Source organism: cyanobacterium endosymbiont of Rhopalodia gibberula (genome assembly GCF_003574135.1).
In the GTDB taxonomy this organism is placed as follows: domain Bacteria; phylum Cyanobacteriota; class Cyanobacteriia; order Cyanobacteriales; family Microcystaceae; genus Rippkaea.
Map to the genome: position 1 here is coordinate 2,825,901 of NZ_AP018341.1, position 57,671 is coordinate 2,883,571.

Consider the following 57,671-nt stretch of genomic DNA (forward strand, 5'->3'; position numbering starts at 1 on the left):
TAAAAATACTTATGACATCAAAGCTTATCTCCTAATGTCTGTATTTTTTTATTCTAATTTTAGAAAAAAATAGCTAATATTCTCCAGTACTTCCTGAATAAATTTTCATCTTTTTACTTTAATTATATTTTATTAATTAAGTTTTTTTAGTTTATTTTACAAATTGAACCAAATATTTGTCGAATAAGTTTAGCTATTATGTATTCACTATTTAAATTTAATTAAATAATATTTCTTACGTTAGTGACTTTACAAAGTTTTATATATAAATAATATATAATTTATATATAAAAATAATTCTCCTTTCTCCAAGGGAACTTAAAACTTTATTGTTAACTTGAATTTTACTATGATTTTGTTTTAACAAGTAAATATCTATTTTAGATAAAATATATCTTTTTGTTTTTTAGTATTTTTTATTATATTCTTGATTTTACATATTTTTTACTTTTTAAGTTATTATTTTTTAGTTTTCATAGATTTTTTAGAGAGCAAAAAGACTTCATAGAGATCATTTTTATTTAGATTGTTTCTATCCTAAATAAGTGGGTTCTTACAACCGGATTTAGTATGATAACCTTATAGATTGAGTCTCGTGAGGAAAAAGATAGATGACCAAAGGGAAACAAGGAATAATTTTAATGATAATTTTAGGCTTAGCGATTACTGGAATTGGGGTAGTTTTAATTTGGAGAATTGACTTTGAAGAATTACAAATTTGGCTCAATAAAATGGGAATTTTGGCTCCTATTATCTACATGGTTCTTTACATTTTGGCAACTTTACTAATTTTACCTTCGACTCCCCTCAATTTAAGTGGTGGAGCATTATTTGGAATTGGGTGGGGAGTCTTTTGGACAACAACTGCAGCTATGTTAGCAGCCATTTTATCTTTCGCCTTCACTCGTACTTTGGGAAGAAAATATGTCACACGAAAACTTGCCGGAAAAGGGGAAGCAATAGATGCAGAAATCCGTCAGGGTGGCTTATTTTATCTGTTTGCTATTCGCTTACTGCCGATTATTCCTTATGGAATTGTTAATTTTACAGCAGGATTAACATCAATTAGATTTCAAGATTATTTGATTGGAACTGCCTTGGGAATTATTCCAGGAATTCTGCCTTTTGTTATGATAGGAGCTGGTTTTAAGTCTCTCAATCAAGGCAATATTTTGCCTCTACTATGTGGTTTCACGTTAACTGGAATGTTAGTAGGGGTTTCAGCTTGGTATCGTCGTCGTCGCCAACCTCCAAGTTTAGATAAAGCCAAACGGTAAAAGCTAAAATTTTCTTTATAATTATGTTAACTAGATATAAATAATTTTTAGCAATCAAACTCATATTATTATGCATAATGCACGTTTTTATTCCTCCAAAATACCTTTTCACCTGTCTAACCTGGACAGACACTCAAGAGATGTTAGATCTAGAAAATATTGTTATGGTGGAAGCTGCGGGAAAAATTAGACAACATAGCGTCCATTTGCCTACGGTAGATGTAAAAATTAGTATTCTACTTTCTTTATTACAGAACTAAGTAAAAATAGAGAAAGTAGTTAAAGAATATGCTCAAAGGTTACCTTGAAGTAGTTTACTGACTATGAAAGGGAAACAACTTTTTACTTAGTTGACCAAAAAATTGACTCAAAATGGGTTAATGGGTGATGTTAAGGTTGCAACAAAAGAAAAAGATGATCTCTTATTAGCATCTATTTCTGATGCTTAGGGAGAATTAATCAAAGATATTGACAAATTCCGTTAATCACAGCTAAGTTATAATAATATAAATGCGATCATAAGCTAAATTGTTATAGAAAAATACATAATTTTGGCTATAAATTATTAACAATGAAGGATTAACCCCATGTTAGACACAATCAACTCTCTTCTTAACCGTCATCCCCAAAAAATTAACGCTAACGTTGAAATTTATACTTGGCTAATTTGTCCTTTTTGTATTCGTGCAAAATTCCTTTTATGGTGGAAAGGGGTTAACTTTACTGAATATAAAATTGATGGTGACGAAGCAGCTAGAGATAAGATGTCACAAAGATCTAACGGAAAGCGTAGTGTTCCTCAAATATTTATTAATAATAAACATATTGGAGGTTGTGATGTGCTTTATGCCCTCAACGAGACTGATAAATTAGATGCTCTTTTAGCTGTCACCCTTTGAGTTCATCCTATTAGGTGAAGCGGCAAGAGAACAAAAGCTGAGATATTGTGAACATGTGGAAGTAAAAGCCCCCAACTCTAATTATCTCATCACCACGAGAGACAAAAGTAGCGGAAAATAAAAGTGATATGCTCCCTTCATTTGGAGACGAGCGGCTTTGTGTTCAATTCATGATTTTACCGCTGTTATAGCTGTAATTACGAGGAAGCCTCCTTGTAAATTTAATCCTAAAGTTTTTAGATTTCCTCCCTCCTCGGATGGAACCAGTGACCTCATCCACCCTGTCCTAATCGACAGGGTGGCTTCTTATATTGATAATTAAAGAAACAGAAATACAATAGGGATAAGGTGTATTAAAGAGTCAAACTAGTAATAAGGAAGTAAGATCAAATAAGTCTAAAATAGAAGAGTAGTTCAAGAAAACCACTCACTCGGTGCCGGCTTGCCTATAAAATTCAGCTAAAAAATTGCAGATTTGGTAAAACTATCTGTCATAAGATGCAATTAGAAAAATAATTTCTAGATAGATTATTTTAGAAAGAGAAGGATTGCGATCTTCTCCAAGAAGTGGAATAAAAAAAATTTAAATAGCCGATAACTATGTAAGATATAAGAAAAACAGGGAGAAGTTAAATAAAGTTTCGAAAGAATCTGTAAGATTCCAAAAAAAGGGGCTATACATAGAAAATAACAAAAGTGAGGATGAAACTTGATCCATGTATTAAAAAAACAAAAGCCAAAAAAGTAGAATAATTCCAGATAAATAAGCAGATAAGCAAAAAAATACCGCAAAGACAAAGGAATAGATACAATAAATTGTTCTTGATAATAACTCGGTGTATATAAGTGGTTTAGTCAACTCCAAACTGAAACAATAGAAACAAAGAGAATTATATCTACTTTATGTACCAACTTATAGTCCAGAATTAAATATATATAGAGGAGAAATAACATTTAATAAAAGCTCATGAAATTCCGGAAGGATATTTGAGGATGAATATGATTTAGTCGCTCTTCCTGCTTAACTTATTTTTATTGTAACTAAACTTGAATTAAATTTTCTTCTGTTTGTTTTTTGGTCACTAATAACCTATTTTCTAGGACGGTAAGTCGGAAGAGAACCCACGTACTTGAAAGGTACGAACAAATCCTTATAGGGAAATTTCGTAGGGAGATAGGGAATGAATTGGAGAACCATCAAAAATTACTTCTCTCTGGTCAAGATAGATAAAGTTAAAAAGTAAGTTAAATAAGATAGTTTGACCAGCACCGTTTGGTCCAATCAACCCCGTAATGCTCCCAGTTGGTACTTCAAGATGAGCATCATTAACGGCACACAGATCCCTAAAACTTTTATATAAGTTATATAAGTAGCTTGCCTTAAGTAAAAGTTGATCAGATTGATGAATAGTCATTAGCCTATCTTTGAGTCGCCGAAATTTGAGAGATAGATCTGTTCACTGCCCGGTAATAACAAAAAAACATATGTATTTTTTTGCTCTCGGTATATTTTATGATAATCATAAAATCTTATATTTTGTAGAGTGTTAAGAGTTATGCATTGATAAATCACATCAAATATGAGTTGTTTGAAATGTATAAAGTTATTCAATAAAAACAATGTTAAAAAAAAAAGAGACTATATTTGAGTTTAAAAAAATCTAATATTAAATTATAATAAACTGAAAAATCTAATTATATTTGGATTTAAAACTAGTTATCAACTCACTCTTTAAACCCTGTTAACTTTCTAAAAGCTACCAAAACACTGATAAGTAAATCTTACTGCTTTAGTACCTAGTAATTGTAGTCAATAATTAATCGTAAATAATTTTTATTGAGCGTTATTTAACGAAACAAATAATCTCTTACCAACATCGGTACTTAAAAAGTATTGACTTTTATGCAAATTATTTCATTTCTTTCAAATAAAATAGTTAAAAGGAAATGATGTTTATGATAGGTCTATGTAAATTAGATTAATTAATCATTTTGATGGTTTTATATTTATTCTCTAACTAGAAATAGTCGATAATTTTCCTCAAAGTCGCATTACTGTAAAGTGTTTTAATAACTATATCCTCAGTACTAAAAGTTTTATCTATAAGTTCAATATCGTGTTTGATTTCATTGTATAAATAAACAGGTTAATAACCCTCTCTTCGCCAGAAATAATTTACGCTCTTATAAGATTTTTTTGTTAAACATATTGTATAAATAATGACAGCCTGAATATTGAAATTTAGCGAAGACTAAGTGTAAAAGTCTAAATTTAACTTGGAAGGTGATTTTCTTGTAGTAGTTGTGTCAACCATGTTCTGTTCTGACTATTATCTCTGTCATACTAGTTTTCTGCTCTCGATCTTTAGTAATTGCTTTATACTTTCAGACTGACTAAATTTATACATCTAAGTTAGATATCCAATGTGTAACTCCATCTAAGAGTTGCACATCTGGTTAATTTTGAGATGGAATTAATTAATTTTTTATACATGCTCTAACTCATCAGATGAAATCCTATAATTATTTCCAATGTTTGTATCTAAGTATGGAAGGAGCCGATTATATCTCCCATAAATAATCTATCGTAAACACATTTATAGTAGAATCAAAGACTAAGGATTTCAATGAGTAAATCCATTGTTATCACATTGTCTCTCTAATCTTAAACACCAAAACTTTTACTATGGCGAATCCAACTGTATTTTTTGATATTGAAATTGATGGAAATAAGACTGGCCGTATAGAATTTGAACTCTTTGCTGATGTTGTGCCTAAAACTGCTGAGAACTTCCGTCAATTATGTACCACAGAAGCCGGTTTTGGGTACAAAAATAGTACTTTCCATCGCATTATTCCTAACTTTATGTGTCAAGGGGGTGATTTTACCCGAGGTGATGGCACAGGAGGTAAATCAATTTACGGTATATCCTTTAAGGATGAAAACTTTCAACTTAAGCATACTGAACCTGGAATTTTGTCTATGGCTAATGCCGGGCCTGATACCAATGGCTCTCAATTTTTTATTTGTACTATCCCTTGTAACTGGTTAGATGGTAAACACGTCGTTTTTGGAAAAGTATCCAAAGGATATGAAATCGTAGAAATAATGGAAAAAGTAGGAACTGATGAAGGACGGACAACAGCAAAAGTCGTTATTACTGATTGTGGCGAACTTTAACAAAAAAATGTCAAATTAAAGTAGAGACCGAAGGTCATTTGTCCCTAAAGTTAATGTAGTGTTTCAAGGTTATCAAAAGGTTTCAAGGTTATCAAAAGTGATAAGGTGGGAATCGCCCACCTTATCTTGCAACCTCATTTGAAGTACTACATTTGGGATGACAGATAATTATAACGGCCCAGGGCCATTAATGGAAAATAATGGCGGTAAAGATGATAACGGATATAGAAATGACACGGAAACCCCGTTCCAGTGAACTCGGCTTCTTCCCAGGTTCCCTCAGCCGTTTGGCTCGCTAGTAAATAGTTAATACCCCTTTTTATAGCATCGGTGGCAAAAGTCCCTAATGCTTTCCCCGTATCCAATAATCCAATTAAGGCCCAAGCGGTCTGGGAGGCAGTGCTAACCCCTATTCCTTTGAGGGAAGGATCATTATAACTCCAACAGGTTTCACCCCATCCTCCATCAGTATTTTGACAACTGACTAGCCAGTTAACGGCTTTTTCCATCTGGGGTTTATGAGTATCCGCAGCGATGACCGCTAAAGCAGATAATACTCCACTGGTTCCATAAATATAATTTACGCCCCACCGTCCAAACCAGCTACCATCAGCTTCTTGTTCCTTATCTAAATAAGTTAAAGCTTTTTGAACGCGATCACCGTCGATTTCCAAGCCACAAGACCCCAACATTTCTAACACCCTGGCAGTGATATCAGCCGTATTGGGATCGATCATAGCTTTTAAGTCTCCATAGGGAATCTCATTGATCCAATTTTTATCATTATCCACATCAAAAGCTGCCCAACCTCCAGGCTTACATTGCATAGTTGCTATCCATTCCACACAACGATTAATAGCAGCTTGTTTGCGATTTTCGTCGGGCAATTTAACGCCATGTAAAGCCATGACTATAACCCCAGAATCATCGATATCTGGATAGAAACGGTTCTTAAATTCAAAAGACCAGCCCCCCGGTTTTCCTTGGGAATTTTTAATTGCCCAATCTCCATAGTCAAGAACTTGTTGATTGAGTAGCCATTCACCTCCTTTAACTAAAGCTTGATGATCCGGGTTTAACCCTGATTCAACTAAAGCTCTTAACGCCCAACCCGTATCCCAAACAGGAGAAACACAAGCTTGAACACGATAGGTTTCTTTCTCTTCAATAGAAAAACGATCAATGGCTTCAAATCCTCTTTGAACACAGGGATCAGCTACATCATAATTAAGTACCCGAAAAGCAATTAATGAGTTGACCATTGGGGGCATAATTCCTCCCCAATCTCCGCTTTCTTGTTGATGGTTTAAAATCCATCGTTCCGAGGCTTGAAGACTTTTTTTATAGAAGGGAACTAAATTATTTTTTCTACTCCATTTAAATACTTTATCTAAAATCAGAAAAATATCCGACCAGTTTTTATTACTAGGCAAAATATATTTTACATTTTTAATCCCCTCAGTATATAATTCATTGAGTGTAAAATCTTTATTAATTTGAAAAACAGGCTTTTCATTAAAAACAATTAATAAGGGAACTGTACTTTCTCTAGCCCAACTAGACATCTCATAAATATTGAAGAAGAAATTATTAGGAAGCAGCATAATCCAAGGAGGAATAGAAGGAATTCCTCGCCAGTCATAACAGCCAATTAAAGCTAGATGAAACTTGGTAAAAATCCTGGTTTTACTAATACCCCCTTTACTAAGAATAAAGTTCTTAGCTCGAATTAATGCAGGATCTTCTTGAGAAACTCCTAATAAACGCAAAGCCATATAGGCCTCAACAGAAGTGCTAATTTCTCCACCGTCACCATAAAAAAGTTCCCATCCTCCCTGTTTATTTTGTTGACGACGGAGATAGGTTTCTATTTTATGGAGAGGAAGAGTTGTGTCAGTTCCCCAAATTTTATACAGTAGAACAGTTTCGGCTGTTAGAGTAATATTCGATTCAAGTTCCCCCCACCAATACCCGTCAGGATATTGTAGGGAAAGTAAATAGTCTTGGCTAGCCAAGATAGCCTTGCTAAGGTTTAATGGGTTAATTTCAACCGATGACACACTCTCTTGTATCTGCATTTATGTTCTGTTTTACTCCTCGATTGTCCCTCTAGATTATAGCTAGTTTAATATTTTCTTAAGTCACTATAGATAGCTTGTCTAAAGTCAACTAGATACAGTCTACTCCTTGCAAAAGCAGATCTGGTATCAGAAGCTGATTTGGACTATGAAATATTGGAAAACCAAGCATTTTATACTGAGAAGACAGATTGTCTCAAAAGTTATCTAAGGTTTTCGATAAATTTTCGTCGAGGATTTTTAGGAAAGTCTCAGAGAACTCGGTACACTCACAATTAATAGTTAGTTTCAATTTATATTGTGGTCAATAAGTATTATGATGTATTTTTGGTTTAAAGCCTTTCACCTTATTGGTATTGTGGTTTGGTTTGCAGGATTATTTTATTTAGTCCGTTTGTTTGTCTATCATGTGGAAGCTTCTCAACAACCTGAACCTGCTCAAACTATCCTTAAAACTCAATACGAAATTATGGAGAAACGTCTCTATAAGATCATCACCACGCCAGGAATGATAATGACAGTGACTATGGCTATTGGTTTGATTTTTACAAAACCTGAAATTTTAAAGTTAGGATGGTTACATATTAAGTTAGCTTTCGTCGCCCTGCTTTTAGCTTATCATTTCTTTTGTGGCTGGATTATGAAACGGTTAGAGAAAAAAGAATGTCAATGGACAGGTCAACAGTTTCGCACTTTCAATGAAGCTCCAACCATATTATTGGTCATAATTATTTTACTGGCAGTTTTTAAAAAAAGTTTACCATTGTACTTGACTACTTTACTAGTTTTTACTCTTATTATTATAATAACTACTTCAATTCAACTTTATGCGAAGAAACGTAATCGTAATCAAGAAGAAATGCAAAAAGCAACGCAAAAATAAGTAGGAGTAACGAGAATAAAAAGTCTTTAAGTTGTTGAAAATTAGTAAAAAATCTATTATCGCAAGATAGGGTATAAAAATCTCTCTCTTTTCATTCATATTCTTAGTTGTTCTGATTTTTTTAACCTCTATAAATCATCATTTTTAGTAAACAAAAAAAATTTTTTTATAAAAAATTACCATACAAATCAAGTACAAGGTAAGTAAACCATATTTTTGATAAAAGAATTAGTTAGACTTTGTAAAACTGACTCTAATCACTAAAATATTTGTTATTTTTAGTGTTTTTTCTTAAAAATATGGGGTTAACATCAATAGTTTAGGATTTTCTCTAAAAGTTACTTATAAGCAATATTTGAGTAGATTATAAAATGTAAAAAGTTTAAAAAATTATCCTAAAATTAGTGTCAACCTTAGTCACTATTTAACTAATTTCTCTAGACTCCTAGAAGTCCATACCCTTTCTATACTTATTGACTTCCCTTCTTAGGCAGGTTAGGTTATGGATAGGATAGATACTTTAACTGATTAATAAAATTTAATCTTGTAAGCTTTCTTTGATTTAAACAATTTACAGTCACTTGAAAATCAATTTTAGATTAAACATTTAAGAAATTGAAGTGTTTAGAATCGTTTTATTAACTTTTTTGTTAGGTTAATTGATTGTATCTTTTCACCTAAAATAATCTCTATTGATTTAGGTGAAAAGGTAAGTCAACTTTACTTTTTGCTGTTTTAAAACAACAATTGTAGTTTTTATTATTGGCAATTACTATTTTATATAAGGGTTAATTTTGTCACTCTCTAACTTAGATATTGAGAATAACAACCGTGTTTTCAGATGTCGTAAAACTCACATTCTGATTAAGATTATTTGTTCGACAATATAGTTTCTTATCTAAAGTTCAAAAAATAACTATATTTTCTACCAACAAAATAAGGATTTAAAATAATATAAGTTTTTACTAGTTTCTCAACCGTGGACTCTAGGAAGGTCTTTGGGATATGAAAAAAATCTAATAATTCCATATTTAGTCAAATTTTAGTTTTCATGATTATCTATAATTAAAACTGAGCTCTTCGTCTTATTAGTTTCCAAATGGTAGTCTTCGAGCTATAAATGAGTGAAAAGAATCGAACCGCAGGGGAACAACCACTACAATGTTTTAGTGTCGGGATGAAAATATTACTCAGGACTTTACCACGAAGCTAGAAGAGCTAGAACAGAATAAATCTAATCAATATATAAAAACAGGCTTGCGAATACAAAAGATAAACCCCACCGCTCCAGCTAGTAGAGATATACGTCCCTAGGTTGAGCTAGCTACACAATGTAATAATGTTAAAAAGCTCAAAGCGAGTAAAAAAGTTTTTCTGGTGGTTAAAAAACGATGTATCTACAGCTGATGGATAGTCGGCAATGTTCACTGTGGAGACATCTGGATGGGAGTAGATAAATGTCAACATTCTCTATATAGACAAAGACTGATAAAACAATAATATCTTATTGCGAGGTGGAGAAGCCTGTGCTGTACGTCTATGCGACTTGTCGAGAGAAATATCACCCAGTTAGTGAAAACTTTTGGCCATCGATGGTTCCTGTCAAAGGAGAACTAGCACTAGCATACTCTTTAACAGGAATACAACCTCCCAAATAAGCTAAACGTCCGGCTTCAATCGCCATTCCCATTGCCTTTGCCATTTCCACAGGATTTTTAGACAAAGCGATCGCACTATTAATTAACACTGCATCAGCTCCTAATTCCATCACTTTTGCTGCTTCACTGGGAGTCCTTATCCCTGCATCAACTACTACGGGGACTTTCGCTTCTTGGATAATAATAGTGATGTTAGCTTCGTTGCGAATACCCTGACCAGAACCAATTGGGGAAGCTAAGGGCATCACTGTAGCACATCCTATCTCTTCGAGACGTTTGGCTAATAGGGGATCAGCGTTAATATAGGGAAGTACTGCAAACCCTTCTTTGACTAAGATTTCAGCTGCTTGCAAAGTCCCGATGGGATCAGGTAGCAAATATTTAGCATCTGGGATCACTTCTAGCTTGACGAAGTTATTATCTTCTTGTCCCAATAATTTTGCCATTTCTCGTCCTAACCTGGCTACTCGGATAGCTTCTTGGGCTGTTTTACACCCTGCAGTATTGGGCAACATCCAGGTTTTGCCCCAGTCTAAGGCTTCGGCTAATCCTTCATGTCCAGGGGCTTTAGTTTGCACTCGTCTAACAGCTACGGTGACAATTTGACAACCACTAGCAGCCACACTATTTTGCATACTTGCAATGTTAGAATATTTCCCTGTTCCTGTCATTAAACGTGAATGAAAGTTGCGCCCGGCAATCATTAAGTCATCGTGGGTAGGGGAAGAAAGTTCTCGATAGGATAATGATCCGTTAGTTCCATTGAGGGGAGTTGGAGAAGTTGGATTAAAAGCTGTCATAATTACAGGAGTAGAAGTAGGTCGACTGTAGAAACGATCACTCCGAAAAGCATCGAGAATAGGATCAGACTTCTGGTTAATAATCAAATTACTAATTAAGGAGGCGGTTATAGGAGCTAGTAAAATGCCATTACGATGGTGTCCTGTTGCTAAAATTAGGTTATCACAAGAACTTTGACCTAAAATTGGCAATTCATCTGGAGTTACTGGGCGATAGCCCCACCAAAATTCCTGAATTGGCCAATTAGCTAATTCAGGATAAAGTCGGATCGCCCTGGTTAGTAAGGTCTCAATGCCTTGAGGAGTATTTTGGGGAGTCCAACCTACCTCTTCAGAGGTTGCACCAATAATTAAACGACCATTACGTCGGGGGACAAGGTAGGTAGCTGGACCATACAATACTCGTTGTAAAGGAAAAGGTTCTTCGGATTGTCGGGGCATAGTGATAGACAACATTTGTCCCTTTACTGGGCGAACAGGCAAAGGAAGAATTTGACTAGCCCAAGATCCACTAGCGATAACGTAAGTTTCCGCTTTAATTTCTCCCTCAGTCGTTAAAACACTAGTTACCTTGCCTTGTTTTTGTTGAACAGTTTGAACAGTTACTCCATTGCGGACGTTAACGCCTAATTGCTGGGCTGCTTTGCCTAGAGCTTCTATCACTTTGCAGTTGTCTACTTGACCATCTTCGGGATACCACCATCCTCCGACGACATCATTTCCTAACCCTGGTTGATGAAAACGAATAGCGGTTTCGTCTAACCACTGGGCAGTAGCGGTATTACGCAAATACTCAGAGGGGGGATCATAGACAGGGGCGATAATACCGCAAGGATTGTATCCTAGATCGAGTCCAGTAAGGTCTTGAATTTTGCGAACCCATTCAGGGTATAGCCAGCGAGACTTAATACATAAATTCAGGAAAGGGCCTGGAGTTAGGGCTTCTGCATGGGGAGCCAACATTCCCGCAGCCGCCTGGCTTGCCGTTTTGGAAGAATTTCGGTTGAGGAGGGTGACAGACGCGCCTTTTAGTCTAAGGTCCACAGCGATGGACAAGCCAATAATGCCACCGCCAATAATAAGAATGTTGTTGGTTGGGTTCATGTGTTATTCCGTAATTTCACCCCTTCTTTACTTAATTATAGAGTTTGACATCCCAACTTAACCGTAAGACAGCTGTAATTTTTAAGCCTCACGATTTAGGTTTCTGCTTCGGTACAACTCCATGTACTCACAAAGAGCCTAATAGACTAACGTTCGTCCCACAGACCATTCTTTCAAGCCCTGCGGTTTTTATGTGTTGAAATCTATAACGGGAAAATTCCTGTATTTTTTGATTCCAGAGATGCTTATACTCATTACTCTATCCTCTTTTCCCGATCCACTGATTTATCTTAGTGTCCAGTTTAACTGGACTTAGCTCTAAAGGACTATCTAAATCTATCGTCTCGGGTAAGTCGCTTGACCACTTAACATTGTAATATAAAGCTATCGTTCTACGACAAAGCTTCTACCCAAATTTTCTGATAAGAAGAAGATGATTACCTTTTTCATTTCTAGACGAGTTGAACGAAATTGCTTCGCCTAAATGGGAAGTATTGACATAGAAGCAGAGATGGTACTCTTAATGGTTATTAAAACGTATTTATAAATTTGTTCTAGAATGAATTTTTGCTAAGAACAAACATAATATACTAAATCTATCAGCGCGTTGACAAAAAAACTTGTCAAATAGTAGTAAGTGTCTTATAGATAAATGTTCACTATACAGACGGCAATAAAATAATTTAAGAGACATTATTTTATTGCTTGTTCTTTTGTTTTAAATTGATACTGACTAGCAATCAAAGCCACTACAAACCACCACAAGGTATTAACTTGAGGACGATACCAAACTGTGTCGACTAACCCTTGAGCCAAAATACCAGCCATAGCTGCGGTTGCCGCTATTAACCAAAAGCCTTGGATATTACGTTTTAAACGTAACCTTTGTATTTGTTGAACCCCTTGATTAAAGATAACCACAATTAACCAAAGAAAAATTCCTAAGCCAATTAATCCCATTTCTACTGCCGTTTCCAAGAAGATGGAATAAGCACTCAGAGCACTATATCTAGGACTCATATAACGAGGATAAACAATATTAAAAGCTCCATTTCCCGGACCAATACCCGTTAGGGGATAATCTCGTATCATATCGATCACTCCCATCCAAACGTTCATCCGAAAATTATTACTACTATCTTCACGTCCAGCGAAAATACTCATAACTCGTAACCGTAAAGGTTCTATCGTCATCACTGTAACCAGAATAAATCCCGTAAATCCTCCTAATACTATAGTTAATAGCCATTTACGCCATAAATTAGGTAAAAATTTCCAAAACCATAGGAAAAGCAATAACAGAAAGACCACTAACAAGGCTATCATGCCAATCCATCCACCCCTGCTGCCTGTAAAATACAGACAAGCAGAATTAGTTAAAACCATGGTGATTGCTAGAGTTTTCGGTAACCAACCTCGCCAGACAAAACATGCCCCAATACTCAGGGCGATTGCAGGAAATAAATAGGCACAAAGTAAATTAGGATTACCTAAATAACTATAAACGCGAGTTGCTTGTGCTAATTCAGAGGTCGGATCATTCCAGGTAGCTAGCTGTTCAACTCCAAAAAAATTTTGTCTTACTCCATAGGAACTGACCACTAAGCCAATTAGTAAAACAACAGTAATTAGCCAGTTAGTAATACGAGGTGATCGTAGAATTCGCGCACATATTTCAAAAAATAAAAGGTATAGACTCAATTTAATTAATCCTGATAATGCAATTGCTTTGACTGGAGAAAATGCTACTGCAATAGCAGCAATTCCCCAATACAACATCACCATCAGATGAATAGGAGTAACTCCTGGAGATCCCTGATCAGATATGGTTAATATTCCCCAATACCCAGCTAAAGCTATTAACCAAACCCCAATTAAACTGGTGGTAATAAAGGGTCCAAAAATAAAGACAATACTAATAAGTAATGCACCAAGAGGTTCTCCCCATTTTAAGAGCAAACTTCCCTCTCGCCATTGACTCAATAAACCGACAGTGCGATATAAATAACTGCCACTAAGCCATTGATATGGAGAGAAACAGGAGAAAGTCAATCGATTCCAAACAGAATTCATAGATATTAACCAGTAATTGCAGATTTTTTTATTTATCTAAGACGAAATTGATGATTGCCAACTCTCTTAAGGGTTGAATATAAATCAAATATAATTAACTAACCTTTTAATTTAGTTTAATTATACAACTATAGGTTATTGAAGACGAAATCAGTAGAATTTAAGTTGCGAAATATTATAGTATAGTAACTTATATCCAATAAAAATTACTTGATCTCTTATAGAGAATGGAGGTTATGATAGACTATTTTATGATTTAATAACGCTTTATGACTTCCTATCTATACAATAGTGATTTTAGACAAAAATATTATATTTATTTCTTAAACGCTAAGTTAATCAAATATTGAAGTAGCTTTAATTTAAAAATTAAAATTAATAAAAAAACATTAACAAATTACTTCTGGATAAGTCGATGGATAATTATTTATTTTGTCAGAAATTAGATTAGCAGTTTTGCTTAAATTGTTTTCATTATAAAATGATAGATAAATGGTTGAATTATAAACATTAACTTAAGACAAAGGGCTCACCAAAAGTAAAATGTTTTATTTCACTTTAAAAATTTAAAAAATAGTTATCATTAAAACAAATAAAAACCTTTACTAACAAAAAATTATGAATCATAGAAAGATACTGAATTAGCTCCTGTAAAGATATATCTAAGAGTTCATCATATAGACTATCAATGAGCTACTCTACGAGATAGAGGATCACTAGGTCAATTATCTCATCGAGTAGAAGTTATCATCCTGAAAATAGCAATAATTCTATATTTGCGATAGTATTTAACGAGATTCCACAGTGAAGTCATGGTGTTTTATTCTAAAAATTTTTTATTTTCGCTTATTTTTAACCATTACCAACAGTAAATCAGTGAATATTAAGCCTTATCACAGCATTTCTATACAAGATTGTGAGGAACCTTTAGTTACTATTCCTCTCGAAAAATTCTCTATAGAATCACCCCATCCCTATGAAAAACTAGGAGCAATTTACCAAGGAAAATCTCCCTATTATTTACGTCAAGGGGTTTTGGATGCTTTATTAAAAGCTCAAACTCATTTACATCAAGAATATCCAGGATGGAACATACAAATTTTTGATGCCTATCGACCTGTACAAGTGCAACAATTTATGGTTGATTACACTTTTAATCTAGTTATTAAAGAACAAAAGTTAATTCGAGAAAACTTAACCCTTCAGCAACAACAAACTATTTGGGAAAAAGTATATCAAATTTGGGCAATTCCCAGTGATGATCATGCGACTCCTCCTCCCCATAGTACCGGGGCTGCTATTGATATTACCTTAGTTGATAATCAAGGAAATTCTCTCAATATGGGGGGAGAAATTGATGAACTATCAGGGCGTTCACACCCTAATTATTATATTAATAATAATTCTAAAACAGAAAGAACCTATCATAAGCGACGAGAAATTTTGAAGAAAATTATGACTAAAGCCGGATTTTGTCGTCATCCTAGGGAATGGTGGCATTTTTCTTTAGGCGACCAAATTTGGGCTTGGCAAAAAGGTAAGTCTATAGCTCATTATGGTAGAATTACATAAAATAAGGATTAAGCATCCTGAAGTTTTCAGTATATCTTAACTTAGGTCTTAAGGTGTAAATTAAATCTTCTTAGGAAAGATTTTAATAAATATGTAAATTGATACTAAAACAACTATTAGATTGGATACCCAAAGGAAAGTATTAGCACCCCTAATACTTAAATTAAACAAATTTAAAAAATTCTCAAACAATTTTGGTTTGGGAAAGTTTCATTTCTAGATATAGACATTGTTTGAGAATTGCATGATAACTACTGTATATTTTTTATCGTTATAGATAAGTTGTTTTTAGCAGAAACTGAATAGGTAAGTGTGTAGTATCTACTGTAAAAATATAAAAACCGTGAGTCAAATACCCATAATGGTAACTTAACTGATCAGAGTAAATCTTAAAAAGATCAACGGTTATTTAAAATACAAAAGAATAAATTCAATTTTTTTTAAAAAAAACAGAAATTAAAAAACTATTCCAAACATAAATCCAGACACTGATGGGAATTTGAACAACAGAAGTTAGCAGTGGATACATTTCCATTAGCATTTTACCTGTTTGTGATTACAGACGAACCCTAACTATCACTGTGAACTTCAAGAAGATACTTGATAGCGGAACATCTCCTTAATTACTAATCCAGGGTTAATATATTGATCTCCATGTTTTAATCCCCAATGTAGATGAGAGCCAGTAGTTCGGCCAGTCATCCCGACACGACCAATTCTTACCCCTGCTGGAATTTCTTGACCTTGCCAAATAATAATTCCCCCATCTCGATCTATTAAATAACGTCCCTGAGGAGTGTCTTCGATTGATCCCATCAAATGGCAGTAAATATGTTGCCACTGTCCTGATTGAATTTTAATCATAGTTCCACAAGCAGTATGGTCAGATAAACTTATCACTCGACCTGTCCACCAATTTCGCACATAACTACCCAAGGGGGCAGCCATATCTAACCCTCGATGAAATTGAGTTTCTCCAGTAATGGGAGATGTACGATAACCATATCCAGAGGTGTATGTTTGAAAGTTTTCCACTGGGAATGAGGCATATTGCCAAATATTTCTAGAAGTGATTATTGGAACATGTTGTGCTTTTAATGGAGACTGTCCTAACCATTCAAAACCTAAACAGGTTATAAACCCCATCAAAGCTAACAAAATTGGACAAGACTGTCGGAAACGAAAAATATTGAGCTTTCGCCTAACAAACCTGATGATCTTGATCATGTCACTACTCACACTTTATATTACTAAGATTGTCATTGTGGTATTATTTTTGCATGATAATCGTTTTTGTTATTAATTTGATCATTGATCACAGTAGTTGATTGTAAATCATCCTAAGTCATTGTGATGATTGTTTAAGACTTTAATGAGTTTTGTTAAAACCAAAAACTAATATTTAAGTGATCATCTTCTTATTCAATTTTTCCTGAATGTGGTAATGATTGCTAATGATCTATTGAAGAATAAAATCACTGGTTTAATCTTACTGAACAATAGCTCTATCTCTCAACATAAAAAAAAATTTATAAACTCCAGCACAGCACAAAAATTACAGAATATTTTTTATACTTATCTATATAGAAACATCCCCTTTTTAGACACAGGAGAACTCTGTTAATGAGAAAATGTTGATATCTATGGCGTACGGCATTTATTTCCTTGGGACGGCTCAGTGTATGAAAAGTAAAGTTAATGAGGATGAAAATAATTATAAATTTCTTTAGCTAAGGCTTTTCCAATACCAGAAACTTGTTGTAATTCTTCTATAGACGCTTCCCGAATATAACCAATAGAATGAAAATAGACTAACAGATGTTTTTGACGTTCAAATCCTAACCCTGGAATTTCATCTAATCGTGATCGCCGACTTGTTTTTAGTCTTTGTTGACGATGAAAACTAACAGCAAAACGGTGCGCTTCATCCCGGACTCTCCTTAATAAAAGAACCCCAGGTTGTTCCGAGTTAGTTATTAATGGTTTAGACTTCCTAGGAAGAAAAATTTCTTCTTTTTGTTTAGCTAAACTTACCACCTGGAATTCTTCCATTAGGTTTAATTCTTCCAATACAGCTACAACAGCTGAAAGTTGACCTTTTCCTCCATCAATCATAATTACATTGGGACGATTTTCACTCTCAGATTGATAATTACGAAAGCGGCGATTAATAACTTCAGCCATACTAACAAAATCATCAGAATGACCAATTTTTACCGTAGGACTTTTAATTTTAAAATGTCGATAATGTTGTTTAGCAGGAATTCCATCGATAAAAACCACTTGAGAAGCAACCGCATTTGATCCTTGAATATGGGAAATATCATACCCTTCGATACGTCTTGGTAACTCTGGTAAACCTAACACTTGTGTGAGATCTTCCATCGCCGTTAGATTTTGTTCTATTGTTCGTTGAGTCCGTTTTAACTCATAGTTTGCATTTCGTTCTACCATATCAATTAATTGGGCTTTTAATTGCCGTTTAGGAACAGTAATAGATACTTTTTTTCCCTTACGTTCACTTAACCATTTCTCCAAAATCTCCATTTCTGGCAACTTATATTGAACAATAATTTCAGTAGGAATTTCTACTCCATCCGCTTGCCAGTAATGTTCTTCAAAAACCCGTTGTAAAATTGCTCCAGGAATTCCTGAATCAGCATCTGTAAAAAAACCTAACCGTCCTACTAGACGACCAGCACGAATTTGGAATAATTGAATGCAACAATGTTTAGCATCGCTGGACAAAGCAATAGCGTCTCGTGATACAGTATCATCAGGTAATGAAACTTTTTGAGCTACTGTCAATGTATTTATTGCTTTAAGTTGATCTCGAATAGCAGCAGCTTTTTCGAAGTTTAATTTAACTGCTTCTTTTTCCATTTGATGTTCAAGAGTTGCTATTAATTCTGCCGTCCTCCCCTGAAAAATCATCGCTATCTTTTCTACAATTTTATTGTAATCTTCAGTAGAAATTAATCCTTGACAAACCCCGGGACATTTTCCAAGTTCATAGTTAAGACAAGGACGATCTTTAAAAAGAGGTTTAGGACGCTGACGTAAGGGAAAAACTTGTTTAACTAAACGTAGGGTATATCGTAACAAATGAGTGTCTACATAAGGACCATAATAGCGATCACGTTCCTTGTTTAATCGTCGTTTACGGGTAATAAAAATACGGGGATACTCTTCCGACCAAGTAATGCAAACGTAAGGATATTTCTTATCATCTTTAAGTAGAACATTGAAATATGGTTGATGCCGTTTGATCAGGTTCGCTTCTAAGGCTAATGCTTCAGCTTCTGTATCAGTGACAATAAACTCAATATCGGTCACTTGTTGAAGCATCAAAGCAATGCGAGGACTGTGGGATTGGGATTGTTGGAAATAGGAACGAACCCGTGATCGCAGTTTTTTTGACTTTCCAATATAAAGAATATCTCCATCTTCATTACGCATTAGATAGATCCCTGGTTCAGAAGGAAGTTCCTTCAGACGAGTTTCTAAAGTATCATTATTTGATAGTAACGGTACAATTGTGGACAATATGGACACTCCTTTTTTCTAAAAAAAGTTTAATAAAAAAGTAAAGCATTTATAATAAAAAGTAAAAATACAGTGTTGCCATTTAAGTCTTAGAACCAAATATCTTAGTTTGTACATTAAGTTCACAGTTACCGCTTCAGCGCTAAAAGACTAACTACAACCCTGAATTCTAACTCACCATTTTAGCTAAAATATTGCTTATACAGCCTGATACCAATTCCTAAAAAAGTCTAACAGCTACTAAAACTCGTTAATTTTCTATCAATGGTGAATTGTAAATATCTAAACAAAACTGGTATTCGCTACTTACTTTTAACTATCATCGCCCTAGGAATGCTTTTTCCTCTCTTCTGGTTATTAAGTACTGCATTCAAATCTCCCACAGAAGATATTTTTACCGTTTCCTGGCAATTACTTCCACAAAACCCTACCTGGGATAATTTTCTATCAGTTTGGCAAATTTACCCTTTTGGACGCTATTTATTTAACAGTACCGTCGTTGCTATTTTAACCGTTAGCTTAAACCTATTATTTTGTTCTCTGGCTGCTTATCCCCTCGCTAGACTAGATTTTAAAGGACGAGATCTTTTATTTGCAGTTATTGTAGCCACTATTATGATTCCCTTTCAAATTGTGATGATTCCTTTGTATATTCTGACAGTACAATTAGGACTTCGCAACACTTATCTCGGAATTATATTCCCCAATTTAGCCTCAGCATTTGGTATTTTTCTGTTACGTCAAGCATTCCAAGGAGTTCCCAAAGAATTAGAAGAAGCCGCCCGTATTGATGGCTGTTCAGAATTCGACATTTGGTGGCATATTATGATTTCTGCGGTACGTCCAGCTTTAGTTACTCTGGCTATTTTTGTCTTTATTGGGGCTTGGAGTGACTTTTTATGGCCATTAATTATTCTTGATAGCCCTGAACATTATACTCTCCCTCTAGGCGTTGCTAAGTTAGCCAGTGCTTTAGATCTCGACTGGCGGTTAATTGCAGCCGGTTCAATCATTTCTATTGTCCCAGCTTTATTATTATTCGTATTTTTGCAAAAATACATCATTCCCACTGATGTAGGAAGTGGGATGAAAGGATGATAGAGTCAGGCAATCTGTGATACGCTTATCATTCCTGATTTTAGGTAGTTATCTCCGATTTCGTAGAGGCTCGGACACCTAATTTATTTAATACCTATGACTTAACGTAAGATACCACATAAGATGGAGTAGAGCATTAGCTATATGATTCGAGTCAGAAAACTTACTGAGCAACTGCACTAATAATAGAAATCTCCTCAATACAGCTTTAGAGATATGGTTACAAGTAACCTACCTAATGAATGTAGAACAACCTAAAACATTTCCAAAAACTGCTGAGTCCTTGAAGTTCCAACGTGACTTAGATTGGTTAGAAAAAATTGACCAATATCTGTATTGGAAAACTATTTCTGATAATGACTGAAGTTTTTTTTGAATACTTCTTTTTATGATAGTTTTATATTCTGTGATTGATCAAAATCATATGCAGGCTATTGAACTAAGCAATGAAATTGATACTAACAAAATTTAGTTACAAATTAGGCAATCTTACTGAAAATATGTAATATGTACACTTTTTCCTAGAAAATATTGAAACTAATCTTAGTAAGAGGAAGCCAAATTTAGAGAGTTCTCATTTAATTTTGCTATATTCGTCGATTTTACGGATTTATGAAAAGAGCTGTAAGCATATAGTTATTCAATATCACTTGACTCATAAATATGTATTAATGTTAATACTAATAAATGTTTTTTATAAATCATGTAATTTTATAAATTAAAAAACTAATAATACTATTTTTTTGACTCATGACTTAAGAATTAAATATTTGTAATTTTTTATTATTACATATTCAGGATGCTTATATAAAAAATTGTCGTTCATATTCTCTATATAAAAAAGTTTTGCCGTTAATAGGTCATAAAATTCCAGACCTGCGGTAGATATTTTTGTATTTTATTAACATTTATTTCTCGATAAAATAAATTAAAAATTCTTAATTTACTATTAACATTTATGTATGTCTATTGTGGGAGATATAACTTCCTATTTGAGAATAGTAAGTGAAAATTTATGGTAGGAAGTATTAGTCTTAATCCTCTATTTTATGTTTGTTCTTGCTATCATCATGACAGAACAAATACTCTCTAAAAGAATATGTTCAACTCGTCGATTTAATTATAATGATAAATTTCTATTTTTTTGTAACTTGTTGGTACTTTTTACTATCTTTAATTTAAGTAAAACTAAGATGATATTTCTTGTCAAGATATAAAAAAGACTAGTCCTTTTTATTCAATCTATAATTTTTTCTGTAAAAATTTCTATATTTCTATATTAATTTACAAATCTTCTCCAAATGTTCAACAATTTTTGTGGCTATCTCTCTTTTTCCTATCATCTTTTGAGGCAGCTCATTTTGAGTAACTAAATAAGCAATATGTCCCTGTTTACTTCTCATTTCTTCTCCTCGGTTAGCAACCACAACCTGATACCCTTTTTTGATTCTAGCACTAGCAAGTTCTATTAAAGCTTCATGGCTCACTTGTTCTTGATATTTAAATGTCACCATATAGAGATCAGGAAACTTTTGTCTAACTTCTTCAATCACTTTAATGGTCGGAATCAGCTTAATACTTTTTAACTTTTCTCCACTAGTAATTTTGCCAAATATAGTTTTCTTCGGTTGATAGTCAGCAACTGCTGCAGAAAAAATTCCAAAAACATAGTTTTTGTTGCTTAATTTTTTTATCACTAATTCTAAATAATCTTGATAAGTTTTGATAATTTGATATGGTAAATAATCAGGGGGGGTGTAAGAGCTTTCTCCATGAATTAGATTTATATCTGCCCCTTTCAAGTATAATTCCTTAGCAATTATTACACCTAACTGTCCCGTAAAGTGATTAGTTAAACGACGGATATTATCAATAGGAACTGGTGTTGGTCCACCTGTAACTAAGACAGGGATATTTTTGAGAGGAGAATTATTAATTAGACGGCAAACTTCTACTACAATATCTTGTTCATGAGGGATATTATTCTTACCATAATCTTGTCTGGGTGGCATAATTTTTACCCCTAAATTATATAAGAATTTCAAGGATTCTGTTAAAATAGAATTGTGTAGACTACCGTGCATAGTGGGAACAATCATAATCTTAGTTTTCCCTTGTTCCATGCGTCCTAAAGCAGATGCTAAGGTGGAGGTAATCACCCCATCGGCAATACCGTAACGCATTTTATTAATAGTATTATAGGTAGCAGGAGCCACAAGATAGGCAGTAAAGGGAGCGCGATCACTTAAATGTTCAGCCACTGATGTTAACTTAGTAACAATGGGGTTATTAGTACTCCATTCTAGAGCATCTAAAGTAACATATCGAGTTGCTTCTTTGGAGACAAAAGCAGAAACACTAGCCCCTTCTCGACGCAAAGCACGTGCAATCAAAGGGGTTTTCATAGCAGCTATTCCACCAGTAATCAATAAGGCAATGTTTTGTCCGAGGAGATTATTTCCTACCAAAGGAACGTCATGATCTCCCAAGTCAGAAGATGGAGGTATACTAAAATCCCAGTCTTTCATACACTTATCGGTTAGACTATTGGATATTAACTCTTATATTATCGACTATTCCGTATCATCAAATAATAACTCCTCCAAAATAGGCTGCATTTGCTGATCATCAGGAGAGACTAAAGATATTTGTCCAAGTAAGTCATATTTAGCCAAAAATAACAAAGGAGCAAGAGGAGTATAAACGGAATATCTTTGATTTTTGTGATAGAATCCAGCCAAAAACTGTAGTTCTTCTGAGTCTAAGGGTTGCTCTTCAGTATCTAATTCAAGGTTCAGAATACCATCATCTTCAATGGGAGGTAATTCTCCTTTAACCGTTAAAGTAAAAGCGGTAAAACTTAAAGCTAAATCCAATTCAGCTAAAACAGCCCTAGCATCAGGAAAAATTTCCTGGATTTCTACTTTGTCTTCTAAAAGAACAACATTGGTGTCTTCGTCTTCCTCCTCTGATCGCCCATCCCAGGCCAAAATAACAACAGGAATATCGACGGGCATAAGAAGGATATAAGTCCCATCTTCTGCCTCCAGGGCGTTTTCTACATAACATTCTAAAGTGCGACCCTCGTTATCAGTTAGGGTAACACTATCAATTTCTTCTGGCTCGTTTTCTGAACTAAATTGGAACGAGGACATGGTCTTGAATAGGACTGTGATAGTTGATCAGAATATCACACAATGTCATTAGTTATTGACAAGAATTAACTTAGATAAGTGTCCAACCAGCCAGTTTTATAAAGATACTTAAATCCCTCAATATCTGTCAAATTATACTGTAACGGGGTAATGGTAATGTAATTGTGTTGAATTCCTTGGACGTCTGTAGGAATATCTGATGGAAGATGGAGATGTTCAGGTTGTTCAATTTCAGTAACTAACTCCCCAGCCAACCAATAATAGCTTTTTCCCCTAGGATCAATACGCTGTTCAAATTGCTCCACATAGCGGCGTAACCCTTGACGGGTGATCATAACACCGGCGATCACATCTTGGGAAACTGGAGGAATATTCACATTTAAAAGAGTTGCTTTCGGTAATGGATGACTAACTAATTGCTGGACTAAGGTACAAGCAAAATTAGCTCCCGGTTGAAATTCTTTTGAAGAAAAACTAGCTAAACTTATAGCAATACTAGGAATTCCTTCGATCGCTCCCTCCATAGCCGCTGAAACTGTCCCCGAATACAATACATCGGTACCTAAGTTAGATCCGTGATTAATTCCTGAAATCACCACATCAGGAAGGCTCTTAAACACAGCATTGAGAGCAAATTTAACGCAGTCTGAGGGAGTTCCTGAACAAGACCAAGCGACCACTTGGGGATGAAAAAGGTTTTCCACCACCTCAGCACGAATCGGGTGGTGAAGGGTTAACCCATGACCAGTTGCTGAGCGTTCGCGGTCAGGACAAACCACCGTTACCTCATGGCCTGCCTGGGATAGAGTATTTGCTAAGGTGCGAATACCTTTAGAGAAAATACCATCATCATTACAGATCAGTAGTTTTAAAGATTCCATGATCAAACTTGAAAAGGAGAAAAGAAAGGCAAAAAGTAAAACTTGAGCACAACAATTGAGACATTTATCTTAACTATAATCCTCTCATCAGGTTTCAGTGTGATAATGATTTAAGTGAGATTGAAACAAGAGTAAGGACAAAACTTCGATACACTAATGTGTAGATGTCAAAACATTTCCCAAATGAATTTTGACTGCTAACTTCTGACTGCTAACTTCTGACTTTATTCCCATGACTACAACTTCTAACACCTTAGAATTGGAATTACAAACTCTACAGGACGAAGCACAAGAGGCGATCACGTCCATTACAGATTTGGAAGATCTCGAACAACTTCGCATTAACTATCTAGGGAAAAAGGGGAAAATTTCCAGAATTTTGCGGGGAATGGGTAAATTAAGTAAGGAAGAACGTCCCCGTGTTGGGTCCTTGGCTAATGAAGTCAAAGAAGCTTTACAAACTAATCTTGACCGACAACGTCAAACCCTACAAGTTGCTCAAATTCAAGCTCAACTTGTTGTAGAAACTCTTGATGTGACTATGCCTGGGGTCAGTCGTCCTCTAGGTCGTCTTCATCCTCTTAATAGCACTGTTGATCGAATGTTAGATATTTTTGTCGGTTTAGGGTACGGTGTAGCTACCGGGCCCCATTTAGAAACGGATTATTATAATTTTGAGGCGTTGAATATTCCCTCCGATCATCCTGCGAGGGATATGCAAGATACATTCTTTTTAGCTGACGGTCGTTTGTTACGAACCCACACCTCTCCCGTACAAATTCGCTACATGGAGACTCATGAACCTCCTATCCGTATTGTGGCTCCTGGATGTGTTTATCGTCGGGATACGGTGGATGCAACCCATTCAGCAGTGTTCCATCAAGTGGAGATTTTGACCGTAGACAAAGGGTTAACTTTTACCAATTTAAAAGGTACTATCAAAGAGTTTTTAAAACAGATGTTTGGAAAAGAATTACCTGTTAAATTCCGTGCTAGTTATTTTCCTTTTACAGAACCTTCAGCAGAAGTGGATGTACAGTGGCAAGGGAAATGGTTAGAAGTGATGGGATGCGGCATGGTTGATCCTAATGTACTCAAATCTGTGGGTTATGATCCAGAGGTTTATACAGGGTTTGCTGCTGGTTTAGGAGTCGAAAGATTTGCCATGGTATTACACAAAATTGATGATATTCGCCGTTTCTATAGTAGTGATATGCGGTTTTTATCACAATTTTAACAGTAAATAATAAATAGTCATTAATAGTATTTTTAAAATGATGGTATGCTTTGTTATTTTGTCAGGCTTTGTTTGTTATTATTTATTACGTTTAAGTCGATAGCTCTAAATAAAGGTCAAAAAAACAAATTATTTTAATTTACATCCCTATGTTTAGGCAATTAGAGTTAAATTTGTATTGCTTAGATTGATATCTTTGGGATTAACTCTTTTAAACAAAATTTTATTTAAATAAATAGGCTAAATTCTATTTATCTTCAAACATCTTTTTGACAATTTTATTCGACGCTATTTACCGTTTATAAAATATTTATCTATTTTTCTTTTTTTACTTTATTAAATAAATTCAATTGGTTCTATTAAACTTGTTATATAACAATCAAAAATATAAAAAAAAGTTTGATTAATAATCATAGAATTTTTAAGAAAAATAGTAAATATATGTACATAATTATAGTAGATTTTATCTTTAAACTAAATTGTAATAGATTTAGTCTTTTCACTTAGTATCAAATACTTAACTGAATTTAATAAATGATATTTTTTTTTAGAAACACTCACAATTACTTGTTGCAAGATTATAAATGATATCGGGGTAGTTTTATTTATCGAAAAAATAGATTTGACAGTAACTTGTATCTATTATGGTTCAACTACCAGGAAACTTCATCAGAATAATGAATTAACTATGAGAGATTTACTTTGAGTAGAGAAAATCGTATATATCAGGATCAATTATCGTATTTTACAATCACATCGTAAAATATAATATGATTAATGCAGAAAAAATAACAATGACTAAAATCTATTCTTTTCCAGTTTTTATAAAGTTAACAAAATTTTTATAAAAAAAATCAATTAAAGTTTTTAAAGTCCAGTAATATAAAGCTTTGCTATTTTCTCTAAGTTTCAACAGATATCGATAAAAATCTATAACAGAGTCTGTAGCTTCAAATTTTTTAAAAATTAACTTCCAGATAATTTTTATTAACCAGTAATCAAGGTTCTACAGATTTGCTAAAGCTAAACTCTGCGTTAGGTAAATCACTTATTGCATAGAGGTTGTCTCCCATCTCTTGATTTTAGGGATTTATTATCCATACTTTCGTCGATGGTGTAATCTTTGGCTTTTTCTAGGAAAATATTGAGATGGTTGACTATAATGATTTATTTTTTGATATATAAAACAAGTGTGCTGTAAATTTTCATTAAAATTGTTGCTGCTACCCTAATAATTGCAATGGTAATATTACATAGACTACATTCAACCCAATGAAATAAATATCGATAAATGTCGTTATTAAAAATAATAAGCAGAAAAAGTTTCTTAGATTAAAATTTACTATTTATATTCATCTATGATGTTTTAAAAAATCATAGCACTAGTATATAATTTTGCTGTAAAAACTAGAAGTATTCAACTGAAATATACCTTTTTGCTTGAAAAAGTTCTATATTAATGCTGGCTATTATCATAAACAACAACCACTTTTTGAATCATTTTTTCCTTAATTTAATCAAACAAATTAAGAACGTTGATTATAATTATAATTTATCATTGAACCAACGAAAATTTTCGTGTTATGTTTATAACATTCTAAATGTTCCACAAACTAGACAAATATCACTATAGTCACTGAATATAATAGTCATCATAAATTATGAGAGACTTCATTAATGGAAAATAGCTGAATTTCATCAATTCCCAAATTATTTTTAAGATGGTCTAAGCAATTAATTATTTTTTATAAATCTCCCTATACATACCCATTAGCATCATTAAAAGTTGAAAGATCAACCTAATAATTCTACCAGTTTTATATATTGAGTTGAGTTATAATGTTTTTGATAGTAATCTTAACTATCTGAGGGAATGTATTATTTTTTTTCAAAAAAAGTACTTGGGGACGAACTAAGAGAATGACAATCATAATTATAAAGATACCCCTCATTTATATTCTGAACCTAGCTAAGGAATACTAACACTTAATTCTTGAACAATACCAACCACTAATCCACCAAGAATAGCCCCATAAGGATCACCAATTCCTCCTAAAATAACTGAGGCAAACATAGGCAAAATTATGAACCATCCCATAGTCGGTTTAATAGTAAAAATTGTCTATACATGACTCCTCCCAAAGAGTCCATCCCTCCCATAATTACCAAAGTCTAAAGAACTACTTTTTCTATATTAATCTCTGATACCCTTGCTAAGTTTATATTATTGGCTACCGCTCGCATTACCTTACCAAGTTTAGTCTTTTGTAAGAGAAAATGAAGAACTGTAACAGCCACAACGACTAACCCCATTACTATTAGTCGATATCGTTCAAATTTAATTCCTAAAAACTCTTGAGCAGGAACAAGAAGAAGTTGATAGCTTTGATTGTTCCTCCCCAAAGCATTAAAATTCTGTTGTGAATAAACAATGCTAAGTGAATAGAAATAACAATCAAAGTGGTGGAAGTCGCGCGGCAATTACGCATTGGTTTTTACAGTAGATATTCCGCGATGATCATAGCAACAATGGTTCCAGCGGACCCTATAATTATCGAAACCTACAAATTAAGCCCGCCAATTTTGGCTACCCAAGTCAAATAAGCCCCCAATGTCATAAAATCAACGTGGGCAAAGTTAGATAGTCGCAAAATTACCTAAGTGAGAGTTAAACCCACTGCAGTGAGAGCAATGATACTTCCAATAATTAGTCCGTTAAAAATTCAGTTGGGGTATTTCTATAGACTCCTAAATGATAATTTACTATGATTCCATATCATGTCATATTTAGGCAACTTGGTTGACATACTCTACTTCCTGAGGTGAGTGGATTCTCCAAATGTCACTGTTCTAGATTCATGGCTCAACTAGCTTCGCTTAAATTGAAATCTTCTTTTGTCTTTAACCTTGAGGCAATCCTCTCCGCAGACGTTTACCCCATCTCAGGAGCCTGTTCTTGTATATCCTACGATGCTATTCAAAACCAGATACTTGGTGCTTAGAGTTTTTACCGGTACAAGCTTTTGGACACAGAACGCTAGAACTCCAGCTTTTACAGCGAAAGTAAAGATTAAAAGACTAAGACTTCTACTATTTAACCGTAAAAATTTGTAAAGGGTAAGAATCAGCAACTAAAGTTTCTGCTTGTTCCTTTACCTCTTTCAAATTTGTCGAATCAAACGCTATTTTAGGAGAAGATTCTTCGAAGTTAATCAAGGTTTTAATACGCTGATAGGCTTGGTAGGCAACAGTGGGAAAAAAAGAGAATTTACCAGGAAGAACACATAAATAATTACTTTCAGCATTGGACTCAATCCAATAACTATAACGCCTTTTTTGATCTTCTTCACTAATAAATTCAGTTTTCATACATTCATAACTAAAAAGCTGACGACTATATAGTTTTTCTTGACCAAAATAACGCTCTGCTAATTCTAGAATAGGTTCAATATCAATATCTTCTGGTTCTTCATCTCTCATATAACCTGAATTAGCTAACATTGAGTAGATGAATTTTTGGTTACCCTTTTCCCTTTGCTGAACAAAATGATTGAAATGAAAGCGATTTTTCGTAGACATTCTGACAAAATTATTATCCACTAAAGCTGGATAGGCTACCACCATGGCACTTCGACTTCGCTTTAGTCTAGCTCTTATCTGCAAGTCGGCTAAAAAAGATTCAAATTCTTCCCCAACTGTAAAAATAAACAACTTAGCCTTCAGTCGTTTAGATAGTCCTTGTTTAGTTTTACAAATCAAACTTTTCAAACGAATCGGACCGTAGCGATCCATTAAAAGTCTATCGATGGTAACCCCCATTTCAAACGCTACTCCCTGATTTAGACAACTTGCTACTAAATCTTTGAGAATTCTACTTGTGTTCATCGAACAATCCAGAGTGTGGAGAACTTCATAATTAGAGGGCTTTATTCCATAAGAATCATCAAAGTGAGAACAAAGATTATGAATAGTTTTATTTGATTGACGCAAAGAACAAGAGATTCCTTCGTGATTTTCTACTTGGGCGTAACTGGGAGCAATACAACTATTATTATTTTTCCAATTATGTTGTTTTCCATAGGCAATCTCTAACCGACCTAAAACTCTATTTAGTTGAATATTAATCTGTACTGTATCACTTTTCAAACGAGATGAACTGATTTCTGGTGCATCAGCTTGAGGGTGAATAATATGTACTGGTTGAGCATTAAACCATCCTTGGGAATTAGGGATAATAGTTGGACTGTAAAAATTAGAAGATTTCTCAGTTAAATTAATATTACAGTTTTCCGAAAAATAGGGACTATAAAAATTGATTATATCTTCTACTCCATTGACACAATTAATAAAAGTTTGGGCATCGTCTTGACCAGAATATAAAGCCCCTGTATGAAACCATCCTTCTAATTTACCCGATGCTAAGTTACCTAATTTAAGAGATTTTTCTAAAACTTTAATAGTTAAATTACTATGACGAGAGAGAAATTCAGTTATAGCAATTCCAGCAATACCACCTCCAACAACAACGACATCAACATATTCTATTTCAGATGCTTGAATTGAATCCATAAGTTTATTTTACTAATCTATTTTATACGACTGTTAACGGGCTTAGATAAGGCTTGATAAATTGTTGCTAAAGTTTTCATATCTTTAACCATTTATTCATGAACCAAAACTGGTATTTGGACTTCATTACCTAGATTAATTTTAGAACTGTTAGGCTATGTGGCAGTCAGATCATTAGGTAATCGGGAGCCTATGTGATTGTAACATTGATTCTTTCTAAACTTTTTGGGATATTGTGATTTAACTGAGTTAGAAATTCACTATTAGGATATACTGGTTCAATCCCTGAACTTGCTAAGATGCTGACGCTTAATGTTTCATTATTTTAGATGCAGAAGTATTAAGATGTTAAACTTGCTTGACTTTTACAAAGTATTGGAGATAATAGAGTGTCACAACTTACCCCATTCTAAATAGAATTAAATCTATAAATACTTTTGGGCTAAAAGCACCACTAATATAGTTTACTATTTATTGGGCTAAATATTCTAGATGATCATCTCCGTTATTGGGTTTTAAATTCAAAAAGTATATTGACTACTCTATTTTGCTAAAATAGTCAATCTTAGTGTTAAATATGGCTAAGGTACCGTGTAGTTCATGAATTAGTAAAATAGAGTTAGGTTGATGAGAGTTTATTGTCATGACAATAGCTAAATACTTGATATCTAATGTTATTTTAATTAAGCTAGTCCTAGTTATAACTTTTTTTAAAAAGTGTACGTCTATCTATATTAGACCATCTTCTTTTAAACTTAGATAATTTAATAGAATTATTGTTGTATATTTTACTCATATTAAAAATAATAACACTTTCCAAAAACAATAAATATCCTTTCTTGATTTTTTTTTAAATAGAAACTAATCTCTTATCAAAAGAGACATTTAGAGGATATACTCATAAAGTATTATTTTTTTTGTTATTATGATTTATCGGTAATAATTACTTTAATTTTGTTTTACTTTTTCGCAATTTTGATTTTTTAGTAGACTCCATTTCAATAGAAATACCTACAATTAATAATATTGTTGCGCTATTAATAGCATTTTTTTTACTTAAAGCTAGATCCTAAGTATAGATTAAATCAGGTAATTCAAAAAAAGTTACTATAATATTAATGTACTTTTAAGCTTTTTTTATTATTTTAAATTTATTGTTTCTTTTGGTCATTATTATTCAAGCTTCTTTAAGCAGAGTAATTTATACAGAGCTATAAAGAATATTAGTTGTTGATGGATTTTTTTTTTATAAAGTTACATAAAATAGGTTATTTTTTTTCATTCAGGTTTAAATAATTTATCAAACCAGCTTTATTAAAAGTTATTTTTCTCAGTTATTAAATCAATATATAATTAGTTTTCTAAATAAGATCGTTCCTGTTTAAAGTTGAACCACTGAAAAACTTATTCGATATATTTTATTGTCTCAAATAAAGATAAGTCAAACAATTAGCTAGGTTAAAAATTTTGAATTGTCTTAGATAATTTATCTGAGTACCTGATTATATATTAAATTCTTAATGATTTTATCAGTGACTTTCTATTTGATGCAATTACTGTAATAGGAGTTAAAAAACTAATAAAAGAAATAAAACAACTTTATTGAAATACCACTCAAGTAAGAAAATTGTTAAATATTTTTTTTAATGTTATTTGAGTAAATAAGCAAAATTTCAGAACTAGCTATAATGTTATAGTACATCAGTAATCATATCACTTCTCCAATTAGTCTCATCAAGATGAACATCAAAAAACTATTCCTAAGCCCCACTCAAGAATGGATGATACTAGGACTAATTTGGTTGATCAGTAGTCTGAGTGATCATATCTGGCTAATTTTAGATCATTCTATTCCCCCTTGGGATCAAAGTAATCATTTAACTAAGTCTCTCCAATATCTCTACGCATTGGAATCTCCACACTTTTTTGATGGTGAATGGTGGCGAAATTTTTGGATGATATCATCAAAATATCCTCCGTTAACCTATATTATTGCTGCTTTATTTCAAAAGGTTTTTGGAGTTGGTAATGATACTGCATTAATCACTAATTTACTTTATAACAGCATCTTGATTTTTGCAGTTTATACATTAGGTAAAATTCTATTTAATCATCAAATCGGCTTGTGGGGAGCCGGTTTATCGATGTTATTTCCTAGATTATATCAAAGTCGTTTACAATTTTTGATTGATACTCCATTAATGACATTGACAGTTCTGTCTTTTTGTTGTTTAACTTTTTGGAAACTCCAGAAAATTTCTTATAAACAATGGCTATGGACAGTTATCTTTGGAATCTGTTGGGGATTTGCATTATTGACAAAACAAAGTGTCATGTTTTTCTTGTTTACTCCTTTACTATGGCTAGTAACAAGCTACATCTTTAAATGTAAGTGGGAAAGAATATTACAATTGATGATTAGTTTTATCATATCTAGTATTATTTGGTTTCCCTGGTATCGAACCAATTGGATTTATTTATTTAGCACAATTCGTAATTCTAATACAATTCCTGCCTCTTATGAAGGAGATCCTCCTCTTAACACCCTAGCAGCCTGGACTTATTATTGGCAAGATTTACCTTCGGCAGTCACTTGGATATTACTAGTGGTTCCTTTAGTTGGTTTAATATTAAATGGATTAGGAAAATTTCCTAAAAGTAAACAAGAAATAGAAATAAATAAACTAAGACAAGGAATTATCTGGTTAGCGATTTATTTTATCGGTTCATATTTAATTTGTTCAGCTCTTTTTAACAAAGATACTCGCTATATTATGTCTTATCTACCAATTTTAGCGATATTTTTAGCTTACGGGTTAGTTCAGTGGAGAGGAAAATGGGAACCTGTTAGATGGACAACTTTAGGACTTGTATTCGTGGTTATGTGTACAAATTTGTTTCCTATTCCTGGGACGGATAAACTTACTTTAACGTTAAGTTCAGGAGGATTATTCCGTCCCTATCTTAATAGAGATATTCCTAATACTGAACTCATCAGAACTGTACAGAAAATAAGTCCTTATCAGATATCTAATTTGGGGGTTATTGTTAATACAGATTTTTTTAATCATAATACTCTTAATTATTATGGACAAGTGGCTAATTTTCAAGTTCATGGCCGAGAATTAGGAAATAAAGAAGAAGACATACAACAAGACCAAAAATATTTTGATTGGTTTGTTACTAAAACAGGAGATAATGGATTTGCTAGAAAACCCCAATTAGCTCTAGCTAAGAAACTAGAAACTGATACAAATTTTTTAACTGTTAAAACTTGGAATCTATCTGATAAAAATATTTTAACTTTATACCATCGTAAACTCCCATCTGTAATCGTCAAAAAGAACTCAAATATATCTAATAAAGTTAATTTAGATAGAGTTAAAATCCCCCAAAGGATTCCTTCAGGGTTTCCTATTCCTATTACTTATGAATGGTCAGGATCTTGGAAAGAATTAAAATCAGGTTTACTTTTATTAAACTGGGAACTTATAGAAGAAAAAGAAAAACAAACAAAAAAATCAACTAAGCTTTGGATACATGATCATGGAATTGGAGGAGGAATGTTGTCTGGAAATTATCCAGACGAACAAAACTTTAAAGTTATTGAAAATTTAGGGATGATGGTTCCTAAAGATTTGCCTTCAGGAGATTATCAGTTGACAGGAATATATCTCAATCGTAATACTGGAGAAACTTATCCGATCGTTGTCTCTGATGTTAATATCACCATCGATAATAATGCTTCTCCTATCTCTTCATTTCCATTAGATTTAGTCACAAGATTAAGACAACTTTCCTTAAATTTAGCTCAAGGAATAGAGGGACTTGACCCTATTTTTGATCAAGTTGATCGGATTAACCAATATGACCCAATTCAAGATTATCTTAAACAAGCAGAAGAATCATTAACTTATCGCTTAAATCATCACCCAGGAAAATATGAACTAGACTGGACTTATGGGTTAGTATTATCCCGTGTTTTACAAGAAAATCCTAAAGGTGCGATCACTGCTTTAAGACAACTAATTAAACTTGCTCCCAATAACCCCTATCACCATGCCTATCTGGCGTTTGTTTATCTCTATAATTGGCAACCAAAGGCTGCAGAAACTTCGTTAAGATCTGCTCTCGGACTTAAACCTAATACCGAAGAATTCCAAATATTATACGGTATTTCAGCTATAATGCAGGGCAATTTTTTTAAAGGATGGCTTATCTTATCACCGTTACTTTAAATTTATTCAAATGAATTCAAATCAAGATATAACAAATAAATTCTATAGTTTTGTATGTTATGATAATATCCTTTTTAAGCTTGATTATTAAATAACTATTCTATAGTAATTATGAAAAATTTTTCTTACAGTTACTAGCTAGATTTTCCAGAAAGCTATAGTTCTAAGTTCAATAATTTAGGTTTAGTATTTAAAGAAATTTGAATTGTTGTAGTGTATTTCATACAGTCAAACACTAAGCCTTGTGCCTTTTCTCTAAATAATTGCTAAATGTATATATAGTAAATATAAATTGTTTAGACGTTTTTATTTATATTTATACTCTATATTAATATATTTTTTAGTCTAAAGAGTATTAGAGCCTTGAAGTGATAAAAATAACCAAAGTTAATCTATATAAAAAAGTAAAATATAAAAAATATTGACCTGGATAAGTGGCAGTCATGAAATCGAACTTAAACTTACAAGAATTAATTTGTCAACAATAATAACAATAATTAGTATGGTAATATAAGTGACTATTATCGCATTTTATGCAAAGATAGTATAAAATACAATTTTAATTATTCCAACAACAGAAAGACATAATTGTAACATTAATTGTTATAAAAATAAACTATTACACACTTTTCTTATCTTCTCCCAAACTTTTTTAAAAAATAATTTAGTAAATTTTAACTTAGTTAACGTCTGAATATCATTACTATACTGAGGCTTGCTGTCAAAAAATAAATTGATATCCTCTAAAATTAATTCTAAGCGCTTAATAATATTGTCTGCTCGATACTCAGATAATACCTGTTCTAACAGAATCATCTTATTTGAAGAATTAATGGTCTTTAAGATTCTTTGCACATCATAAATCGTTGAATATCCTGCAATTTTATAACAATTGAAACCAGGATCTAAATAATCGGATAATCCACCATTAACACTCGAAAATACCTGACAACCACAAGCTAAGGCTTCCATTGGCTGTAATCCAAACCCTTCACTTATCCCTTGTTGTGCCCAATATTCTGCCGAATCGTAAAGATATACTTTTGTTCGATTAAACAATTGACTCAAATCTTTAACATATGAATCAACAACAAAAACTTTGCAATGTTTTTTTAACTCAGGAACTAACTGTTTAATTAGATATTCCGAGGATTTTCTAGCTTGAACTAAAACATCAATATCCCGTTCAATATGCAAGTTAGTAAACTCATTAGAAATTTGATTAGGTAAATAATAAATCAGAGAATTAGGAGCTTTTTGTCCCCAATAACCCATTGTATTTCGACTAACTGTTATGATGGGAACACTTGGAGGTAATATGAAATTATACCCTGCACTATGAGCATGATAAACGATATGGTAATTCTTTAATTTGTCCGCTAAACTAGGAACATCAAAACCCCAACTTATTACAAATATGACATTTTCAAGTGATTTTGCTGGAAAAATATCATCAAGAAATAATGTTTCTGGTTCTCGTTGACGATAGGTAACCAATTGTGATTTACAGATTTGCTGCGCTAGGTTAAAGGTTTTTAATTCAGCCCATAGTCCACCACAAGCAAATTTACCACCCGTCCCTGGAACTAAAAAATAAAGCTTTCTCATTAGAATTATTGATTGTTGAAATTGTTAATTAACAATGAAATCAAGAAGGAGAATATACATAATGGTACGAGAGCAAGTAGTCACACACTATTAAAGTTGAACATAAATCAAGCTACATTGTAATAACAACAGTTTTCGGTTTTTTAGTTACCCTTCTTAATATAAAGCATTTTGTTTATCGATATCTGACTATTTATCGTTTTTCTTAAGGCAATTGTTTTAAGATTTTTAGGAGTTATGTATTGACATATAAACTTACATATGAGATATCTGAAAACAGAACATAAAGCAATTACCGAAAATTGAGAGTGTAAAATTGTTAGGATGGAGTAGAACGTCAAGACAAGATACAGATCTCATAACTTTTAGAAAAAAATTAACAGACAAGTGTCATTTAGAGTTATGTAACTGGTATTTTACTTCCTAAAACCAATATCTGGTCTGTAATCGTCTGTCCGAAATGTTTGATTATGTGTCTCATGAAAGCATAAACTATTTCTGACTAAGGGTTAAGTTATGAGTCTGTTCATTTATTAAATGAAGTTAAACAAGATATTAATTTTATAGGTTAAATTTTAAGTGTAGATAATACAGTGATTCAAACACTTTACAGTAATACCGACTTAAGATGAATTGTAGGCTATTTTTGATTACGGAATAAATATAAAACTACTTACTAAAGAAATTAGCCTACTTGCTTTATATTCCCCCTATCAGTCTGGAGTCTTATTGACTTTTAATTTATAGATTGATTTTATAAAAGAGGAAATAATTTCTCTGTAAGTGAGTATTTTAAACTTATTGTGTCAGAAAATATAAAGCAATTTTAATTATTTTTTAGGGTTTAAAAAATAATTAAATTAAAGTTAATAAAAATTAAAAACTTAACTAATAATTAATTTTTAATTCAAATGGGATTATCTATTGAAGTTAATGATAACTTTATTTACATCTATTTTAGATACAGTTTAGTTTCTTTATTTTTTTTAGAATTGGTTAATATTAAATATTTTTTAGTTAGTTAAATATATAAGAATTATTTTGTTTATTCCAGACCATATATAACTTCTACTTGTTTTTAAAATATTTACTAACCTAAAGTATTAGGGAGTTAAATGAATAACTATAAAAAACTATTTTATTTACATTAAGAAAACTGTTAAACTCTTAGCTGTGATGATGAAATGTTGAGACCAGTAGGATGAAGACAAAATTTGTCAGTATAGCTGGTGGACATCACTGATTTGATGTCAGCAAATTATTGGGGACTCAAAGCAATTCTAAACCAACGATTGTTTATTTAAAGATTTATGTAGAAACTAGTCACAATAACATTGAGCAACTCAAGTAACAACGCTACAAAAATCTTATATAAAGAATTATTTAAATTAAAAACTTATACAAAATATTGATAGTGAAACTAATAAATATAGTCTAAAATTAATAGGTCTAAATAAGTTTAATTGTAGCAAACAGATTAAGCGTATAATTTTCACGCATTAGGATAAATTTTGATGTATTGAATCTTATTTAGTTTTTACTGTATGTGAAATTTTGGGCATACAAGTGATTATTTACGTACAGTAAAGACGAGTCTCTAGTTAACAAAAAACTTACCGCATTTAAAGCTAGACTTTATGGCACTCAAAACACTACAAATGCAGATAAGCAAGTGTAAACTCCAATGTACAAAAAAATATTTAGAACGAAGACCACCCTTAAAGGCAGCAGGCTTTATTTTTAGGAGCTTTAGTCACTGTGCAAACTAATCACACTGAGATTCTTAAGTTATACGTGGTCGACTTATTAATTTACTAAATATCGCTCGACAACCTTCACTAAATACTCAACCCACTCATGAGCATCTTTAGCACTTACTGATTCTACCATGACTCTAATTAAGGGTTCTGTCCCAGAAGGACGAACTAAAACCCGACCAACATTTCCCATCTCTGTTTCTGCTTGGGTGATGGCTTCTCTCAACGGAATACATTCTTGCCAAAAATGACGCCGATCGCGGTCCTCCACACGAACATTACGTAAAATTTGAGGATAGGTTTGGAAACTGTTATCTACTAGGGTGGCTAAAGACTCTTCAGACTGACAAACTAAAGCTGCTAGGTGAAGGGCAGTTTGTACCCCATCCCCAGACACTCCGTAATGATGACAAATAATGTGGCCTGACTGTTCACCCCCAAGCATCGCTCCAGTTTCCCACATTTTGGTTTGAACATAGCGATCACCTACAGATGTCCGCATAAATTTACCCCCTAAGTTTTCCCAAGCTCTTTCAAATCCTAGGTTAGCCATCACTGTTCCCACTAAAAGATTATTAGGCAGTTTTCCTTTTTGAAGAAGATATTTTCCCCACAGATATAGAATATAGTCACCATCAACTACCCTTCCTTGACTATCGACAGCCATTACCCGATCTGCATCTCCATCAAAAGCAAATCCTAAATCAGCCTGATGTTTCTTGACTGCCTGTTTGAGTAAATCAAGATGAGTTGAGCCACAATTAACATTGATGCAATTGCCATTAGGGTAATCGTGTAAACATATTACCTGCGCCCCTAGTGATTTAAAAGCCTGGACAGCCACATTTACCGATGCCCCCCAAGCCAAATCTAAAACTACTCGCATTCCCTGTAAATCTAGACTTTGCGGGAGAGTACTTTGTAAAAATTGGCAATATTTATCTACTAAATCTGGCTGATAGTAGGTTTTTCCCCATTCTCGAGGATGCTCTAATGGTAAGGAGAGATTACCACGTAACCATTCTTCAATCTGTTGTGTTAATACTTGACTTAGTTTTGTCCCTTCATGGTTAAAGAATTTAATCCCATTATCCTCAGGAGGGTTATGGCTTGCAGAGATCATAATTCCACCCACTGCGTCACTGGTGCGTGTCAGATAAGAAACACAAGGAGTAGGACACAAACCTAATTGCCAGACTTCTAGACCGGCAGAAGTCAACCCAGCAGCCATAGCCATGGCCAACATATCGCTAGAGTTTCGGGAATCTTGCCCAATGATCACCGGACCTGAAGTGACCCGATTCACTTTCAATACTTGTCCTGCCCGAAATCCAAGTTGAAGGACAAAAGGGGCAGTTAACAAGTCACCTGCTTTACCACGAATGCCATCGGTTCCAAATAAGGGGCTATTGGGGAGATGGGCGCATTGTCCCAAGAAACCTGGGTTTATGGTGGCACTGACACGATCCATCCAATTGTTTCCATTACGAGATAGAGAACTTACCATTTTGTCTATTTCCTCACACAACACACTCACTTTTAAAGAATATACCCTATTTGTCAATAGGGAAGGATTCACTTTTTTTTATAAGTAAATTTAATCATTACCATCTATACTGAACGTTGATGGCTGGTTTAATGTTCCAAAAATGAATTAAGTAGTCAAAAGTTGTCACCTTTTATTTCCGTATCTATTGTGTCTGTGCTCACGTCCTAGAATTTAGACAAAAAAGGGATAGTGCTTTTTTAGCTTAAAATTAAACGGGTGTGCGCAGCATTATAATCGGATAACTTTCCCGAATACTAATAATTCAAAATTTATTGACCCTCACTGTGTCCGAAACTAAAAAAAATGGAAACTGCTCATCAAAGCCTTTAAAACAGCTATAGGTAAGGATGGAGTCGTCCAGCGCAAAGAAGAACTTATTACCTACAAATTCGATGAATTAACTCGTTATCGTCAACGGACTGCTGTAGTTGTTCTACATCAAACCACTGAAGAAATGGCTGCTGCCAGTAAAAATTTGCCATAATTATTAAATTCTCTGGATGACTAGAGAAGCGGGAACAAGGTTATTAGGGGGCATTACCGGCTAGAAAATGCATAAGCTTATATTATTTATTTAGTGCAGATACTATTTCAGCCAGCATGGAAATTATGAATAACCATTCTATTGATGTGGTAGCAGATCTAGTAGCCACTAAGTGTTGTTCCAGGGATGCTGAAGTGATTTTGTTAGTGGAACTGGATAGGCTAAGCGTAGAATCTACTGTGAATAAAGAACAGAGCGTCCAAATTTGTCGGCAAGATAAAGCTAGAGGGATAGCCTCCTCTAACTAATAATGTAGAAAGCAGTCTAAAATTTTGGAGAGGACGAAAAGTGCTCTTTGCTACGATGGGTAGGATTAATCTTAGTTATTCTGTTCAGGAAGGGGTAATTCCTCGGACTAAATTAGTGGAAGTGTTGCGATAAATTGGTTAATTAAGAAAAAATAAGGGTTATTAAATTGCTAATATTTTTTGTGCTGCAGATAGCCACTTAACATCTATCAGTTCTTGATGATAATGCTGTAGTAGGAGCATGAGAATAAGTAGAAGAATTAGGGGAAGAAATCCTTAAATTATGTGTGGAGTCTGAGAAAAGTTTATCAGAAGAATACTGTATTGGAACCTACAAAAACTGTTACATATCTTAATATTTTTAATCAAAATGGTTTAGAAACCATACGTAATAGATATACAAAGTATTTAATCCCAATAATTTAACTAACCCTAGTAAAGTTTTTCCTACTATCCAAAATTATTAAGAAACAGCTAATGCTAAACTATAAGCGTTCGAAGGGGTGAAATTCTATTTAAAAATTATTGGTCAATTATTCTCCCAACTCACGGGTAGCTTCATCTTTGTTCAACTATTGACTTAATTAATATGCTGGGAAATTTTCAAGAAAGTCATTTACGCATCGCTGTTGATGTCAATGAAAGTACTATTGGTAATAGTTTACTAAAAACGAAAAATCTCCGTAAATGGATCATTCCTCAAACTCTATCCTCTGAACTTCCTGATACCTTAGAAGCAGGAATAGTCTTTACTAGTTGGCTGGGATTCGTTTCCATCCACCATCAAGTAGAAATTGCTAATAAAAACAGCTTACGACTAATACTAAGTCAAGGAATTGATGGCTATCATGAATGGATTTGGGGCGATGGCTGGGTGCAATCTAGATTAGAAGGAATTTCTCTTTTACCTCTTAAATTAGGACAAACTTTTGATTTACTGAAATTACGTCAGTTTGTCTTAACTCAAGAACAAATTTTTTGATAAAAAGGAGTCCTAATTCGAGTAGGGTGGCGATGTCTTAGACTGGCAAGATTCCAGTTCATCCTTTAGTGTAACCCTAACAATAGGATTAGGGACGATAGAAACCTTGAGCTAGGGTTGTAGAGGGATAAGGTAAGCTGACATCAGCAGCTACCATTAAGCTTACAGTTGATATTTGTCGAAGCCATTTTAATATTGACATCATTTCCACAGGAGCAGATAGAAGTCGTAGAGAATCAGTTTTAATCGATTAAGGATTTAAAAAACAACTGAAATATCGGAATTCTTTAACCCCAAAAAATCTATGGCTTAGAATCAAAGAAAATTGCTATAATTCCAGAAGATACTGAAATCAACAATGTTCTTAATAAGTTAGTGCGAGTTGGGCTATGAGTAATTACTCTGACCGGATTATTATTTTTGACACAACTCTACGAGATGGGGAACAGTCCCCCGGCGCAAGTTTAACGGTTGAAGAAAAACTAACTATCGCTCGATCGCTCGCACGACTTGGAGTCGACATTATTGAAGCAGGATTTCCTTACGCTAGTCCTGGGGACTTTGAAGCAGTTCAAAAAATTGCCAAAACTGTAGGAACCGAGACTGGACCTATCATCTGTGGGTTAGCCAGAGCAACCAAGAAGGATATTAAAGCAGCTGGGGAAGCTCTTAAACCTGCTGTAAAAGCTCGTATACATACTTTTCTAGCCACCTCAGATATTCACCTCGAATACAAACTCAAAAAAACTCGCCAGGAAGTCTTAGCTATTGTTCCTGAAATGGTAGCTTACGCTAAAACCTTTGTGGATGATGTAGAGTTTTCTCCTGAAGATGCAGGACGAAGTGACCCTGAATTTTTGTATCAAGTCCTCGAAAAAGCGATCTTAGCTGGTGCAACGACCCTTAATATCCCTGATACAGTCGGTTATACAACTCCCAGTGAATTTGGTGCATTAATTAGCGGTATTAGAGAAAATGTCCCCAATATTGATCGTGCTATTATCTCTGTTCACGGCCACAATGATCTAGGGTTAGCAGTGGCTAATTTTCTCGAAGCAGTTAAGAATGGAGCTAGACAGCTTGAATGTACCATTAATGGGATCGGAGAACGGGCTGGTAATGCTGCGTTAGAAGAATTGGTGATGGCTTTGCACGTGCGCCGTCAATATTTCAATCCTTTCTTCGGTCGTTCCCCCGACTCTACTGAACCTCTGACCCAAATTCACACTAAAGAAATTTACCGTACGTCTCGTCTCGTCTCCCAATTAACTGGAATGATGGTACAACCTAATAAGGCAATTGTAGGAACTAATGCTTTTGCCCATGAGTCGGGAATCCATCAAGATGGAGTACTCAAACACAAGTTAACCTATGAGATTATGGATGCAGAATCCATCGGGTTAACCCACAATCAGATTGTCCTGGGCAAGCTATCAGGACGTAATGCTTTCCGTAGTTATTTGAAGGAATTAGGGTTTGAATTATCAGATACAGAAATTAATAACGCTTTTTTACGGTTTAAGGAAGTGGCCGATAAAAAGAAAAAAATTACTGACTGGGACTTAGCAGCGATCATTAACGACGAAATTCAACAAGCCCCCGAATTATTCCGTTTAGAATTTGTCCAGGTATCCTGTGGGGATCATTCTGTCCCCACGGCTACTGTTACCCTAAGGACTCCTAATGGTCAGGAATTAACTGATGCAGCCATTGGGACCGGTCCTATAGATGCGGTTTACAAAGCTATTAACCGTGTGGTTAATGTTCCTAATGAGTTAATTGAGTTTTCTGTAAAATCAGTTACTGCTGGAATTGATGCCATAGGGGAAGTTACAATTCGCCTAAGCCATGAAGATCGCATCTATTTAGGATATGCAGCCAATACTGATATTATTACTGCTTCGGCACGAGCTTATATTAGTGCCTTGAATCATCTTTATGGTGCAATTCAGCAGAAGTCACAAATGACACTAAAAAATCGGAATTAGGCATCGTTTGGAATGGAGAACCCCCGACTTTTGAAAATTCAGAGTTTCCTTATCCCCCATATGTTTCTTATTTTGAGGATATGATGTTCTTGGATCAAATCTAAAGTAAATCATGATTAAAGCAAAAATAGGTGTCCTAGGTGGTAGTGGTTTATACCAAATAGATGCTCTCCAAGATGTCCAAGAAGTCCACCTTGATACTCCTTTTGGTTCCCCTTCCGACGCTTATATTTTAGGAACTATTGAAGGAACTCCTGTAGCCTTTCTCGCTCGTCATGGACGAAATCATCATTTAATTCCATCAGAATTGCCTTTTCGCGCAAATATCCACGGTATGAAACAATTAGGGGTAGAATATCTTATCTCAGCTTCTGCTGTAGGATCACTCAAAGCTGAAATTAAACCCCGTGATTTGATTATTCCTGATCAATTCATTGATCGTACCCGTAACCGAATTTCTACCTTTTTCGGGGAAGGATTGGTCGCTCATATTGGTTTTGGACATCCTGTTTGTAACCAATTAGCCGCTATATTAGGGGATGCAGTGGAAAGTCTTAACTTACCTGACACTACCTTACACAGAGGGGGTACCTATGTTTGCATAGAAGGGCCAGCCTTTTCTACTATTGCTGAATCTAACCTCTATCGTAGTTGGGGCGCGTCCATTATTGGAATGACTAATTTAACCGAAGCGAAACTCACTAGAGAAGCAGAAATTGCCTATGCTACCCTAGCATTAGTTACGGATTATGATTGCTGGCACCCGGACCATGATCATGTCACCGTTGAGATAATCATTAACAATTTAAACCACAATGCTGTTAATGCCCAAAAGGTTATTGTAGAAACAGTAAGAAGGTTGAGTGAAAGTCCGCCAGTATCCGAAGCCCATAATGCTTTGGAATATGCGGGGTTGACTCCTTGGGATAAAATTCCACCGAAAACTCAAGAAAAGTTAGCAGTATTAATTCAAAAATATTTACTGAGGGATAATAGATTAATTTAGGTATAGAACTTTTCTTTTGAAGGAAAAAACTAACTATCTTAATAATCCTCTCTTTTTTTAAAAGAGGTAATTGTTTCGTTGTTTATCATAAATTGTTGAAAACACTAACCTAATAGATGGCGATATCTTTAGTGCTCCCTATTCCCTATTTTCTGTACAAATGAAATTTGCTTTTGTTATTGATTCCCTACCTCAGTTAGATCCCGGTCACGACAGCACAGTAGCTATCATGGAAGCAGCCCAAACAGCTGGTCATGAAGTTTGGGTAACACAAGTCCATCAACTTAGTGTTATTGAAGGGAAGTCCTGGGCAATTTTATCTAAAGTTCAGTTAACCCCCGTTAAATTACAAGGTCAAAAGTGGGTAGCGGTTCCCAATTGGTATCAAATCTCGGAGACACTTTTAAAGTGTCTAGAAGACATGGATGTAATTTTCATGAGGAAAGACCCACCGGTTACCGTTCGCTATTTCTATGCTACCTACATTTTAGAGTTAATTAATCCTGAAAAAACTTTAGTGATTAATTCTCCTCAAGGATTACGCGAAGCTAATGAAAAAATGTACACTCTGCAGTTTTATTCAAAAATGCCAGAAACCATTGTCAGTTTAGATAAGACAATTATTCGTAAGTTTGTAGAAGAAAAACAATTAGCAATTCTCAAACCTTTGGGAGGAAAAGCAGGGGAAGGAATTTTACTGTTAGATTCTAGTGACCGCAATTTTAATTCTCTAATTGAAGTCAGTACTTTTTATGGGCAAGAAGCTGTGATGGTACAGCGTTTTATCCCTGAAGCAAAGGATGGGGATAAACGAATTATCCTCCTTAATGGTCAACCTATTGGGGCAGTTAATCGAATTCCGACAGGTAAAGAATTTCGGGGAAATATGGCCGTTGGAGGAAGAAGCGAAAAAACGGAAGTTACCTCCAGAGAATTAGAAATTTGTGAGGTTTTAGGTCCACGATTACGAAAAAACGGTTTGTATTTTGTTGGGATTGATGTTATCGGTGGTTATCTAACAGAAATCAACGTTACCAGTCCAACTGGTATTAGAGAGATTGATCGTCTGGATAACACTAATTTAGGAAAAAAAATAATTAATTGGCTAGAGACGAAATAATTATCAATATTGAGTGGATATCAGGAATCTATTTAATTTGAACTTATGGAGAAGTCACTAAAGATCATTATTGACGATGGCATCTTTAGGTATGTTACCTGCTTTATTGCGTGCCATGTGTACTTGTACTTGGTATTTTTTGCTCCCCTATTTTTCACTTTACAAGCAGTCATAACAGTTGTTGGTAATTGTACTTTTTCTGATGCTGTTTGATGGATTTAGCGTTGTTTTTGTCAAGATATCATAAATTGATGATCATTAATAGTTTATTGGTCATTTCGTTTTAGGGTTTTTGTGGTTTCTTACTCGTTCTCAAAAAACGCCGAAGTTAGCTTTTATGTACTTTTGACATTTGCAGCTATGATAATTCCGGCTGAAATTCATGCTGGAATCAGCTGTAAAGAAGCTCTTGGCTAAGATTAATTGATTACATGGTAGTGCAGAATCTTTTTTAAGTAACTCTAATATTTTAGTTATTTTGGGATTTTGTCAATAAATTGTTGAATACAAGAAAAATAATCGAGTCAACACTTAGTTGAACTGCAAGATTCGATTAATTATCATCCCTATGATAATTTTGGTAATTTTTTTGTTGAGAAAACTATCTAGATTTTGGATTACCGTTCGTGTATTTGTTTTCTTAAACTTTAATGTTCATAACGGCAATAGAACTATTTATTCTTGCTATAGTAGTCTCGAGTGGTTTGCTTCAAAATGAAGACCTTTCCTTATGTTCCATAACTGTTTAATTTGTACTGACTTCACCGACGGCTTACATCGCCTAGTTAACTTTATTCCCCCTCTAGCTAGTAGCGGACTCAAACGTATCGTATTTTTACACAGTATCTCGGTTTGGCAATCGGAAAAAGTTGCCCGGGTTGACGAAGACAAAATTGCTAAGGCAAAACAACTCCTTGCACCTTCCCTAGAAGAAGTTCCCGACGGTGTAGAAGTTAAAGTTGAAGTTCTCTCAGGACAACCCAAAGATGTAATTTTACGACTAATTGACACCTATGACATCGATATTGTGCTCACAGGGATGCCTATCCGCAGTGCAATAGAAGCAAAAATATTTGGAAGTCACACTCTAGAATTAGTTAAATCAACCTCAACACCTTTAATGATTTTACGTCCTCAGTTAATCTCCACTTATACTTGTGAAGAATTAGCCTTACGTTGTCAGCATATGTGGCGTTACTTGCTGATTCCCTACAATGGGGAACAATCTGGGGAATATTTGCTTGAAGAACTTAAAAATCATCTAGAAGACTATCCTGACAGTTCTTGTGAACAATGCTTGCTACTATGGGTGATTGATGATGGGGAACGCACGGAAGAAATTACAAAATATCATTACAGGGAAGCCCACGACAAACTAAACAAAGTCAAAGCAGAATTGGAAAAACTAAATGTAACCGTTAAAACTAAAGTTACCCAAGGAAACCCATTAGTAGAAATCCTCGATACTGCCTTAAACTTTGATATTAGCGCGATCGCTATTGCTTCCGATTATCGCAACACTATCTTAGAATGGACAAACCCCAGTTTAGCTAACGAGGTTCTTCGCCGTAGTTGGTTTCCGGTGTTGTTTTTTTCCCCTAAAAAATAAAATTTCTCTTTTGTCCTTTTCTCCCTTTTGAGTCAACAGTGCCTTGAAAAGATAATAACAGTCCCATGAACGACAACCGCAAAAACCCAGCAATTAGCAGTCCCTTACCTGAGGCTATGTTAGAAGCTTCTTCAACTTTAAAATGGTGGGGATGGCGTAGCTTTTGGATGCAAATTGTCCTCGGTATTATCTCTCTGTTAGCCCTTGGAACTGGTTCATTAGGGGAAGGAGAAAAAAACCCTGGTACGGGATTTGGTATATTTTTCGCTATTTGTGGGCTAGTCGTTCTCGGAATTAGCATTTATTTTTCCTTTCGTTATACCAAAATTGCTGATCTCTTGCAGAGTTCTGATCCAACCCATCGTCCAAAACGAACCGATACCGTCCAAGTGATTCGGTGGGGTTTAATTATTAACCTAATCGGAATGCTATTGTCGTTAGTTGGCACTCAATCTGTTGTCGGTAATGTTTTATTAAAATCCGTGAGACAGACTGGAGCAGTAAGAGGAGGCGCAGGATGTTTGGTGGTAGCGGCGGATATTTTTAGTATTCAAGCTAATTCAACGGCAGTCACCGCTCATTTTATAGGAATTGGGATCTCTTTATGGTTACTCAGTCGTATTACCAAATAGTACTTCGGGAAGGGTAAGGGAATTTTTCTTGGTATCTAAACAAAATTAATTGCCGGGTGGGTATTACCCACCAAAATGGTAATCATTATTCATATCATGGCTTTTGTCCAATGAATTATGAGTATTTACTTAAAAATCTACTATGCAAAGAACTCGATTAAATACTTTGTTTTATAATACTCAAATCCGTCTCAATCAATTATTTACTAATCCTTGGCGGCGTATTTCTTTAAGTTTAATGAGTCTTTTCTTTGGTTTTTTTGTTGGTCAAGCTGTTTCTACAACTGCAGGACAAGAAGCCTATTGGGATATTACAATTGCTGGATTTCTAATTTTATTTACAGAAACCATTAGTCGTATCGCTTATAGTCAGATACAAAAGTTAAAAAAAAATCTATGGCTTGACATTGTAAATATCTTTAAAATTGGCTTTGTCTATAGTCTCTATTTTGAAGCTTTAAAACTTGCTTCATAATCATAAAATTTTTTAAAAATTAAAATTAAATACAGCTACTTATGTGAGAATTATCTAACTTTGAATAAGCACAAGCTTTTGATATCATCCCCAAAAATATACTCGGAAAAATAATTATTCTAGGTTAGCTATGACAAAATCATAATCAACAAAAATCGAAAGTCTTGCCTTATAAGGTTTTCAAGATTTCAAGAATTTTATTCTTATAAAAATCAAGTTCTTGGGGTTATAGGATACAATCAGAATAAAAGTAGAAGAAGTTATTAACTTCTTCTACTTTATTATTTTTACTCTAGAAAAAACTAAAAAAATTAAGATAGAATCATATCTTCTCAAGGCTGTTAAAAATGAGGTTAAACAGTTGTGTTAATAGTTAGTATGGAAAGAAAAAATCCAAGTCGATCTTATTAAGATTAAGACGATTGTGGTTATCACTTAGTATTTTAATTAGTTCGGAATAAAAAAAATAAACATACTGTTACTTCAAAATTTTTTAAGGAAACAAGTAAGGGGAAAAATAACTTTGACTAAAGTTATTCAACTTTTAATCCCCTATTTTCATAAAAATTCACGTAGTAGAGAAAGGGAACAGAGTAGGATTTAAAATTATTAATCAAACAGATATTGTGTTATGTAAAGGGTAATTTATAAGAACATAAGTAGTTAATGAAAATAGATTTTATTATCTTAATTTAGAAGTAAAATCATAAACAATTGCTTTTAAAAAAATGGGAATAGATGACTCAGAGGATGAGTAATTTGTAGATTATTTTTTTGTAATTATTAAACCCATAATTATTTATTTAATTTTTAATAAAAATTTCTAAATAAATAGATTTAGCAATAGAAATATAGACTAACTATAATACTGAAAAAACTATTGACTAACTGTAAACTCTTTGCAGAAAATCTCAATAATAAACGTCTCTAATATTTATGTTCTAAAATAGATTTTTTATTTCTTATTTTTAGCGACATTTTGTAAAATAATCAGAGGAGTCAATTCTTTTAATTGTTCCATTTGTTTCTGATTTTTAACAAAGAATGTTCCAGCAAAACCTAAAGCATTGACTGGAATAGATTTGTAACTTGCTTGTGATCGCTCAATAATCATCATCCATTCCCGTGTAATCAAAAGATTATAGTCTACCGTCGGTTTCTCTTTGTTTAAAGGTAGATTAATAGCCATTAATAATTTATGATAATTTTCCAGAAAAATAAGGGCGTTTTGAAAATAATTTTTTCCAGTAGTAAGGTTGATTTTGATTAAAGCATGGCTAAAATTAAAACTAGATACAAATCCAATATCTTCTTGAAAGTCAATCTCTTTTATTATTGATTCAATTGGGATTTTTTCTACTTCAGAACTTAACGGAAAAGGAACTAATTGTAAATGTTTATGCTGTTGGCTTGCTCCCGAAAGCGTGCCACTATTATAGAATCCCAACCCATCAATCTGCAATAAACATTGACCTAAAGCAGCAAAATCATTTAAATCTAGCCAACTTTGTTGTTCTTCAAAAACACGAGTAGTAATTAGTAAATGGTAATCAAATACATTATATTTATTCAATAAACATACATGAGTATCTGAAAGGTTAGTGACAAATAAATCTTCTTCATAGGGAAGAAAAGGATCTACTTTTTCTTCTATCTTTTTACGTTGCTGAGTTTCTTTTTTCTGGGAAATTTCTTTTTGTAGAAAATTATCTAATATTTTAACTAAAAATCTAATATTAGCATCTTTTATGAATGCATAATTTGTTACAATAGATTGTAATGCACCACAGTTAATAGCATGATTTGTCTGAGTGATGACCTTTTCCCATAAATCTGTAGATTCAAACTCTTCTTTATCTAAATTCATACTTGTAGCCATTATGTGTGAAATTACTATGAAACTAGTACAGAACTTAATTAGTTTCTTGTTTGCTCAATATCACGTTACTGGTGAAACGATTTAACTGTTTATTAGTTAACGTACATAAAACTGATTTTAGTAAACCTACTAGGGTAAGCGACTCTTTCTAAAGCTTTCTTTGATCAAATAAACAAAATACTATACCCGTATAGGACAGCAGGGTATAAAAATACGATGGACATCTCGAGTAATTGTATATCACTTATCATTGAACTTTTATCTACCCTACAAAATATTTAAACTGGTCCACATTTTTTTTTCGACCAATAGTCTTTTAAATCTCTTCATGTCTTAATAACCAAAAACCGCTATAAGTCATCGCAGAATCATCTGGCTGAACAACTAAAAAATGTAATCCTTGGCTATCGTTTTTTCGTAATTCGTATTGTTGTGCCGCTTTAGCCATGTCTGAATCTTCAAAAGTGGCTAATATCCAGCGATCAACTAGATCTGATTCTAAAACTAACCCTCCCGATTTATCTACCTGAGTAGGAATATAGTTTAGGGCGACTGGTTTAACATCTACTAACCAACGGGCTAAATACATTGAGGTTCGACCGCCATAAATAATGATACCTGGAATCCTTACAGTGGAGGCAGGTTCTAAACTTATAGGAAGTAAAAGGTTAGGAATATCGGCAATAGGAATGGGGCAATCACTAAAAAACTCAATAAGACCTCCCCCAGGGAAAGTAACAAACTGCCATCTTTCTCCCCATAAATTCCTAGGAAGTGTTTGGGGAGGCGGTTGTTCTAATTTGACAGGATTAAAACTATTGTTAGTCCCTTGTTTTTTTAAAATTTCTTTAAGCTTGGGTGTTCGTCTTGTTGCTTCAATCTTTATACCAAACTTGTCTGCTGCTGCAATTAATAAGTTAACTGACTGAGGTCGGAAAACTTGAATTATATCAGGTATTTCTTGTTCAATAGCGGATTCTAATTTGGAAGATAGCCAACTTAAATTAGCTTCTTTTTGTTCACAAATAGCTTGATAAATTATTTTTCCTTGATCGTCACAAATTAATAGTTGCCATTGAAACTGATGTTCTCGATTTTGAAAAGGGGTTTTATAAAAATCTGCTTGCCACGTCTTTAAACTCATTGAATTGATTAAAAATAAAACTATTTGACTTTTTTGAAAGAAAAATTGCGACTCATTAGATGAGATTGTAGCATAAAGACTTATAATAAACATAATAAAAATATAGATACTATAGTAATATCAAAAGATGATTAAAAATGATTTAATATCAGAAAATATGAATGATTGGATAGAAATTGGAACAATTGTTGCACCGCAAGGATTACAAGGAGAATTAAGAGTCATTTCCAATTCAGATTTTTCAGAAAGATTTGAAGAACCAGGAACAAGATGGTTACAGTCTCCTCAAGAGTTGTGTCCTCAAGAAGTTGAGTTAGTGAGAGGTAGGTATATACCTGGAAGAAACCTATATGTCATTAAATTAGCCCAAGTGAAAGATCGTATCCAAGCTGAGGCGTTAAGGAATTATAAATTAGTAGTTCCTAGGAGCAATCGCCCAAAAATAAAAGAAGGAGAATATCATGTCTCAGATCTAATTAATCTAGAGGTTTATAATCAAAAAACAGGGGAACTAATTGGAAATATTACTGATATTTTATGGGCAGGCCATGATTTATTAGAAGTCAAACTGTATCATGAAAATGTTCAAAAAGAATCGGAGCTTTCTCAGTCTCCTCCAAAAATAATCCGCTGTCAAAAACAAAAAAATAAACCAAAAAAAGCTAAAATAGCTACTATTTTAATTCCCTTTGTATACGAAATTGTTCCTGTAGTTGACTTAGAAAATCAACGTATAGAAATCAATCCTCCAGTTGGGTTATTGGAATTAAACCAATAACCCTTCATAAAAAAGGATTAACCTTAGTCAAGTAATTATCAATTACTACTGGAGTTTTAAATAATCTCGCAAAGATTGATTCATAACATCAACAGGAACGGATTTTTGTAACCATAATTGTAGGGCTACTGCTCCTTGTCGGACTAACATCTCCAAGCCATCAATGGTTATTAACCCTTGTTGTTGTGCATTCTTGAGGAATTGAGTGGGATTAGGCGTATAAATCAGATCATAGGCAATCGCATTTTCTGGCATTCTAGCAAAAAGTATAGACTCTATAGGAGAGTCATCAATGTTAGGAAACATTCCAATGGGAGTGGTATTAATTAATAGTTCAGTTTTCTCTATTATATCTGACAATTTATCCCAGAAATAAACGTTTAAAGCGGCTGTAAGTTGAGTATTTTTCCAACTTTGTATAAACTGACATAACTTTTGTCGATCTCGCCCCACAATGTGAATTTGAATACATCCTAATTTGGCTAACCCTACTACTACCGCCCTAGCTGCGCCTCCATTTCCTAGAATAATTGGGGTTAGATTGGCCCAGTCTCGTTGTAATGATTGAAGAGGGGACAAAAAGCCATCTATATCAGTGTTAGTCCCTTTCCATCCTGTTTCGGTGCGCCAAACCGTGTTAACTGCACCTACCAATTTAGCCGTGGGAGTCACTTCCGATAGGAGAGGAATAATTGCTTGCTTGTGAGGACTAGTAACATTAAATCCTACGATTCCAACACTAGCGAATCCCGCAATTGCAGTGGTTAAATCTTGGGGTTTTATAGGAAAGGGGACATAGATATAATCTACTCCCAAATGACTAATTGCTGCATTGTGTATGACTGGGGATAAGGAATGTTTTACTGGATCACCAATAATGCCGAGTATTTTTGTTTTTCCGGTAATTCTTGACATATTTTCTAATAAATAGTTGTTTAGTTATTCCCATTGAGTGAAGTCCAATTGTTACTTAAAATGACCCATTGTTCTAAACTTAATTCTTCTGCGCGAGCTTGGGGATTGATATTTAATTGTTCTAAGAAAAAGATTAAGCTATCATCATCAATGATACTTTTCAAATTATTTCTTAACATTTTGCGGCGATTAGCAAATCCAACTTTAACTAGTGTCTCTAATTGTTGGGGATTAGTAACAGGAGTTTCTAGGGATTTAGGAGTCAAACGAATCACCCCAGAGTCTACTTTCGGGGGCGGATCAAAAGCTTTACTCGGAACATCACAAATATACTCACAATGAGCTAGATATTGTATCCCAACTGATAAAGCTCCGTAGGCTTTCGTTTTAGGTTTAGCTACAATACGTTGGGCAACTTCTTTTTGAATTAATAATACGATTGTATCATATGGGGGATAGTAGGGATTGGCAATGGTTCCAAGTAATCTTTCTAAGATGGGGGCAGTGATATTGTAGGGAATATTTGCTACTACCTTATTAAGGGGTTGAAATTTTGAAAATTGTTGTAATTGAGTGGTTAGATCTAGGGTTAATATATCTCCTTGTAATAATAGAAAATTCTTGATGTGTCCTAACTGTTTCGCTAATCGTTGACATAAATCTCGATCCAATTCGACCGCTACGGTAGACCCAACATTTGGGATGAGACGACGAGTTAAAATTCCGGTTCCTGGCCCAATTTCTAGGAGATGATCGTTACTCTGAAGTTGAGCAGCTTGTATTATCTTTGTTAAGACTTTTTCATCACGTAACCAGTGTTGTGCAAAACGTTTACGGGTTCTAAACATTATTTAACGTAAAAAGTTAGAAGTAGGAAGTTGGAACTCTCTGAGTCAGGAGGATAGCCAATTTCTATGTTGCCTATTGCCTTATTTTTAAAATAAATAATTGACTATTCATAATTCATATGACTGTCCTCAAATCAAAGAGACTCTATTCTACGACAGAATTAGCCGATGGTGTGGGATATTCTGAACCAGTAATCGCGGCTAATATTCTTGTTCTTTATTTATTAGTATTCCTTTACCTATGTAGAGAGATCAGCGGGAATTGTGCTAATGATTGGGAAAATCCCAGATGCTATCAATAATCTGATTTTAGTGGTTTTCAGTGATCGTACTCGTCTTCTCTAAAATTGTTATTTACCTTAGGTGTTAGGATAAATTTTACCCTTCGCTTTCCCATCCAATTCACAATTGCCCATCTTTTGTCTTAAAAAAAAGATTACTTTTAATCAATAGTCATTGTTTATTTATTATGTCTCGATCAAGATTTTATTTAATACGCCTACACAGGGGTTAATTTAACCTAAACTGCCTTAATCCAAGAATTAATCCAACATTATAATGAATACACAAGTTTAAATAATTTTTTACTTACTTTTTCTATTGAGGGCAATATTTCCTAATAAATGCTTTTAATCAGAAATACAAAGATTTACAAAGGCAACCCAATGAGAACATATATACTCCATAATTTTTCTTAGCTATAGATCGAGCGCTTTATTAGTCTGTGATTCAGGAAGTTAAAGTAACAGCCAATAAACAAGTTAAACCTCAAAAATGACTGTTTATGAACAAACAGTTATGCATAAGATGAGAGAAGATTTACTTTTTGTTAAGATACTGAGATTGGCAAAAGAAATATGGTGCATAATTCTGTAATGCTAGCTTATCAAAAGCTAAGCTTAGAATTAATTGAATTGTGAAATAAAATTAAAAACATCAGGACATAACTGCTCATGACTAATGTTCTCTGGCTTCAGGGTGGTGCCTGCAGTGGGAATACTATATCTTTTCTCAACGCAGAAGAGCCTACTCTTGTAGACCTAGTTACGGATTTTGATATCAATATTCTCTGGCATCCCTCCCTAGGACTAGAATTAGGGGATAGCTTGCAACAACTCCTAAATGACTGTATTAGTGGGAAAATTGCTGTTGATATACTTGTGTTTGAGGGAACTGTTGTCAACGCCCCTCATGGAAGTGGAGAGTGGAACCGGTTTGCTGGCCGTCCTATGAAAAACTGGTTAGCAGACTTGTCTAAGGTTGCAGGGTTCGTAGTTGCAGTAGGGGACTGTGCCACCTATGGCGGTATTCCTGCTATGGCCCCCAACCCTAGCGAGTCGGTTGGACTCCAGTTTCTCAAGCGCAAAAAAGGGGGAGCTTTAGGAGTTGAATACCGTTCTCAAGCGGGCTTACCTGTCATTAATATTCCAGGTTGTCCAGCCCATCCCGACTGGATTTCTCAAATCCTAGTCGCGGTGGCCACAGGACGAGTAGGAGATATCACTCTCGATAAATTCCATCGTCCCGAAACTTTTTTTAAGTCCTTTACCCAGACGGGTTGCACTCGTAATATGCATTTCAACTATAAATCGAGTACCCAGGAATTTGGACAGCGCACCGGATGTCTTTTCTATGACATGGGCTGTCGTGGACCTATGACTCATTCTCCTTGTAATAGAATCTTATGGAATAGAGTTTCCTCCAAAACTCGTGTTGGAATGCCGTGTTTAGGGTGTACCGAACCTGAGTTCCCCTTCTATGATTTGAAACCAGGAACAGTGTTTAAGACTCGAACAGTCATGGGCGTTCCCAAGGACTTACCCCCGCAAGTTAACAAGAAAGATTATGCCGTAATGACAGTTATGGCTAAAAATACTAGTCCGTCTTGGGCTGATGATGATATGTTCATTGTCTAAAGTTTTCTTTAGAGTCGCTCTATGAGCTTAGCTTTAAGCTCGTGTTAGCTAAATGCCAATTAATTAAATTTTCTCAGGAAGCGAATATGGCAATTAAAACATTAGAACTGTCTCCTGTTGGAAGAGTTGAAGGAGATTTGGATGTACGTGTAGATATTGAGGACGGAAGGGTAGTTAATGCCTGGACTAAAGCGGAATTGTTTCGGGGATTTGAGGTGATTTTAAAAGGAAAAGATCCTCAGTCCGGCTTGATTGTTACTCCTCGTATCTGCGGAATTTGCGGGGCATCTCACCTCACTTGCGCTTCTTGGGCTTTGGACACAATCTGGAAAACCGAAGTTCCCCGTAACGCTATTTTAGCCAGAAATTTAGGGCAATTAGTAGAAACTATTCAAAGTCATCCCCGGCATTTTTATGCTCTTTATGCAATTGACTTAACCAACAAAAAATATAAAAATAGTCCTTTCTACGAAGAAGCCTGTAAACGTTTTAGTGCATTTACTGGAACATCGTATGAATTAGCTATTACTATCTCAGCTAAACCAGTAGAATTGTATGCCCTCTTTGGCGGACAATGGCCTCATTCTAGCTATATGGTTCCTGGAGGCGTAATGTGTGCGCCAACTCTAACAGATGTTACACGGGGTTGGGGCATCATGGAGTATTTTCGTACTAACTGGTTAGAACCAGTTTGGTTAGGATGTTCTTTAGAACGCTATGAAAGAATTAAAACCTACGAAGATTTCCTAGAATGGTTAGAGGAGAGTCCCAATCATGCTAATTCTGACCTTGGTTTCTATTGGAGAATGGGCATAGACATTGGTTTAGATAAATATGGTCAAGGCCCTGGACGTTATCTTACCTGGGGTTATCTCCCCCACGAAGATAGATATCAAAAACCCACCATCGAAAGTCGCAATGCTGCGGTCATTATGAAAGCAGGTGTTTATGATAGCTTTACTGATACCCATCGTATGGTAGACCATACCTTTGCTCGTGAGAATACAAGTCATGCGTGGTATGAAGAAGGAACCTCTGATGTTCATCCATTCTATCGTGAAACTAGACCAAAAGAAAAAAATACAGGGGATTATGAGAATAAATACTCCTGGGCAACTGCAGTAAGTCACAAAGATTTAGGTCGGATGGAAGTGGGGTCTCTGGCACGTCAGTTAGTCGCAGGCGGTACAAAGGGGGAAAGCTTCCAACATTATGATGGATTAATCCTCGATATGTTCAAAAAGATGGGTGGACCCAGCATTCACTTACGAGAGTTTGCACGGATGCACGAATCTGTTAAATTGTATCGTGAAGTAGAACGGTGTTTACGAGAATTTAAACTCAATGAACCCTGGTATATCAAACCGACTCCCAAAGATGGTCGGGGTTGGGGTGGGACCGAAGCCAGTCGTGGTGCACTATGTCACTGGGTTGAAGTAGAAAACGGTAAAATCAAGAACTATCAAGTCATTGCTCCTACTACTTGGAATGTAGGTCCCAGAGACGGAAAGAATGTCCGTGGACCTATTGAGGAAGCGTTGATAGGTATTCCTATCGAAGATTCCACAAACCCTGTTGAAGTTGGTCATGTAGCCCGTTCGTTTGATTCTTGTTTAGTATGCACGGTACACGCTCATGATGCGAAAACAGGGAAAGAATTAGCACGGTTTAGAACTTCTTAGTAAAGGCTCACACTCCCGTAGATAGCTAGTAGGTGCCTTAGACCGGTCTAAGGCACCTACTAGCTATCTACGGTATATGTAAATCTAAGTTCACATTCCAATTAGGAATAATATTTATCTAATCTACCTCACTCCCAACTAAACATAACAAACTTCCTTGAAAGTGTCCTGAGAAAAGTGACTTCCCTCATAGTCATACCTTGTTCGGCGACAGAATCTATTGTTTCCCTTGTTTATAACAAAATTATATATATTGGCTTTTATTAATTTTACTTTGATGTATAAAGATGTAAAATGAGACATGATTAATAGTGCAATGTAAAAGACAACTCATGAGTTGCTCGTATTCAGAAGTTTTCACAGAAAAATTTCTGAATACGAGCGGGTTCGCGGTATGATTACACCAGCGTGTTAGGAGATTGTATTGAAAACTCGCAAAGTTTTCCTGTGGTGTTAGACTGTTTTATGGTTCTACTTGGTCCACCACTAAAAATAAATGAAATGGCAAGAACTGGTTTTTTATCTAAAAAATCAGTTCTTTGGGGTCCTTATCCTTTCTCATGAGGGGGATTCTAAGACGAGTTTGTTAATTAGAATCCTAAAACAAGCCATTTTTGATAAATAATGATTAGAAGGATCTATAGAAAAATATTAAAGTTTTTTAGTGGATGGGTGACAGTAAGTTTTTCGATTGATCATCATTGTTTAGCATATCGTACACCAACCTTTAATATTTTGTCCA

Annotated in this window: 39 protein-coding genes and 3 pseudogenes; 25 read left to right on the forward strand and 17 right to left on the reverse strand. The window is 34.3% G+C overall.

From position 1 onward, the window contains the following. Positions 1-611 precede the first annotated feature (611 nt). The 4 genes from RGRSB_RS09190 (at position 612) to RGRSB_RS10245 (ending at position 2,498) form a co-directional block, all read left to right on the forward strand. Entirely contained in the window at positions 612-1,277 is a 666-nt protein-coding gene (locus RGRSB_RS09190; RefSeq protein WP_119260790.1) for a TVP38/TMEM64 family protein, read from the forward strand. A 77-nt stretch (positions 1,278-1,354) separates the two neighbouring features. Beyond that, a complete protein-coding gene (locus RGRSB_RS10990; RefSeq protein ID WP_338063334.1) occupies positions 1,355-1,537 on the forward strand; it encodes a hypothetical protein in 183 nt (60 codons plus the stop codon). A gap of 327 nt (positions 1,538-1,864) precedes the next feature. Next, positions 1,865-2,176, forward strand: a complete 312-nt coding sequence (gene grxC / locus RGRSB_RS09200) for a glutaredoxin 3 (RefSeq protein ID WP_119260791.1) — start codon at positions 1,865-1,867, stop codon at positions 2,174-2,176. Between the two features lie 157 nt (positions 2,177-2,333). Continuing rightward, complete coding sequence (locus RGRSB_RS10245; protein ID WP_172582092.1) at positions 2,334-2,498, forward strand: hypothetical protein; 165 nt, start codon at positions 2,334-2,336, stop codon at positions 2,496-2,498. Between the two features lie 722 nt (positions 2,499-3,220). Here the strand turns inward: RGRSB_RS10245 and RGRSB_RS09205 are convergent. Further along, a pseudogene (locus RGRSB_RS09205) lies at positions 3,221-3,591 on the reverse strand (ATP-binding cassette domain-containing protein); the annotation flags it as partial. A gap of 1,271 nt (positions 3,592-4,862) precedes the next feature. On the opposite strand from RGRSB_RS09205, the gene RGRSB_RS09210 reads away from it, so the two are divergent. Further along, the gene (locus RGRSB_RS09210) at positions 4,863-5,357 is read left to right on the forward strand and encodes a peptidylprolyl isomerase (RefSeq protein ID WP_119260792.1); all 495 of its coding nucleotides are present in this window, start codon (positions 4,863-4,865) and stop codon (positions 5,355-5,357) included. Between the two features lie 146 nt (positions 5,358-5,503). On the opposite strand, the gene shc is transcribed toward RGRSB_RS09210, so the two are convergent. Then, positions 5,504-7,435: a squalene--hopene cyclase gene (gene shc, locus RGRSB_RS09215; protein ID WP_119260793.1), complete on the reverse strand. Its 1,932-nt coding sequence runs from the start codon at positions 7,433-7,435 to the stop codon at positions 5,504-5,506. Between the two features lie 316 nt (positions 7,436-7,751). Here shc and hemJ point away from each other — a divergent pair, with 316 nt between their 5' ends. Further along, positions 7,752-8,318: a protoporphyrinogen oxidase HemJ gene (gene hemJ, locus RGRSB_RS09220; protein ID WP_119260794.1), complete on the forward strand. Its 567-nt coding sequence runs from the start codon at positions 7,752-7,754 to the stop codon at positions 8,316-8,318. 1,561 nt (positions 8,319-9,879) lie between these two features. Here hemJ and thiO read toward each other — a convergent pair. Both thiO and RGRSB_RS09230 read right to left on the reverse strand, forming a co-directional pair. Then, on the reverse strand, positions 9,880-11,880 hold the full coding sequence (gene thiO, locus RGRSB_RS10825; RefSeq protein ID WP_119260795.1) for a glycine oxidase ThiO: 2,001 nt from the start codon (positions 11,878-11,880) through the stop codon (positions 9,880-9,882). A gap of 693 nt (positions 11,881-12,573) precedes the next feature. Next, positions 12,574-13,953 (reverse strand): IctB family putative bicarbonate transporter, encoded by a 1,380-nt coding sequence (locus RGRSB_RS09230; protein WP_119260796.1) that lies wholly within the window; start codon positions 13,951-13,953, stop codon positions 12,574-12,576. 882 nt (positions 13,954-14,835) lie between these two features. On the opposite strand from RGRSB_RS09230, the gene RGRSB_RS09235 reads away from it, so the two are divergent. Further along, positions 14,836-15,525: a M15 family metallopeptidase gene (locus RGRSB_RS09235; protein ID WP_172582119.1), complete on the forward strand. Its 690-nt coding sequence runs from the start codon at positions 14,836-14,838 to the stop codon at positions 15,523-15,525. A gap of 588 nt (positions 15,526-16,113) precedes the next feature. Here RGRSB_RS09235 and RGRSB_RS09240 read toward each other — a convergent pair. Both RGRSB_RS09240 and uvrC read right to left on the reverse strand, forming a co-directional pair. Further along, entirely contained in the window at positions 16,114-16,752 is a 639-nt protein-coding gene (locus RGRSB_RS09240; RefSeq protein ID WP_119260798.1) for a M23 family metallopeptidase, read from the reverse strand. 468 nt (positions 16,753-17,220) lie between these two features. Beyond that, positions 17,221-19,062, reverse strand: coding sequence for an excinuclease ABC subunit UvrC (uvrC, locus tag RGRSB_RS09245; protein ID WP_172582120.1), 1,842 nt, complete (start codon positions 19,060-19,062; stop codon positions 17,221-17,223). A gap of 273 nt (positions 19,063-19,335) precedes the next feature. On the opposite strand from uvrC, the gene RGRSB_RS09250 reads away from it, so the two are divergent. Both RGRSB_RS09250 and RGRSB_RS10830 read left to right on the forward strand, forming a co-directional pair. Beyond that, on the forward strand, positions 19,336-20,169 hold the full coding sequence (locus RGRSB_RS09250) for a carbohydrate ABC transporter permease (RefSeq protein ID WP_119260800.1): 834 nt from the start codon (positions 19,336-19,338) through the stop codon (positions 20,167-20,169). Between the two features lie 238 nt (positions 20,170-20,407). Further along, positions 20,408-20,533: a hypothetical protein gene (locus RGRSB_RS10830; protein WP_269460787.1), complete on the forward strand. Its 126-nt coding sequence runs from the start codon at positions 20,408-20,410 to the stop codon at positions 20,531-20,533. 910 nt (positions 20,534-21,443) lie between these two features. Here RGRSB_RS10830 and coaBC read toward each other — a convergent pair. From coaBC to surE, 3 genes are all read right to left on the reverse strand, one after another. After that, positions 21,444-22,697 carry a bifunctional phosphopantothenoylcysteine decarboxylase/phosphopantothenate--cysteine ligase CoaBC gene (gene coaBC / locus RGRSB_RS09255; RefSeq protein WP_119260801.1) on the reverse strand — a complete coding sequence of 418 codons (1,254 nt, stop codon included), beginning with the start codon at positions 22,695-22,697 and terminating at the stop codon, positions 21,444-21,446. Between the two features lie 45 nt (positions 22,698-22,742). After that, positions 22,743-23,324, reverse strand: coding sequence for a DUF3727 domain-containing protein (locus RGRSB_RS09260; RefSeq protein WP_119260802.1), 582 nt, complete (start codon positions 23,322-23,324; stop codon positions 22,743-22,745). A 65-nt stretch (positions 23,325-23,389) separates the two neighbouring features. Next, positions 23,390-24,205, reverse strand: coding sequence for a 5'/3'-nucleotidase SurE (gene surE, locus RGRSB_RS09265; RefSeq protein WP_119260803.1), 816 nt, complete (start codon positions 24,203-24,205; stop codon positions 23,390-23,392). A gap of 232 nt (positions 24,206-24,437) precedes the next feature. Here surE and pheS point away from each other — a divergent pair, with 232 nt between their 5' ends. Next, positions 24,438-25,442 carry a phenylalanine--tRNA ligase subunit alpha gene (pheS, locus tag RGRSB_RS09270; RefSeq protein WP_119260804.1) on the forward strand — a complete coding sequence of 335 codons (1,005 nt, stop codon included), beginning with the start codon at positions 24,438-24,440 and terminating at the stop codon, positions 25,440-25,442. A 1,892-nt stretch (positions 25,443-27,334) separates the two neighbouring features. Here the strand turns inward: pheS and RGRSB_RS09275 are convergent. Continuing rightward, a pseudogene (locus RGRSB_RS09275) lies at positions 27,335-28,165 on the reverse strand (branched-chain amino acid ABC transporter permease); the annotation flags it as partial. A gap of 135 nt (positions 28,166-28,300) precedes the next feature. Here RGRSB_RS09275 and RGRSB_RS10250 point away from each other — a divergent pair. Further along, on the forward strand, positions 28,301-28,444 hold the full coding sequence (locus RGRSB_RS10250) for a hypothetical protein (RefSeq protein ID WP_172582093.1): 144 nt from the start codon (positions 28,301-28,303) through the stop codon (positions 28,442-28,444). An 88-nt stretch (positions 28,445-28,532) separates the two neighbouring features. Here RGRSB_RS10250 and RGRSB_RS09280 read toward each other — a convergent pair whose 3' ends face one another. Beyond that, entirely contained in the window at positions 28,533-30,011 is a 1,479-nt protein-coding gene (locus tag RGRSB_RS09280) for an FAD-dependent oxidoreductase (RefSeq protein WP_119260805.1), read from the reverse strand. Between the two features lie 1,739 nt (positions 30,012-31,750). On the opposite strand from RGRSB_RS09280, the gene RGRSB_RS09285 reads away from it, so the two are divergent. After that, positions 31,751-34,249 carry a phospholipid carrier-dependent glycosyltransferase gene (locus RGRSB_RS09285; protein ID WP_119260806.1) on the forward strand — a complete coding sequence of 833 codons (2,499 nt, stop codon included), beginning with the start codon at positions 31,751-31,753 and terminating at the stop codon, positions 34,247-34,249. Between the two features lie 603 nt (positions 34,250-34,852). Here the strand turns inward: RGRSB_RS09285 and RGRSB_RS09290 are convergent. Together RGRSB_RS09290 and glmM are read right to left on the reverse strand one after the other, a co-directional pair. Next, positions 34,853-35,857 carry a glycosyltransferase gene (locus RGRSB_RS09290; RefSeq protein WP_119260807.1) on the reverse strand — a complete coding sequence of 335 codons (1,005 nt, stop codon included), beginning with the start codon at positions 35,855-35,857 and terminating at the stop codon, positions 34,853-34,855. Between the two features lie 1,806 nt (positions 35,858-37,663). Further along, on the reverse strand, positions 37,664-39,121 hold the full coding sequence (gene glmM / locus RGRSB_RS09295) for a phosphoglucosamine mutase (protein ID WP_119260808.1): 1,458 nt from the start codon (positions 39,119-39,121) through the stop codon (positions 37,664-37,666). Positions 39,122-39,772: 651 nt separating this feature from the next. On the opposite strand from glmM, the gene RGRSB_RS11225 reads away from it, so the two are divergent. The 10 genes and pseudogenes from RGRSB_RS11225 (at position 39,773) to RGRSB_RS09345 (ending at position 47,767) form a co-directional block, all read left to right on the forward strand. Further along, a complete protein-coding gene (locus tag RGRSB_RS11225) occupies positions 39,773-39,955 on the forward strand; it encodes a hypothetical protein (RefSeq protein WP_420822994.1) in 183 nt (60 codons plus the stop codon). A gap of 589 nt (positions 39,956-40,544) precedes the next feature. Further along, entirely contained in the window at positions 40,545-40,937 is a 393-nt protein-coding gene (locus RGRSB_RS09305; RefSeq protein WP_119260809.1) for a hypothetical protein, read from the forward strand. Between the two features lie 389 nt (positions 40,938-41,326). Beyond that, positions 41,327-42,925: a 2-isopropylmalate synthase gene (locus tag RGRSB_RS09310; RefSeq protein WP_119260810.1), complete on the forward strand. Its 1,599-nt coding sequence runs from the start codon at positions 41,327-41,329 to the stop codon at positions 42,923-42,925. Positions 42,926-43,037: 112 nt separating this feature from the next. Further along, positions 43,038-43,931, forward strand: a complete 894-nt coding sequence (locus RGRSB_RS09315) for an S-methyl-5'-thioadenosine phosphorylase (RefSeq protein ID WP_119260811.1) — start codon at positions 43,038-43,040, stop codon at positions 43,929-43,931. A 160-nt stretch (positions 43,932-44,091) separates the two neighbouring features. Further along, positions 44,092-45,051, forward strand: coding sequence for a glutathione synthase (gene gshB / locus RGRSB_RS09320; RefSeq protein ID WP_119260812.1), 960 nt, complete (start codon positions 44,092-44,094; stop codon positions 45,049-45,051). A gap of 76 nt (positions 45,052-45,127) precedes the next feature. Continuing rightward, positions 45,128-45,226: a DUF2499 domain-containing protein gene (locus RGRSB_RS10650; protein ID WP_232014517.1), complete on the forward strand. Its 99-nt coding sequence runs from the start codon at positions 45,128-45,130 to the stop codon at positions 45,224-45,226. Between the two features lie 93 nt (positions 45,227-45,319). Then, positions 45,320-45,547: pseudogene (locus RGRSB_RS10655) on the forward strand (DUF3593 domain-containing protein). A gap of 234 nt (positions 45,548-45,781) precedes the next feature. Continuing rightward, positions 45,782-46,660 carry a universal stress protein gene (locus RGRSB_RS09335; RefSeq protein ID WP_119260813.1) on the forward strand — a complete coding sequence of 293 codons (879 nt, stop codon included), beginning with the start codon at positions 45,782-45,784 and terminating at the stop codon, positions 46,658-46,660. Between the two features lie 65 nt (positions 46,661-46,725). Further along, positions 46,726-47,292 carry a DUF3611 family protein gene (locus RGRSB_RS09340; RefSeq protein WP_119260814.1) on the forward strand — a complete coding sequence of 189 codons (567 nt, stop codon included), beginning with the start codon at positions 46,726-46,728 and terminating at the stop codon, positions 47,290-47,292. 142 nt (positions 47,293-47,434) lie between these two features. Beyond that, positions 47,435-47,767 (forward strand): DUF565 domain-containing protein, encoded by a 333-nt coding sequence (locus RGRSB_RS09345; RefSeq protein ID WP_119260815.1) that lies wholly within the window; start codon positions 47,435-47,437, stop codon positions 47,765-47,767. A gap of 955 nt (positions 47,768-48,722) precedes the next feature. Here RGRSB_RS09345 and RGRSB_RS09350 read toward each other — a convergent pair. Both RGRSB_RS09350 and RGRSB_RS09355 read right to left on the reverse strand, forming a co-directional pair. Continuing rightward, a complete protein-coding gene (locus tag RGRSB_RS09350; protein ID WP_232014518.1) occupies positions 48,723-49,646 on the reverse strand; it encodes an ATP adenylyltransferase family protein in 924 nt (307 codons plus the stop codon). 316 nt (positions 49,647-49,962) lie between these two features. Beyond that, positions 49,963-50,790, reverse strand: a complete 828-nt coding sequence (locus RGRSB_RS09355; protein ID WP_119260816.1) for a Tab2/Atab2 family RNA-binding protein — start codon at positions 50,788-50,790, stop codon at positions 49,963-49,965. 157 nt (positions 50,791-50,947) lie between these two features. Between RGRSB_RS09355 and rimM the strand changes: the two genes are divergently transcribed. Beyond that, a complete protein-coding gene (gene rimM, locus RGRSB_RS09360) occupies positions 50,948-51,568 on the forward strand; it encodes a ribosome maturation factor RimM (RefSeq protein WP_119261036.1) in 621 nt (206 codons plus the stop codon). 45 nt (positions 51,569-51,613) lie between these two features. Here rimM and RGRSB_RS09365 read toward each other — a convergent pair whose 3' ends face one another. Together RGRSB_RS09365 and rsmA are read right to left on the reverse strand one after the other, a co-directional pair. Further along, positions 51,614-52,483 carry a shikimate dehydrogenase gene (locus tag RGRSB_RS09365; RefSeq protein WP_119260817.1) on the reverse strand — a complete coding sequence of 290 codons (870 nt, stop codon included), beginning with the start codon at positions 52,481-52,483 and terminating at the stop codon, positions 51,614-51,616. A gap of 20 nt (positions 52,484-52,503) precedes the next feature. Next, entirely contained in the window at positions 52,504-53,331 is an 828-nt protein-coding gene (rsmA, locus tag RGRSB_RS09370; protein WP_119260818.1) for a 16S rRNA (adenine(1518)-N(6)/adenine(1519)-N(6))-dimethyltransferase RsmA, read from the reverse strand. 953 nt (positions 53,332-54,284) lie between these two features. Here rsmA and RGRSB_RS09375 point away from each other — a divergent pair. Both RGRSB_RS09375 and RGRSB_RS09380 read left to right on the forward strand, forming a co-directional pair. Then, entirely contained in the window at positions 54,285-55,247 is a 963-nt protein-coding gene (locus RGRSB_RS09375) for an NADH-quinone oxidoreductase subunit B family protein (protein WP_119260819.1), read from the forward strand. 86 nt (positions 55,248-55,333) lie between these two features. Continuing rightward, positions 55,334-56,929 carry a nickel-dependent hydrogenase large subunit gene (locus RGRSB_RS09380; RefSeq protein WP_119260820.1) on the forward strand — a complete coding sequence of 532 codons (1,596 nt, stop codon included), beginning with the start codon at positions 55,334-55,336 and terminating at the stop codon, positions 56,927-56,929. Positions 56,930-57,671 lie beyond the last annotated feature (742 nt).

Bases quoted from the DNA above. Each gene is read 5' to 3' on its own strand.
- glmM (WP_119260808.1), bottom strand. From the start codon at position 39,121: ATGGTAAGTTCTCTATCTCGTAATGGAAACAATTGGATGGATCGTGTC.
- RGRSB_RS10830 (WP_269460787.1), top strand. From the start codon at position 20,408: ATGAATGTAGAACAACCTAAAACATTTCCAAAAACTGCTGAGTCCTTG.
- RGRSB_RS09380 (WP_119260820.1), top strand. From the start codon at position 55,334: ATGGCAATTAAAACATTAGAACTGTCTCCTGTTGGAAGAGTTGAAGGA.
- shc (WP_119260793.1), bottom strand. From the start codon at position 7,435: ATGCAGATACAAGAGAGTGTGTCATCGGTTGAAATTAACCCATTAAAC.
- RGRSB_RS10650 (WP_232014517.1), top strand. From the start codon at position 45,128: ATGGCATCTTTAGGTATGTTACCTGCTTTATTGCGTGCCATGTGTACT.
- hemJ (WP_119260794.1), top strand. From the start codon at position 7,752: ATGATGTATTTTTGGTTTAAAGCCTTTCACCTTATTGGTATTGTGGTT.
- RGRSB_RS09335 (WP_119260813.1), top strand. From the start codon at position 45,782: ATGTTCCATAACTGTTTAATTTGTACTGACTTCACCGACGGCTTACAT.
- RGRSB_RS09230 (WP_119260796.1), bottom strand. From the start codon at position 13,953: ATGAATTCTGTTTGGAATCGATTGACTTTCTCCTGTTTCTCTCCATAT.
- RGRSB_RS09310 (WP_119260810.1), top strand. From the start codon at position 41,327: ATGAGTAATTACTCTGACCGGATTATTATTTTTGACACAACTCTACGA.
- RGRSB_RS09350 (WP_232014518.1), bottom strand. From the start codon at position 49,646: ATGGCTACAAGTATGAATTTAGATAAAGAAGAGTTTGAATCTACAGAT.
- rimM (WP_119261036.1), top strand. From the start codon at position 50,948: ATGAATGATTGGATAGAAATTGGAACAATTGTTGCACCGCAAGGATTA.
- RGRSB_RS09290 (WP_119260807.1), bottom strand. From the start codon at position 35,857: ATGAGAAAGCTTTATTTTTTAGTTCCAGGGACGGGTGGTAAATTTGCT.
- RGRSB_RS09340 (WP_119260814.1), top strand. From the start codon at position 46,726: ATGAACGACAACCGCAAAAACCCAGCAATTAGCAGTCCCTTACCTGAG.
- RGRSB_RS09375 (WP_119260819.1), top strand. From the start codon at position 54,285: ATGACTAATGTTCTCTGGCTTCAGGGTGGTGCCTGCAGTGGGAATACT.
- grxC (WP_119260791.1), top strand. From the start codon at position 1,865: ATGTTAGACACAATCAACTCTCTTCTTAACCGTCATCCCCAAAAAATT.
- RGRSB_RS09280 (WP_119260805.1), bottom strand. From the start codon at position 30,011: ATGGATTCAATTCAAGCATCTGAAATAGAATATGTTGATGTCGTTGTT.
- RGRSB_RS09260 (WP_119260802.1), bottom strand. From the start codon at position 23,324: ATGTCCTCGTTCCAATTTAGTTCAGAAAACGAGCCAGAAGAAATTGAT.
- RGRSB_RS10990 (WP_338063334.1), top strand. From the start codon at position 1,355: ATGCACGTTTTTATTCCTCCAAAATACCTTTTCACCTGTCTAACCTGG.
- thiO (WP_119260795.1), bottom strand. From the start codon at position 11,880: ATGAACCCAACCAACAACATTCTTATTATTGGCGGTGGCATTATTGGC.
- RGRSB_RS09285 (WP_119260806.1), top strand. From the start codon at position 31,751: ATGAACATCAAAAAACTATTCCTAAGCCCCACTCAAGAATGGATGATA.
- RGRSB_RS09305 (WP_119260809.1), top strand. From the start codon at position 40,545: ATGCTGGGAAATTTTCAAGAAAGTCATTTACGCATCGCTGTTGATGTC.
- coaBC (WP_119260801.1), bottom strand. From the start codon at position 22,697: ATGAAAGACTGGGATTTTAGTATACCTCCATCTTCTGACTTGGGAGAT.
- RGRSB_RS09250 (WP_119260800.1), top strand. From the start codon at position 19,336: ATGGTGAATTGTAAATATCTAAACAAAACTGGTATTCGCTACTTACTT.
- gshB (WP_119260812.1), top strand. From the start codon at position 44,092: ATGAAATTTGCTTTTGTTATTGATTCCCTACCTCAGTTAGATCCCGGT.
- RGRSB_RS09240 (WP_119260798.1), bottom strand. From the start codon at position 16,752: ATGATCAAGATCATCAGGTTTGTTAGGCGAAAGCTCAATATTTTTCGT.
- RGRSB_RS09365 (WP_119260817.1), bottom strand. From the start codon at position 52,483: ATGTCAAGAATTACCGGAAAAACAAAAATACTCGGCATTATTGGTGAT.
- surE (WP_119260803.1), bottom strand. From the start codon at position 24,205: ATGGAATCTTTAAAACTACTGATCTGTAATGATGATGGTATTTTCTCT.
- rsmA (WP_119260818.1), bottom strand. From the start codon at position 53,331: ATGTTTAGAACCCGTAAACGTTTTGCACAACACTGGTTACGTGATGAA.
- RGRSB_RS09190 (WP_119260790.1), top strand. From the start codon at position 612: ATGACCAAAGGGAAACAAGGAATAATTTTAATGATAATTTTAGGCTTA.
- RGRSB_RS10250 (WP_172582093.1), top strand. From the start codon at position 28,301: ATGGCTCAACTAGCTTCGCTTAAATTGAAATCTTCTTTTGTCTTTAAC.
- RGRSB_RS11225 (WP_420822994.1), top strand. From the start codon at position 39,773: ATGAATAACCATTCTATTGATGTGGTAGCAGATCTAGTAGCCACTAAG.
- RGRSB_RS09355 (WP_119260816.1), bottom strand. From the start codon at position 50,790: ATGAGTTTAAAGACGTGGCAAGCAGATTTTTATAAAACCCCTTTTCAA.
- RGRSB_RS09210 (WP_119260792.1), top strand. From the start codon at position 4,863: ATGGCGAATCCAACTGTATTTTTTGATATTGAAATTGATGGAAATAAG.
- RGRSB_RS09345 (WP_119260815.1), top strand. From the start codon at position 47,435: ATGCAAAGAACTCGATTAAATACTTTGTTTTATAATACTCAAATCCGT.
- RGRSB_RS09315 (WP_119260811.1), top strand. From the start codon at position 43,038: ATGATTAAAGCAAAAATAGGTGTCCTAGGTGGTAGTGGTTTATACCAA.
- pheS (WP_119260804.1), top strand. From the start codon at position 24,438: ATGACTACAACTTCTAACACCTTAGAATTGGAATTACAAACTCTACAG.